The sequence below is a fragment of the Streptomyces hyaluromycini genome (genome assembly GCF_002217755.1).
Classification (GTDB): Bacteria; Actinomycetota; Actinomycetes; order Streptomycetales; family Streptomycetaceae; genus Streptomyces; species Streptomyces hyaluromycini.
Genome location: NZ_BCFL01000017.1, coordinates 276,442 through 332,648, shown reverse-complemented (window position 1 = coordinate 332,648; position 56,207 = coordinate 276,442). Strand labels below are relative to the sequence as shown.

Below are 56,207 nucleotides of genomic sequence, written 5' to 3'. Positions count from 1 at the left end.
GACGCCCGCCCGCTGGGCCCACGCCTCCGCGGGGGAGGTGTTCACGCCGGTCGTCCCCGGCAGGTAGGCCACCCGGTCGGCGACCATCTCGGAGACGGCCACCGCGGCCTCGTGCGGCCCCAGCCCCTCCGCCGCGGCCCGCGCCTTCTTCACCAGCTTCTTCGGCACCGACGTACGGGAGGTCGGGCCCGCGAACTCCAGCAGCCGTGACCCGGCGGCCTGTTCGGCCAGCTCCGCCCAGTCCGGCGCGGCCGGCAGCGGCCCCGGCGCCGAGGTCTCCACCAGGCTCGACGCGGTGATCGTCAGATCCTCGTGCGGGTCGATCAGATCGAACCCGGTGACCTGGGTGCCCCAGTAGTCCCAGTACGACCAGACGGCGGTCGCCGGCTGCACGGTGACCCGCGCGTCCAGGGTGGTCTGCCCCGGCAGGGTCAGCGGGGTCATCCGCACCTCGTTGTGCGAGGAACTGGCGGGCTGGGCGTAGGGGACCCGGGTGGTGTGCCGGATACGGAGGCGACGAGCCATCTCAGGCTCCTTCCTGGGCCCACTCGACGGGCCCCTGGTACGGGAAGAACCGCTCCGCCACCGCGTCGGCGGACGCCATGCAGGCCTGCTGGAGGTCGCGCAGCAGAACGGGCAGCTGATCCTCCAGGGAGGCGGTGTCCAGGTATTCGAGGCGGGTGCGGGCCCGGCCGACGGGGGAGCGGGCGGGGTCCTGACGGGGCCGGCCGAGCGCCGCCAGGCACTCCTCCGCCGTGGTCAGCGCGTGCAGCGCCGAGCGCGGGAAGTCCCGGTCCAGGAGCAGGAATTCGGCCACTCTCGGGGTGTCCCCGAACCCGCTGTGCACCCGTGCGTACGCCTCGTCGGCGCCGCTCGCGCTGAGCAGCGTCGGCCAGTCCGGCGCGTGCGCCGCGTCCAGCACGCGCACCGAAAGGAGTCGTACGGTCATGTCCACCCGCTCCAGGCTCCGCCCGAGGACGACGAACCGCCAGCTGTCGTCCCGGCTCATGGTGGAGTCGGCCAGGCCGAAGAAGAGCGCGGCGCGGCTGCGGACCAGCTCCAGGTAGGCGTAGGGGCCGGTGCGGCGGGCCGCGCGGCGCCGGTCGCCGAGCGCGTGCCAGGTGGAGTTGAGGCACTCCCACATCTCGGAGGAGACGGCCTCGCGGGCGCTGCGCGCGTTCAGCCGGGCGGCGCCCAGGGCGCCCTCGATGGAGCAGGTGGAGCGGGCGTCGAAGGCGAGCTGGTCCAGGACCTGCTGCATGTCGACCCGTTCCGCACCGGCGTCCACGCCGAGGATCGCGTACAGCGACCGGCAGGCCGCGTCCTCGTCGCGCCAGGGGTCCTCCAGCATCCGGTGCAGGTAGGCGTCGAGGATCCGGCCGGTGGCGTCGGCCCGTTCGACGTACCGTCCGGTCCAGGTCAGCGATTCGGCGATACGGGAGAGGATCACGTCGTTCACTGCTGGTGCGCTCCTTCCGGTACGACGGCACGGGTGCCGTCCGGGCCGAGGCGGCGCGGGGCGACCGCGGGGATCGGGCCCGCGTCGACCGGCTCGGGGCGTTCGGCGGGGCCCTCGGCGAGCACCCAGGTGTCCTTGGATCCGCCGCCCTGGCTGGAGTTGACGATCAGGTTGCCCTCCTGGAGGGCGACCCGGGTGAGGCCGCCGGGCAGCACCCAGATGTCGTCGCCGTCGTTCACGGCGAACGGCCGCAGGTCAATGTGGCGCGGTGCCATCCGTTCACCCGAGAGGGTGGGGGAGGTGGAGAGGGCGACCGGGCGCTGCGCGATGAAGCCGCGCGGGTCTGCGGCGACGGCTTTGCGAGTGCGTTCCAGGGTCGCGCGGTCGGCCTTCGGGCCGATCACGATGCCCTGTCCGCCGGCCCCGTCGACGGGCTTCACCACCAGCTGGTCCAGCTGGTCGAGGACGGCCTCCAACTGGCCCGGCTCGTCAGGCCGGTAGGACTCCACGTTGGGGAGCACCGGTTCCTCGCCGAGGTAGTAGCGGATCAGGTCCGGGACGTAGGTGTAGAGGAGTTTGTCGTCGGCGATGCCGTTGCCGACGGCGTTCGCGAGTGTGACGTTCCCCGCGACGGCGGCGCTCAGGATGCCGGGGCAGCCGATCACCGAGTCGGGGCGGAAGTGCAGGGGATCGAGGAAGTCGTCGTCGAGGCGCCGGTACACGACGTGCACGGGCACCTCGCCGCGGGTCGTCCGCATCCAGACCCGGTTGCTGCGGCACACCAGGTCGTGCCCCTCGACCAGCTGCACGCCCATCAGCCGGGCGAGCAGGGCGTGTTCGAAGTAGGCCGCGTTGCTGGGCCCGGGGGTGAGGACGACCACCCGGGGATCGCTCGCCGCCCCGCCGGGCGCCGCCGCCCGCAGCGCGGCCAGCAGCCGCTGGGCGTACCCGTCGACCGGAAGGACGTGCTGCTCGGCGAAGAGCGAGGGGAAGACCCGGGTCATCGCCCTGCGGTTCTCGATGACGTACGACACCCCGCTCGGCACCCGGACGTTGTCCTCCAGCACCCGGAACGCGCCGGCCTCGTCCCGGACCAGGTCGATTCCGGCCACGTGGATGCGCACCCCGCCGGGCGGCTCCACCGCGTGCGCGGCCCGGTGGAAGTGCGGCGAGCCAAGGAGCAGCCGCCAGGGCACCACCCCGTCCTCGAAGGCCCGGGCGTGTCCGTAGGCGTCGGCCAGATAGGCCTCCAGGGCCCGGACCCGCTGGGCCACGCCTCTTTGTATGAGATCCCATTCCAGGGCGTCGAGGATCCTCGGCACCAGGTCAAGCGGCCAGGGCCGCTCCTCGCCCGCGAAGGCGTAGGTCACCCCCCGGTCGGTGAAGGCCCGGGCCATCTGGTCCGCCCGGAACCTCAGTTCACTCGGTTCGATCGGCTGGAGCGCCGCCAGTACCGGCTCGTAGGCGGTCCTGACCTCACCCGGCCGTACAAACATCTCGTCCCACGCGTCGGCCAACGCGTACGCGTCAAATATGTCCGCCATGAAGGGACGTTAGAGCGGGCACGTAACGCGGCGATCACTGGCGGATTTCGGGGATCCGCCGGTCCGCCGCGTCACGCGCCCGCGAGCGACCCTCCCGTGCAACGCACCTCCCCCGTTGGCGCGTTGCACGGGGCCCCGGCCCGATCGGGGGAGGATGGCCCGGGGCCCCGCCGGGTGTACGGCGACACCCGTGGGAAGCGGCTTCCACCCTGCCCCGCACGCCCCGCTGCCACCACCGTCATCTTGTTGCAACGCGGCCTGCGGAGGCGGTGCGATATCCGGCCGTATCCGGGTATTGCGACGCCCCGGGCGCGGGTAGCCGTGTTGCGGACCCGGTCCGGACCGCTCATAGTTGCGCTGCGGAAGAGGCAGCAAACCGGGGGTGGAATGGGCGATGGCCGGGCACGGGACGGAGGAGCATCCACACGGTGCCGACCGGCTGTGCGCCGCCGGGGACCGCGTGTACTCCCGGGCCGTGCGCCGGGGCCGGGTGCTGCGCAGGGACGCCGACGCGGTGCCCTGCCTGCTGGAGCTGGCGCTGCTGCACCCCGACCCCGATGACATGGACTGGCTGGTGCCGACCGCCCCGCAGGAGGTCATGACCCGGCTGCTGCGCGGGGTCTACGACGAGGTGACGGACAGCCAGCGGCGGATGGGGTCGGCGGTCGCGGCGTTCGAGTGGTACGCCGGTCTGGGACGCCACCTGCAGGCCGTGTCGGTGTCCGCGGAGGGCACGGCGGCCATCCGGGTGCTCGACGGGCTGTCACGGATCCAGGCGGCCATGGACGAGGCGACGGAGGCCTGCACACAGGAGGTGCTGACCGTGCAGCCGGGCGGTATCCGGCGTGAGTCGGAGCTGACCGAGGGGCTGCACCGGGCCGTCGCCCTGCGCGGGCGCGGCGTGCGGATGCGCGATCTCTACACGCATGTCGCCCGGCACGGCCAGGGCCTGCTCAACTACCTGGAGCTGATGGGCGACGCGGTCGAGGCCCGCTCGCTCGACGAGGTCATCGACCGCCTCATCCTCTTCGACCGCACGGTGGCGTTCATCCCCGCGAACGCGGACCGCACGATGGCCCTTGAGCTGCGCCACCCCGCCCTGGTCGAGTACCTCCTCACGGTCTTCGAACGTCTGTGGCGGCTGGCGATCCCGCTCACCGCCCCGCTCCCCGACACCGGCATCGAGGGCATCTCGCACCGGGAGCAGTCCATCGCGGCGCTCCTCGCCGAGGGCCACCAGGACGCGGTGATCGCGGAACGCCTCGGCATCAGCGTCCGCACCTGCCGGGCCCACATCGCCCGCCTCTCGGAGACGCTGGGCGCGGCCAGCCGTACCCAACTGGGCGTGCGGATAGCGCAGGTGGGCCTGGACCGCCCGCCGGGCGGCGGCAGCGCGGCACCGGCCGCGGTCAGCCTTCCTGATCAAGGATCCCCGAGCGTCCGATGAGGTAGCCGAGCTGGGCGCGGCTGTCGCTGCCGAGGGTGGTGGCGAGTTTGGCGATGTGGACGCGGGCGGTGCGGATGTTCATGCCGAGGCGTTCGGCGATGACGGCGTCGGTGTGGCCCTCTACGAGGAGGGCGGCGATGGCCTGCTGGCGGGGTGTGATGCCGTTGACGGTGGGGCGGTGCTCGCGGTGCGGGTGGACGGGGGTGGCCAGCCGCCAGAGGCGGTCGAAGGCGGTGGCGAAGTACGTGATCAGCGCGGGGTGGCGGACTTCGAGGGCGAGGGTGCCGTCGCCGTCGGCGGGGAGGAAGGCGACGGTGCGGTCGATGACGAGCAGCCGGTCGGGTACCTCGTCGAGGCCGCGGGCCACGTTGTCGCCCGGCATGGCCGCGGCGTAGGTGTATATCGCCTGCACATGGAACAGGGTGTGCTGGTAGAGCGTGCGGAACCGGCCGCCGCGGTCGAGGAAGGCCTTGTCGCGCCCGAAGGCGGCGGTTTCCGCGATGGTGCCGCGCTCGCCGACCATGCCGGCGTGCGGCTGGATGCAGAGGATCTCGTCCCGCGCCTGTGCCATGGCCTCGTCGATGGCCTGGTTGATCCGCCGGGTGCCGCTGAGCAGCCGCAGGGCCGGGGAGTCCGGCACCGTGCCGGGGTCCGGCGCGATGCGCAGCAGCGGTGCGAAGAGCTCCGCCAGGCGCTCCTGCCGCCGCCACTCGCGGGTGATGCGGCCATGGGCACCGCGCAGCAGCCGGTTCAGGGCGACGGCCGGGGCCAGGGGCTCCAGCCGGCCGAGGTCGGCCGGCACCGCGTGCAGCAGGCCGAGGTCGACGAGGCAGGGCACCTCCTCGGCGTCCCGGACGGAGACGTGCCCGTGGCCGAGGGCGCGCTCGTAGAGTTCCGCTCCCGCGACGCACAGGTCCTCGGCGCCGTGCTCGGTGTGCGGGGCCGGCGTCACCGGAAGCCGCCCTCCCCGGGGATCTTCTGGTCCAGGATCCCGGACTGCGCGATCAGGTAGCCGAGCTGTGCACGGCTGCCGCTGCCGAGTACCTGGGCCAGCTTGGCGATGTGGGCCCGGCAGGTCCGGACGTTCATGCCCAGGCGGCGCGCGATGGCCTCGTCGACATGCCCCTCGACCAGCAGCTTGGCGATCGAGTGCTGGATGTCGGTGATGCCGTCGGGAGCGGTTTCGTAGGGGGCGCCGGCGCTCAGCGGGACCGCCCGGTTCCACATGAACTCGAACACCTTGACCAGGTAGCGGACCAGGCCCGGGTGGCGCAGCTCCAGGGCGACCTGCTGGTCGTCCCGGATGGGGATGAAGGCGACCGTCTCGTCACAGATGATCAGGCGCTCCACCAGCTCGTCTATGGAGCGGTACTCCACCTTGCCGTCGGCCATGTGGGCCGCGTAGGCCAGCTTCTCCTGGCTGTACCGGGCGGTGTGCTGGTACAGGGTCCGGATCCGCACGCCCCGTTCTATGAGGGGTTTGTCACGTTCCAGGCCGCGCAGCGCGCTGCGTTCGGGCATCCGGTCGCTCGGCTGGACCGTGAGCATCTCCGTGTGGCACTGGGCGGTGGCCAGGTTGAGCGCGTTGTTGATGCGCTCGCCGCCCTCCAGCACCGTGATCGAGCCGCCGCCCGACGAGGACTGGCCGCCGATGGACATGAAGGGCTCGAAGACACCGGCGATGTCGGTGGCCAGCTGGCGGCGCTCGGTGATCTCGCGCTCGATGGGGTTGAGGCGCTGGGCCAGGGCGATGGCCGGCGGAACCGGGCGCAGCCAGTTCGGATCGTCGGGATCGGGGTGCAGCAGGGCCGAGTCCATCAGGCAGGGGACCGGTTCCGCGTCCGTCCGGGCGATCCGCCCGGAACGGAGAGCGGCCGCATACAGACGACTGCCCTCCTCGCACAGCTCGTTCGAGGCGTGGGGATGTGTCGCATTCGAGTGACTTGTTACCAAAACTCCACCCCCCAGGGTCCTGAACATGCAGGAACATGATGCACCGATTGTGTGGCCACGACGTGCCCGAATGAGCCATCGTCGTACCTGACGGGGGAAAAGGGGACCTTCAAGTGAGGACGAAGCCGAAGATGCGTAACAAACTGCTTCGCTCGCTGCTTGTTGCCGCCTTCTCCGCCGTCGCAGCTCTCGGAGTGCTCAGTGGCTTTTCGGCCGCCGGGGGGAGTGAGGTTCGTGCGAACAGCAGCTGGCCGTCGGTTGCCGCGGACTCCGAGACTGCCGGCACTACTGATTCCGTGACCGATGGAGCCGGGAGCTGAAGTGACCACCCCACCCGACGACCGATCCTTCCGCCGTGAAATGGCCACCGCGTACCGATCCGGCTGGCACTTCATCGACCTGGTCACCGCCATCCCCCACAGTGGTGACTCGTTGATGGTGACAGTCTTCGGTGAGCCGGTCGTCGTCACGCGGGACGAGGACGAGGACGTACGGGCGTACCGGTGCCTGCGCAAGCCCCGGGGTGCGCCGCAGCCCGTGCGGTGTGCGATCCGGTACGGAATGATCTTTGTGAACCTGGACCAACGGGACCACCGGCTGGCTGAGCCGGACGTCCCGGACGTGAGGACCATCTCGGCCACCCCCCGCAGTGCCTGACGCGATTCCCCCGTCGTAAAAAGATCGCTCAGGTGCTTCCCCCCGCAGCGGCGTCACCGTGACCTGAACACGGTGACGCCGCTGCAGTTTTGGGGGGACATTTCGACGTATCGACTGGTTTCGGCCATACCCCATGGTGGCTGAAACCAGTCGCCAGAACGGGGTGGTCACCCCGGCCCCGCGTCCGCCCTCACCCGCGCCCCTCGCTCCCGTTCGTCACCCCCGCCCCATCGCCCGCTCCACTGTGATCTCGATCACCACCCGGGACGGGTTCTCGCCGGGCGTCCTCCCGTACCGCTCGGCGTACCGCCGCTCCGCCTCCGCGACCTTTTCCGGGTCGGTCCGGACGTGCGCCCGGCCCTCCAGGGTCGCCCACCGCCGCCCCGCCACCTGGCACACCGCGACCCGTGCCCCGTCCGGCCCCGCGCCCAGCACGTGGGACACCTTCGCGCTCCCCTTGTTCGTGATCACCCGGGCCAGCCCCGCCTCCGGGTCGTAGCTCACCCCCACGGGGACGACGTGCGGGCTGCCGTCGGGGCGCGGGGTCGTGAGGGTGCACTGGTGGCGCTCCTGCCAGAAGCGCAGGTACGCCTCGTCCGGTGCGGCGGGGTTCACGCGGTATGTACTCATGGTCCGGAAGGTAGTCCCCGGAAGGGCTCCCGAACGCACCTTGAGTGGAATAGACTCAACTTTGTGTACGTTGGCTGAGTCAGCCGTAGGACGCCGAGGAGGAGAACGCGAACGTGGACGCCGAGCTGACCAACAGGAGCCGGGACGCGATCAACGCGGCCAGCAGCCGGGCCGTGACCGAGGGGCACGCGGACCTGACACCCGCCCACCTGCTGCTGGCTCTGCTGGCAGGGCAGGACAACGAGAACATCACCGACCTGCTCGCGGCCGTCGACGCCGACCAGGCCGCCGTACGCCAGGGCGCCGAGCGCGTGCTGGCCGCGCTGCCCAGCGTGACCGGTTCCACGGTCGCGCCCCCGCAGCCCAACCGCGAACTGCTCGCGGTCCTCGCCGACGCCGACGAACGCGCCAGGGAGCTCGGCGACGACTACCTCTCCACCGAGCACCTGCTCATCGGCATCGCCGCGAAGGGCGGCGCGGCCGGCGAGGTGCTCGACCGGCAGGGGGCCACCGCGAAGAAGCTGGTGGAGGCCTTCCGGAAGGCGCGCGGCGGGCGCCGGGTGACCACCGCCGACCCCGAGGGCCAGTACAAGGCGCTGGAGAAGTTCGGCACCGACTTCACGGCGGCCGCGCGGGACGGGAAGCTCGACCCCGTCATCGGGCGCGACCAGGAGATCCGGCGGGTCGTGCAGGTGCTCAGCCGCCGGACCAAGAACAACCCGGTCCTCATCGGCGAGCCCGGCGTCGGCAAGACCGCCGTGGTGGAAGGGCTCGCCCAGCGGATCGTGAAGGGCGACGTCCCCGAGTCGCTGAAGGACAAGCGGCTGGTGTCGCTGGACCTGGGGGCCATGGTCGCCGGGGCCAAGTACCGCGGCGAGTTCGAGGAGCGGCTGAAGACCGTCCTCGCCGAGATCAAGGACTCCGACGGGCAGATCATCACCTTCATCGACGAGCTGCACACGGTCGTCGGCGCGGGCGCGGGCGGCGACTCCGCCATGGACGCCGGCAACATGCTGAAGCCGATGCTGGCCCGCGGCGAACTGCGCATGGTCGGCGCGACCACCCTGGACGAGTACCGGGAGCGGATCGAGAAGGACCCGGCCCTTGAGCGCCGCTTCCAGCAGGTGCTGGTGGCGGAGCCGACCGTCGAGGACACCATCGCCATCCTCCGTGGCCTGAAGGGCCGTTACGAGGCCCACCACAAGGTCCAGATCGCCGACAGCGCGCTGGTCGCCGCCGCGACCCTCTCCGACCGCTACATCACCTCCCGCTTCCTCCCCGACAAGGCCATCGACCTCGTCGACGAGGCCGCCTCCCGGCTCCGCATGGAGATCGACTCCTCGCCCGTCGAGATCGACGAACTCCAGCGCTCCGTGGACCGGTTGAAGATGGAGGAGCTGGCGCTGGTGAAGGAGACCGACCCGGCCTCCCGGGAGCGCCTGGAGAAGCTGCGCCGCGACCTCGCCGACAAGGAGGAGGAGCTGCGCGGCCTCAACGCCCGCTGGGAGCGCGAGAAGCAGTCCCTGAACCGGGTCGGCGAGCTGAAGGAGAAGCTCGACGAACTGCGCGGCACCGCCGAACGCGCCCAGCGCGACGGCGACTTCGACACCGCCTCCAAGCTGCTGTACGGCGAGATCCCGCAGCTGGAGAAGGAGTTGGAGGCCGCGTCCGAGGCCGAGGAGGAGACGGCCCGGGACACCATGGTCAAGGACGAGGTCGGCTCCGACGACATCGCCGACGTCGTGGCGGCCTGGACCGGGATCCCGGCCGGGCGCCTGCTGGAGGGCGAGACCCAGAAGCTGCTCCGCATGGAGGACGAGCTGGGCCGCCGCCTGATCGGCCAGACCGAGGCCGTACGAGCGGTGAGCGACGCCGTACGACGGTCCCGCGCCGGCATCGCCGACCCGGACCGCCCCACCGGTTCCTTCCTCTTCCTCGGCCCGACCGGCGTCGGCAAGACCGAACTCGCCAAGGCCCTCGCCGACTTCCTCTTCGACGACGAGCGGGCGATGGTCCGCATCGACATGTCGGAGTACAGCGAGAAGCACAGCGTGGCCCGGCTGGTCGGCGCCCCGCCCGGATACGTCGGCTACGAGGAGGGCGGCCAGCTGACCGAGGCGGTCCGCCGCAGGCCGTACACGGTCGTGCTCCTCGACGAGGTGGAGAAGGCCCACCCCGAGGTCTTCGACATCCTCCTCCAGGTGCTGGACGACGGCCGCCTCACCGACGGCCAGGGCCGCACGGTCGACTTCCGCAACACCATCCTGGTGCTGACGTCCAACCTGGGCAGCCAGTACCTGGTCGACCCGGTCCTCGGCGAGGAGGAGAAGAAGCGGCAGGTCCTGGAGACGGTCCGGCAGTCCTTCAAGCCGGAGTTCCTGAACCGGCTGGACGACCTGGTGGTCTTCTCCGCCCTGGCCAAGGACGAACTGGCCCGGATCGCCCGGCTCCAGATCGACCGGCTCGCCAAGCGCCTCGCCGACCGCCGGCTCGCCCTGGAGATCACCCCTCAGGCCCTGGCCTGGCTCGCCGAGGAGGGCAACGACCCGGCCTACGGCGCCCGCCCGCTGCGCCGCCTGGTGCAGACCGCCATCGGCGACCGGCTGGCCAGGGAGATCCTGGCCGGCGAGGTCAAGGACGGCGACACGATCCGGGTGGACGCGTTCGGGGAGGGACTGATCGTGGGCCCGGCGACAGCCGAGGAGAAGCCCGCCAAGACGCTCTGACGTCCTCGGGCGGCAGTGGGGCCGGGGTGCCCGTGAACCGATGGGTCCACGGGCACCCCGGCCATTTCACGGCCAACCGGAGGATCGACCGCCGGGCGGTTGCCGGGATCCTGTCAGCCCACGGCTGAAGGACCGGCCGGGGTTGCGGCCCCCCTCCCCGCATGAGGGAGGATGGCGGGGTCCAGACGAAGGGAAAATCACGGTGACCATCGACCCGTCCTCGATTCCGAACTTCGGGGGCCAGCCCGAGCCGCAGCCCCAAGGACCGGCGGGCCCCGTCGTCCCGGATCAGGATCTTGTGAAGCAGCTCCTCGACCAGATGGAGCTCAAGTACGTCGTCGACGACGAGGGTGACCTCGCGGCGCCGTGGGAGCAGTTCCGTACCTACTTCATGTTCCGCGGCGAGGACGAGCAGGCCGTCTTCTCGGTGCGGACGTTCTACGACCGCCCCCACAAGATCGACGAGAAGCCGCAGCTGCTCGAATCGATCGACGACTGGAACCGGCGGACCCTGTGGCCCAAGGTCTACACCCACACCCACGACGACGGCACCGTCCGTCTCATCGGTGAGGCCCAGATGCTGATCGGCACGGGCGTCGACATCAACCACTTCGTCTCGTCCACGGTCAGCTGGGTGCGGGCCGCGATCGAGTTCGACAAGTGGCTGGTCGAGCAGCTCGGCCTGGAGGAGGACGTCAACGAGGCCGAGAAGCCCGAGGACGACGAGTAGGCCGTCCTCCCACAGTTCCTCCCACAGATTTCCTACAGCGGTGTCTGCGCGTACACGACCAGGTACGTGCCGTAGCCGAACGAGAGCCCGGCCAGGGCCGTGACCACCACCGTCGCGTGCCAGGGCCGGGCTCTCGCCGTGCGGACCAGCGCCCGGGCCAGCGGGAGCAGCAGCGGGAAGGCCGGGAGCAGGAAGCGCGGTTTCGACTCGAAGAAGCCCGAGCCGCCCAGCGCGATCAGCAGGAGCACGGCGGTGTAGGCGAGGAGCGGCAGCGGGGCGCGGTCGAGGGCCAGGAGGGCGAACAGGACCACCGCCGCCGCCACGATCACCAGGGACATCGGGAAGACGAAGCGGTCGCCGCGCAGCAGCAGCGTACGGACGAAGGCCAGCGAGCCCCGGCCGAAGTCGAAGCGCGAGCCCCACAGCCGTTGTACGTCGAAGTAGCCGCCCAGCCGGTTCCCGCTGCGCCGCCCCACCCACAGGACGTAAGCCGTCCAGCCGAGCGGGGCGAGCGCCGCGCCCGTCCACAGCCTGTGGGTAACCCGGCCGCGGGTGCGGCGCAGCTCGCCGGCGGCGGCGAGCAGGACGGCCGCCGCCACCGCGAAGCCGTTGGGCCGGGACAGTCCGGCCAGGGCGGCCAGGGTGCCCGCCCACAGCCAGTTCCCGGCCAGCACCGCGTACAGCGACCAGGCGGCGAAGGCGGTCAGGACGGGTTCCGTGTACGCCATGGACAGGACCACGGAGTGCGGGAGCAGGCCCCAGAGCAGCACCAGGGCGGTGGCCACCGCACGGCCGTGCAGGCGGGCGCCCACCGCGTAGACGCCGGCCGCGGCGACGGCGGCGGCCGTCCAGGACACCAGCAGACCCGCACCGGCCCCGCTGAGCGGGGTGACGGCCGTCAGGGTCCGGACCAGGGCCGGGTAGAGCGGGAAGAACGCCAGGTCGCTGTGGATGACGCCAGGGCCGAAGTACAGCGTGCGGCCGTAGCCGTGCGCGGCGATCCCCAGGTACCACGCCGCGTCCCACGACCTCCCGAGCAGGGTCAGCGGATGCCGGCCGCCCGCCCAGGCGGCCAGCGCTATCACGACCATGCCGGTGAGCCGGGCTGCCGCGAACAGCCCCACGGCGACCCCGCCCGCGGTGACGAGGGACAGCCGGGTACCGGGCTGCTGCGCGACGGGCGGGGCGAGGGCGGTGGTGCTGGCGTGGCTCACATTCGCACAGTGCAGGGGAACCGAGGTGATGTGCGAGAGATGTACGCCCGATGGGGTAGCCGGGTGCTGCTAGCGTCCAGCCCCGTGAGCGACGGCGTGTACGTGGGCAATGCGGGCAGGGATGCGGCACTGGACCGGGGATGGCTTCTCGGGCACTTCAAGGACACCGGCGATCCCCGCCACAGCGAGGCCGTGGAGATCAAGTGGGGTGTCCACCCCCGTGGCGACGAGCGCTCCCAGTGGGTGGAGGGCGAGGAACGCACGGCTCTCCTGGTTCTCGTCAGCGGCCGCTTCCGCGTCGAACTGCCCGGCCGCAGCGTGGTGCTGGAGGAGCAGGGTGACTACGTCGTGTGGGGGCGCGGAGTCGACCACTCGTGGTTCGCGGAGGAGGAGTCCGTGGTCCTGACCGTCCGGTGGCCGTCCGTGCCCGGCTACGCGGTGGCCGGAGACGACGGCTCCCGGATCAGCTGACCTTGACCGTCCAGGACGCGGAGTACGTGTCCGTCAGATCGGTGGTACCCGGGCGGTAGACCCGTAGCGTCCACGTCCCCGCGCGCGAGAAGGTGATCTTCGTGGTGGCGCTGCCGCTCGTCGCGAGGGCGGCGCTGGTGAGGGTCACCCACGTGCCGTTCTTCTGGCGGGCCTGGAAGCGCAGTGCGGTCCCCTTGACGTACGGGGAGCTGAGCGCGGTGTAGGACGCGGGCTTGCCGTGGACCGCGGTGGCAGCCGGCCTGCTGACCGTGAGTACGGCCTTGACGTGCGAGGTCAGGGTCTTGCTGGTGGAGGACGTCCACGTCAGGTTCTTGGCCGCGGTGACGGCACGCCAGGCGCCGTTGTACTTGGCGGTCGTGGCGTAGGACGCCTTGCCGGCGCTGTCCGCGGTGACGGTCGCCTGGGTCTTCCAGGTGGTGGTGCCCGCCCGCTTGTACTGGAAGCTGACCTTGGCGCCGGCCGCGGGCTTGGCGCCGGTCTGGGCCACGGTGGCGGTGAAGGTCGCCTTGCCGCCGTAGGTGCTGGTGGCCGGGCCGGTCAGCTGGGTCGTCGTGGCGGCCACGACGCGGAGCGGCAGGCTGCTGACGGTGGTGTCGCCGTACTGGGAGACGATGGTCAGCGTGACGTCGTGCACCCCGGTGGTGGTGGCCTTCCAGGTGCCCGAGGGCTGCGCGGGATAGCTGCCGGTGGCGACCGTCGCGCCGTCCACGTCGAGGGTCCAGTGCTCGGCCCGGCTGACGCCGTCGTCGGCGGATGTCGTGGCGGCGAGCTTCCAGCTGCTGCCCGCCACGGGAAAGTCCTGGAAGCCGTCCGTCCAGGTCGGCGTGACCTCGGAGACCACCGTGACCGGCAGGTCCGCCCGGCCGTGGGCACCGCGGTTGTCGACGGTGTCGAACGTCAGCGTGTGGCTGCCGTAGGGGAGCGGGCCGAGGTCGGCGAGGAAGCCCGCGGTGTTGCCCTCGTAGGTGGAGGCGCCGACCGGCGTCGTCGCCTGTGCCTTGCCGTCGAGCGACACGGTGGTGCTGACCGGGTAGGCGTAGTTGAGGTTGGCCGGGAATGCCTTGTCGAGCGCCGACGGGTAGGCGTAGGTCACGCTCACCGGGGTCTCGTACGGGCGGATGACGGTGCCGAGCTTCGGCGTGATCGTGAAGCCGTGGTCGACCAGGGTGACGGCCCGGACCGGGGAACCCGCGCGGCCGTCCTTGTCGTAGGCCACGACGTAGAGGTCTCCGGCGTACAGGCCGGCCGGGACCGCACTCGTGTCCAGGGTGGTGGTCCATGTCGCGCCGCTGTCCGGGGCGGTCAGGTCGGCAGGAGCGGGCCAGGCTCTGCTGGTGCTGAAGTACCGGACGCGCGAGACGCCGTCGCCGCCGGTCGCGGTGGCGCGCAGCGACAACTCGCCGTCCGCGGTCAGGCCCACGGGCTTGCGGGTGGTCCAGGCGTCGTCGCCGGGCAGATCGGGCAGGCTGACGACCGGCCGGCCGTTGTCGACGGTGACGGCGGTGTCGGCGGTGACGGTCCGCGGGCGGGGGCTGTCCACCTCGACGTGGAGGGTGTTCGCGCCGTCGTTCACCAGCGGCGCGGCCACCCCGTTCGCTGAGCCTCCGAACTGCTGGGTGGCGGCGGTGTCCAGGGTCGCGTGCAGGGTGCAGGAGGGCAGGCAGTCCCCCGGGTTCAGGCTGAAGGTCTGCTCGACCGTGCCGGTGCCCTGGTATTCACCGCTGCCGGTGATGCTGACCACGGCCGCGGTCGGCTCGTCGTCCGGGTCCGCGTGCACCGTGAAGGTGACATCGGTCGTGCCGGTGATCGTCTGCCCGGCGCTGACCGTGCCGTCGCCTCCGGCGTCCGAGGAGACGCCGTCGAACGTGATCACGGCACCGGTGTCGTCCGCGACGGCGGCCGGCGCGGGCGCGACGGCGCACAGCACGGCGGCACTCGCGGCGACGGCGAGCGATCTGACGGATCGGGATATACCCATGTCTCTCCTCCTGGGCCTGCCCTGGCTCGGCGGAGGCGCCGGGTGCGGTCCGCAAGCCGCTTCCGCTCGGGGCCCGGCTCCATGACGGACCCGGAAACGAGAGGCGTGGCGCAGACCATCCCCGAGTCACGGTGTACGGACGGGGAGCGGGTGGCCAGTGTGGCAGCAGCGTGAAGATCTTGGATGGACTCCGATCGGGTGTCAAGAACCACGCCGGTCGTCCCAAGGAGCGGAAGGCTCACCGACAGCGCTCCGCCCGGCACCCGGGCCCCCGTCCGATTCAGGACGCCAGGCGTTGCAGACGGCCGGTGGCCTCGCGGAGGACGTCGTCCTTCTTGCAGAAGGCGAACCGAGCGCACCGCCGTGACCAGCTCCGGCGTCGACGTCACCCAGGCGACACCTCGTTCGTGCACTCATTCGGTGTCGTGCAACAGGCTCACCAGAGGTGTCTCCAGGACTGCTGGTGAGCCGGTCGCTGTACGGCCTCGGGGAGCGGCGCTGTCCGCCGTATCCTGACCACACACGGGAAGGAGCCGTCCATGAGCGTCGACGCGATCGTTCACACCGAGTTCCCCGAGGGGTACACGGTCCTGTTCGGGGCCGACGGAAAGGTGATCATGACTCCGCAGAGCTTCGAGCACTCCAGCACGATCAAGTCGATGCAGTACGACACGATCGTGTCCCTCGGACGCCATGCGAAGACCGCCTCCGATGTCTGCATCGACTTCCCCGCCGACGAGAACTCCGCCCCCGACCTGGCGATCCTGCGCGAGGACGCACGCAAGGAAGGCAAGCGCTACAGCTTCGAGGACGTCCTGCTGATCTCCGAGGTCGTCTCGACCTCATCCGCACGCAAGGACTACGACGACTGCACCGCGAAGTACGGCCGCTATGGCATCCCGATCTACCTGGTCGTGGACCCCTACGCCCAGGAAGTCGTCCTGCACACCCAGCCGACCGCCACGGGTTACATCGCGGCACACACCCACAAGTACGGCACGGGCAAGCTCCCCATCCCGCTGGCCGACGGCCGTACCTTCACCCTCGACCTCGACGAACTCCCGCGTCCGGAGCCCGAGGCGGACGCCCGCTGACGAAGGACTCCCGGTGCGGCAAGGCCATGCCGTCGGCAGCTCCGTCGTCGGACGCGCGTTCCTGGTCGGCGGCGGCCATGGATCTCGCCGTGCCGGACCCGGTCGGGCAGGGGCTTGCGCCCTTCAGCGAGCTGCTCGGCGACCCGCGCGACCGAACCCGTCTCGTCCTGCTCCGCTCGCGGAACCCGGAGGCCGTCAGTTCGCCGTCTCTCCCGTCGGCCCCCGGACCGGGCTCACCGAGAAGGCCGTCTCCCCTGCCACGGCCACGATCGCGTCGTACGCCAGCAGCACGCTCGGGATCGTGTTCTGCACCGAGGTGCCCGGGTCGTCCAGCTTGGGCGTGGTCCAGCGGACGGCCCCGGTGTCCTGGTCGAGGGCGGCGAGGCGGCCGTAGCGGTTGGCGAGGTAGACGGTGTCGTACGTCGCCGAGCGCACCGGAGCCGACAGGTTCTCGATCTGCGTGTCCCGCTGCCACAGCCGGGTGCCGTTGGCGGCATCGACCGCGGTGACCGTCCCGTCGGGGCGGACGAAGTACACGGTCCGGTCGATCACGGTCGGTGTGCCGCGCGGGGTGCCTTCCAGGAAAATCCTGGTGGCGGTGCCGGTGTTCGGGTTCACCCGCAGCAGAGCGGTGTACGACTCGTCCTTGCCATCGTCCGGCTGGTACCCGGTGGTGTCCTTCGGCAGCACGAACAGCGGCCCCCCGGCGAGGGTGCCGAGCGGCGTCGCGCTCACGGGCAGCGGGTCGAGTGCGTCCGCCGTGCCGCCGGCCGGGTCGAAGCGCAGCAGGCCGGCCGAGCCCTTGGTGGGGTCGTTCGCGTCGGCGCAGAGACCGTAGGGAGCGTCGCCCAGGACCACCGGGGCACAGAGGCTGCCCGCCGACGACTTGGCCGGGGCGCGCCACAGGTCCTTGCCCGTGGTGGCGTCCAGGGCGACGAACTCCTTCGCGGTGTCCGACATCGCCAGGACGCCGCCGTCGAACAGGGCGACGCGCGCCGTCGCGCTGACCTCACGGGTCCAGACGCGTCTGCCGGTGTCGGCGTCGAGGGCGATCACCCGTTGGTCCGCGTACACCTCGTCCGGTTGCTCGTATGTGTAGACGATCCCGTCCCGCACGCCCAAGGGTCGCTCGGCCGCCTGGGAACTGTTCCCGTACCGCCACGCGACGCGGCCCGAGGCGGCGTCGAGACGGGCCACCGTGAAGCCGGTGCCCGCGCAGTACAGGGCGGATCCGGCGGACACACAACCGGCGTCCACATCGCCCACGTTGATGCTCGACGAATCGTCCCGCACGGCTCGGGTGAGATGCGTCTGCCAGGGCCGCCAGCCGGTGGGAAGTGCCGGGGCCGGGGACGCCGAGGCGCTCGCGCCGGGACGGGCATCGCCGGACTGCGCGCTCGACTTGAGGTGGTACATCGACGCGGACACCCCGGTGACGGCCAGGATCGCGCCGAGGACAACCAGCCGACGCGTCCGGCGTCCGCGACCGGCGTGCCCGGCGGCGGTGGTGTCGCCGGCGCCCCGGGAGTGTCTCCGGTGTCCCGGCACGGTCGGCGGGCCGCCCACCGCCACGGCGTCGGCCGTGTCCGGCAGGGACCTGAACAGCCGTTGCAGTTCGTCCAGTCGAGGCCTGTCGGCCGGGTCTTTGGCCAGGCAGCGTTCGACGATGCCCAGCAGCGGCTCCGGTACGCCGTCCAAGGAGGGCTGCTCGTGCACCACCTGATAGCCCGTCATGTACGGGCTGCCGCCTTCGAAGGGACGGTTTCCGGTGGCGGCGTACACCAGGAGCGAGCCGAGCGAGAAGACGTCCGAGGCGGCGGTCACGTCCTTGGGCGAGGCGAACTGCTCGGGGGACATGAAGGGTGGGGTGCCGATGAGGCGTCCGGTCACCGTGAGGGCCTCGTTGTCGGCCGCCCGTGAGATGCCGAAGTCGATGACGCGCGGGCCGTCGTCGGCCATCAGCACGTTGCTCGGCTTCAGGTCCCGGTGCACGACACCGGCCTGGTGGATGTCCCGCAGCGCCTCCACCAGCCCCAGGGCCAGCGTGCGCAGTCCGGGCCCGCCGAGTGCGCCCTGCTCGGCGACGAGGTCATCGAGGGTGCGGCCCGGCACGTACAGCGTCGCCATCCACGGCAGTTCGGCGTCCGGGTCGGCGTCCACGACGGGGGCGGTGAACGCTCCGCTGACGCGCCGTGCCGCCGCGATCTCCTGGCGGAAACGGGTGCGGAACTCCTCGTCCTGCGCGTATTGCGCGTGTACGACCTTGACGGCGACGCGGCGTCCGGAGGCGGAGCGGCCGAGGTAGACGACTCCCATGCCGCCACTGCCGAGCCGGTCGACGAGCAGGTAGCCGCCTATCGCCCCGATGGACCCCGACTCCTCGGTGCTCAGCGGCATCGCCGGTCAACCCTTCCAAGTCCCACACGTCACGGAATCGTTCAGCGGCAACAGAGTAGTCCGCGTCCGGGGGGTCCCCCCGGCGCTGTCGTGGCCGCCGCCCCGCGCGACACCCGAAGGACACCGCACAGCCTCCGACGCTTCGTGCATGCAGAAGGTGGAGCGAACCCGGCGCCTGCAGCGCCCCGTAAGGGGCGCTGGGGGTACCCCCGGCCGAAGGCTGGGGGAGGAATTGCGCGCTCAGCCCCCACGCACCCGCAGGCTGGGTCGGCCCCCTACGACAACTGCCGCAGCCGCTCCGCCGCCTCCTTCAGCACCTCCGCACGCTTGCAGAACGCGAACCGTACGAACGGCGCCCCCGCCTCCCGGTGGTCGTAGAAGACCGCGTTCGGGATGGCGACGACCCCGGCCCGTTCCGGCAGGGAACGGCAGAAGGCGAAGCCGTCCGTTTCCCCGAGGGGGCGGATGTCGGTGGTGATGAAGTACGTGCCGGTGGTGTCGTAGACCTCGAAGCCCGCCTCCGTCAGGCCCGCCGCGAGGATGTCCCGCTTGGTCTGCATGTCCCGGCGGAACGTCTCGAAGTACGCGTCCGGGAGGGCGAGGGCCTCCGCGACCGCGTACTGGAAGGGGCCCGAGGCGACGTACGTCAGGAACTGCTTCGCCGAGCGCACCGCCGTGACCAGCTCCGGCGTCGACGTCACCCAGCCGACCTTCCAGCCGGTGAAGGAGAACGTCTTGCCGGCCGAGCCGATGGTGACCGTGCGCTCGCGCATGCCGGGGAGGGTCGCCAGGGGGATGTGCTCGGCGCCGTCGTACACCAGGTGCTCGTACACCTCGTCGGTCACGACCAGCAGGTCGCGCTCGACCGCCAGTTCGGCGACCGCGGTCAGCTCGGCGCGGGTGAGGACCGTGCCGGTCGGGTTGTGCGGGGTGTTGATCAGGAGGAGCCGGGTGCGCGGGGTGACCGCCGCGCGCAGCTCGTCGAGGTCGAGGCGGAAGGCGCCGGCGTCGGGGCGGAGGGTGACCGGGACCCGGGTGCCGCCGGCCATCGCGATGCTCGCCGCGTAGGAGTCGTAGTACGGCTCCAGGGCGACGACCTCGTCACCGGGTTCGAGGAGGGCGAGGAGGGCGGCCGCGATGGCCTCCGTGGCGCCCGCCGTGACCAGGACCTCGGCGTCCGGGTCGTAGGAGAGGCCGTACCGGCGCTGCTGGTGTGCCGCGATCGCGGTGCGCAGCTCGGGGACGCCCGGGCCCGGCGGGTACTGGTTGCCGTGCCCCTCGCGCAGCGCGCGCACGGCGGCCTCCCTGACCTCCTCGGGACCGTCGGTGTCCGGGAAGCCCTGCCCCAGGTTGATGGAGCCCGTGCTGAGGGCCAGGGCGGACATCTCGGCGAAGATCGTGGTCCCGAACTCGGCGAGCCGGCGGTTGAGGAGGGGGCGTTCGCTGGAGGTCATGCCGGTCATCCTGCGCCCAAGCTCCGGAGTTCCTCAACCCGGCTTCCGGGCGGGCACCTGCGGCGATGCCCTGACGGCGGTACGGGCTGCGGTCGCGGTGCCGGGGGATTGCGGCCATGCTGGCAGGAGGGCATGGCCGACTTCCGCGGGCACTGTGCATCGGTGACCGCGCTGCACAGGAAGGTTGCTGCCATGACAACGGTGCCGAGCAGGCCAGAGCGAGGACACGGGGAGCCTGGCGGCAGCGGAACGTTCAACGCGTCCATGTTCGCCGGGAGCATGATGATGCTCAGCGGCCCCCTCAGCATTCTGATGGGCGCATCCGGTATCGCACAGGACACGCTGTTCGCCGCGTCCCGGTACTCCTACCGGTTCGACCTGACGGCCTGGGGCTGGATTCACCTCGTGATCGGAGTGGCACTCGTCATCGCCGCCCTGGGCGTGCTGACGGACCAGGGCTGGGGCCGCGGGGCCGGTATAGGGGTGGCGGCGGTCAGCCTGATCACCCAGTTCATGTTCGTTCCGTACTACCCGTTGTGGGCCATCCCGGTGATGACGATCGACCTCCTGATCCTCTTCGCGCTGACGAGGGGCCGGCTGTCCTGAGGGACCCTCAGAAGTTCCTCAACTCCGCTTTGGCCGCCGTGACGGCGGGGCATCCCCAGTCCACGCCGCGTTCTCGCGGTGGCCGGGGCGCCCACGGGGGGTCGCCTTCGGGGGAACGGAAAGAAGGTGACGCCATGGGCACCGTCTTCATCGTGGTGGTGGCAGCGGTCATCTGCCTCGCGATCGTCGCGTCGGCGGTCCGCCGGGGCGGCGGGACCAAGGGGGCGTACCGAAGCGGAGGTTCCTCGTCCTACGACAGCTCCGGCAGCTGGTGGGCCGGGGACTCGGGGTCGTCGTCCTCGCACGGCGGTCATCACGGCGGCGGTCACTCGTGCGGCGGCGGCCACTCCTCATGCGGCGGATCGTCCTGCGGGGGCGGCTCGTCGTGCGGCGGGGGAGGCTGCGGCGGGGGCAACTGAGCCGCCCGCAGGCGGTGAAAGACCGGGGCGTCCGGACGGAGAGCGGGGGAGCTCTCGCCGGGCGCCCCGGCGTACGCCGCAAGCAGCGGGGCGCACGACATGGTTGAACAGTTGAGCTGTGGAGCCCTCTGAGGGATGGAAACCCCACGAAGTTGGGTAAAAACGCTGTGGCAGCGCCACAGTTCATGATTCCCTCTAAATCACCAAAGCAGCGCCTCGGACGTCCTGACGACACCCTCCCCCGGCTGGGCCGGCCGGGCCGATCTCCCGGTGTCGACCGAGGTGCGCCGGACCACACTTCTCCCCTTTGCTTGTTAGCGGAGCCGATCCATGCTCACGACCCTGAACACCTCCTACACCGATACGCGCGCGGCCGACCTCGCCTGGGCCCTGGGACGCGAGCCGCTGCCCGCCCTGGCCACCCTCGACCTGGAACTGACCGGGGCGAAGCTGCAGTTGAGACTGCTCGGCGCGTCCCACCAGGTGCTCCTGGAGGAGGAGTGCGGCGGCTGTTCGGAGACGGTGGCGTGCATCGCGGGGTCCAGCACCCCCCTGCCGCTCGGGGTCGCCAAACGCATCGGCGACTGGGAGTACGAGTTCGCGGCCCGCGTCGAGGTGCTGTCACCCGGCTCCTTCGCGGGCCGTGCCCAGGAACTGCTGGCACTGGTCTCCGAGCATCCGTACGGCCTCGCCGGGGTCTTCCCGGGCAGCCCGCACGCCTTCACGGCGATGCTCGCCCAGCGGCACGAGGGGCAGGTGCACTGGCGGACCTGGCACGCGTACCCGCAGGACGGCCAGCTGGTGGCGACCCGGACCCGGGTCGGCGTACGGGTTCCGGGACCCCACTCCGTGGCCGGATGACATAAACCAACGGGGCGTCAAAGGGCCCGGAGTTCCACACGTGTGGGTGACGAAGCGTACCGAGCGAGTGACGTAACGTCGCAGAGTGATCGATCCGCACGCACCCGCCCCGCCCGGCACACCGCGGCCCTGGGGCGCCCCCGCGCCGCTGCCCGTGCGGCCGGGGACGGGCCGCTTCCTGGTCCTGGCGTGTGTGTTCGTCTGCGCGGCCTGCGGATTGGTGTACGAACTCGAACTGGTCGCCCTCGCCTCGTACCTGATCGGCGACTCGGTCACCCAGGCCTCCGTCGTGCTGTCCGTGATGGTCTTCGCGATGGGCGTCGGCTCACTGGCCGCGAAACGGCTGCGCTGGCACGCGGCGGCCGGATTCGCCGCCGTCGAGGCCGCGCTGGCGCTGATCGGCGGCTGCAGCGCGATGGCCCTGTACGCCGTCTTCGCCTGGACCGGCGGCTGGGGCGGCCTGTGGGCCACCGGCCCGCGCTGCCTCCTGGTCGCCTTCTCCCTCGCCATCGGCCTGCTCATCGGCGCCGAGGTGCCGCTCCTGATGGAGCTCATCCAGCGCATCCGCCGCCAGGACGCGGGCGGCGCCGTGGCCGACCTGTTCGCGGCGGACTACGTCGGCGCCCTGGTCGGCGGCCTCGCCTTCCCGTTCCTGCTGCTGCCCTTCCTCGGCCAGTTGACGGGGACCCTGCTCACCGGCACGGTCAACGTCGTGGCCGGGGGCGCCCTGGTCCTCGGCCTGTTCCGCCGCGACCTGTCCCGCCGGGCCCGCTGGACCCTCCTCGTCGCCAACGTCACCGTCCTCGGCGTCCTCGCCTCCGCCGCCGTCCTCGTCGGCGACTTCGAACGGGCCGCACGGCACGCCGTCTACGGCGCCGACGTCCGGGTCGCCCTCCAGACCGACGTCCAGGAGATCGTCCTCACCGGCGGCACCCACGGCCGCCCCCTCGACCTCTTCCTGGACGGCCGGCTGCGGGTCGGCGGCCGCGACGAACGCCGCTACCACGAAGCCCTCGTCCACCCCGCCATGAGCGGCCCCCACGCGCGCGTGCTGATCCTCGGCGGCGGCGACGGCATGGCCGCCCGCGAGGTGCTGCGCCACCCCGGCGTCGACCGCGTCGACATCGTCGAACTCGACGCGGGCCTGGTCCGCCTCGCCCGCCACGACCCCGCCCTCGCCGCGCTCAACGGGCACGTGTACGACGACCCGCACGTCCACGTGTTCACCGCCGACGCCTTCCAGTGGCTGCGCGACGCACCCCGCTCCGGCTACTCCGGCTACGACGTCGTCATCGCCGACCTGCCCGACCCCGGGATCACCGCCAGCACCAAGCTGTACTCCCAGGAGTTCTACGGCCTCGCCCGCCGCGCCCTCGCCCCCGGCGGCCGCCTGGTCGTCCACGCGGGCCCGGTCCAGGCCCGCCCCCGCGCCTTCTGGACGGTCGCCGCGACCATACGGGCCGCCGGCCTGGCCACCACCCCCTACCGGGTCCTCGGCCACGACGCCGGTTTCACCCCGGGCCCCGACCGCTCGGCGGGCGAGTCCAGGACCCCGCACGACTGGGGCTTCGTCCTGGCGACGGCCGGTTCCCACGCCCCGCCGCTGCGCCTTCCGGCCGACGGCCCACGGCTGCGGACGCTCACGGAGGGGGCACTGGAGCGGGACGCGCTGAAGACACCGGCGGCCGGGCCGCCGCCGTCGACGCTGGTGCACCCCCGGTACTGAGCGGACCCGGCCGTCAAGGAGGCTCGCAGCGTGCCGTGCGTCGGGGAGGGTGTGCCGGACCGACTCGTGGGTAGGCTCAGTCGCCATGGAGCACCAGGTGTACGTCCCGGCCCCGGCCTCGCGGCTCAGGGAGGCGCTGGCCGACCCCGCGCGGGTCGCCCGGGCGGTCCCCGGCCTCCAGCAGGACGCGGGCGCCGCGCCCGGCACCGGCCGCCTCAAGGTCCGGATCGGCAGCCACTCGATCACCTACCGGGGCTCCCTGCGCGTCAGCGCCCACGACGACGGTTCGTACGCGCTCGACGGTGACGCCACCGAGGCCCGCGGCACCGGCACGGTGAAGCTGGCGCTCACGTTCCGCCTCGCGGACAGGGACGGGGGCTGCGCGGTCACGGTGACCGGCACGGCCTCCGCCGACGGGCGGGTCGCGGAGCTGCCGGCGGAGGCGGTGGAGTCGGCGGCGACAAGGCTGCTGAGCCGCTTCGCGGAGGCGCTGGGCGAGGCGGTGGAGCCGACGGCTCCCGACGCACCGGCCTCGGTCTACGAGACGGAGGTCCCGCCGGCGCCCGAACGGGTGACGGAACCCGTGGAGGAGCCGGTGGTGGAGCCGGTGGTGGAGCCGCTTCCCGAGATCTTCGCCGAGGCGGCGCACGCGCGCCGGACGATGATCGGCCGCAGCGCGGAGGAGGTGGACCACGCGCCGCCGAGGGGGCGGTACGCACCGGTCCCTGCGCCGCAGACGGTGGCGGGGGCTTCGGCCCTGCGCTGGGCCGCCCCGGCGGCGGCCCTGGCACTGGCATCGGCGATCGTGGTGACGAGGGCGCTGCGACGACGGCGTTGACGTCTCCCGGAGGGGTTTCGCTCACCGGCGCCGGCAGGGTGCCTCCCCCAGAGGGGGGACCCCCAGCGCCCACCCGTGCCCTATGTAGCTGGCGTGAGTGCAGCGCCCCGTAAGGGGCGCGGGGAACTGCGCGACCAGCCCCCACCCACCCGCACCCGAATCACAAGGGCTCCCCCCAGTACTGTCATCCCGTGAGTAACGAAGACATCACGCTGACCGCAGGCGACGCCACCCTCCACCTGCACCCCGGCAACGGCGGCCGGATCGCCGGCCTCGAAGTCGGCTCCCTCGAACTCCTCCGCCAGGGCGACCGCTTCGGCTGCTTCCCGATGGTGCCGTGGTGCGGCCGGATCCGGGACGGCCGTTTCCGCGACGGCGCCACCACCGTCCAGATGCCCCTCAACTCCCCGCCGCACGCCATCCACGGCACCGCCCGCGACGGCGCCTGGCGCACCGCGCGGGTCTCGGCGGACGAGGCCGTGATCACCTGCGACCTCGGCGCCCCCTGGCCGCACCCCGCCCGCGTCACCCACGTCGTGCAGCTCGCCGAGGACTCGCTGACGCTGACGATGGCCGTGGAGACGTACGACGACTCCTTCCCGGCGCAGATCGGCTGGCACCCCTGGTTCAACCGGAACCTCGGCGGCCAGGACGCCCAGGTCGGCTTCACCCCCGCCTGGCAGGAGGAGCGCGGCGAGGACCACCTGCCCACCGGCAACCGCATCGACCCGAAGCCGGGCCCCTGGGACGACTGTTTCGGCATGCCCGACGGAGTCGACGTCACCCTCACCTGGCCGGGACAGCTGGAGCTGAAGGTCGCCAGCCGCGAGCAGTGGGTCGTGGTCTACGACGAGCAGGAGGCGGCGGTGTGCGTGGAGCCGCAGACCGGCCCGCCGAACGGGCTGAACACCCTCCCGAGGCTCGTCACCCCGCTGGAGCCGCTGGAAGCCACGACCACCTGGACCTGGACGCGCCTCTAAGCTGGTCGGCATGACGGACGTACGCGCTGAGCTGCTGCAACAGATCAAGGACAAGGCCGTGGTGCACGGCAAGGTGACCCTGTCGTCGGGCAAGGAAGCCGACTACTACATCGACCTTCGCCGGATCACCCTGGACGGCGAGGCCGCGCCGCTGGTCGGTCAGGTCATGCTCGACCTGACCGCCGAGCTCGACTTCGAGGCCGTCGGCGGGCTCACCCTGGGCGCGGACCCGGTGGCCACGGCCATGCTGCACGCCTCCCATGCGCGCGGGAAGACGCTGGACGCCTTCGTGGTCCGCAAGGCGGGCAAGGCGCACGGCCTGCAGCGCCGTATCGAGGGCGCCGAGGTCAAGGGCCGCCGCGTGCTGGCCGTCGAGGACACCTCCACCACCGGCGGCTCCGTGCTGACCGCCGTGGAGGCCCTGCGCGAGGCCGGCGCGGAGGTCGTCGCCGTCGCCACCATCGTGGACCGGGCGACCGGGGCGGCCGAGGCGATCGCCGAGCAGGCGGACGTGCCGTACCTGTTCGCCTTCTCGAAGGACGAACTGGGTCTGGACTGACCCGCGGTCGACGACTGGGATTGACGACCGGGACTGACGCGGACGTGACCGACGCGTGGAGCATCGGTTCATGTCTGGAAAGATGTGGACGACGATGACGTCGCCCCCAAGGTCTAGGTCAGGGCCGTAAGAAAACAGCAGTACGCCGACCCGCACACTCAAGGAGCGGACACATGCCCATCGCAACCCCCGAGGTCTATAACGAGATGCTCGACCGGGCGAAGGCAGGCAAGTTCGCCTACCCGGCCATCAACGTCACCTCGACCCAGACCCTGCACGCGGCGCTGCGCGGCTTCGCGGAGGCGGAGAGCGACGGCATCGTCCAGATCTCCACGGGTGGTGCCGAGTTCCTGGGCGGCCAGTACAAGAAGGACATGGTCACCGGCTCGGTGGCGCTCGCCGAGTTCGCGCACATCGTCGCCGAGAAGTACCCGGTCAACATCGCGCTGCACACGGACCACTGCCCGAAGGACAAGCTCGACGGGTACGTGCGTCCGCTGCTCGCGATCTCCGAGGAGCGCGTGAAGAACGGCCGTAACCCGCTCTTCCAGTCGCACATGTGGGACGGCTCCGCCGAGACCCTCGCCGACAACCTCGCCATCGCGCAGGAGCTCCTGGAGCAGGCCCGCCGCGCCAACATCATCCTCGAGGTCGAGATCACCCCGACCGGTGGCGAGGAGGACGGCGTCTCCCACGAGATCAACGACTCGCTCTACACCACGGTCGACGACGCGATCCGTACCGCCGAGGCGCTCGGCCTCGGTGAGAAGGGCCGCTACCTGCTCGCCGCCTCCTTCGGCAACGTGCACGGCGTGTACAAGCCGGGCAACGTCGTGCTCCGCCCCGACCTGCTGAAGGAGCTGAGCGACGGCGTCGCCGCCAAGTTCGGCAAGCAGTCGCCGTTCGACTTCGTCTTCCACGGCGGCTCCGGCTCCACCGAGCAGGAGATCCGCACCGCGCTGGAGAACGGCGTCGTGAAGATGAACCTCGACACGGACACCCAGTACGCCTTCACCCGTCCGGTCGCCGACCACATGTTCAGGAACTACGACGGCGTCCTGAAGGTCGACGGCGAGGTCGGCTCCAAGAAGACCTACGACCCGCGCACCTGGGGCAAGCTGGCCGAGGCCGGCATGGCCGCGCGCGTCGTCGAGGCCACGCAGAACCTGCGCTCGGCGGGTAACAAGATCAAGTAAGCCGCATTACGGTCAGGACCCGGCGTTCGTCTGTCTACGGCGCCGGGTCCGCTGTATACCTGGAACCATGCCCGACGTCCGGATCGCCTCAGCCCAGGGCAAGTGGATCCTGCTCACCACGGTGCTCGGCTCCAGCATGGCGCTGCTGGACTCCACGGTCGTCAACGTGGCGCTGCCCCGCATCGGCGACGACCTGAACGCGAGTCTGTCCGCGCTCCAGTGGACGATCAACGCCTACATGCTGACGCTGGCCGGCCTGATCCTGCTCGGCGGCTCGCTCGGCGACCACTACGGCCGCCGGAAGATCTTCGTGCTGGGCGTCGTCTGGTTCGCCGCCGCGTCCCTGATGTGCGGTCTCGCCCCGACCGACGCGATCCTGATCGCCGCCCGCGCCCTCCAGGGCATCGGCGGCGCCCTCCTCACTCCCGGCTCCCTCGCCCTCATCCAGGCCTCCTTCCACCCCGACGACCGGGCCCGCGCGGTCGGCCTGTGGTCCGGCTTCGGCGGCATCGGCGCGGCCGTGGGGCCCTTCCTCGGCGGCTGGCTGGTGGACGGCCCCGGCTGGCGCTGGGTCTTCCTGCTCAACGTCCCGCTGGCCCTGCTCTGCGTCCCCATCGCCCTGCGCCACGTCCCCGAGTCCGCCGACGGCCGCGCCCACGGCCGCTTCGACGTCCTCGGCGCGGTGCTGGGCGCCCTGGCCCTGGGCCTGGTCACCTACGCCCTGATCGAGGCCGGTACCGCGTCCCTGCTGGCCGTGGCGGGCGTCGCGGCCGGCGTGGCCTTCGTGTACGTCGAGAAGCGCCGCCAGGACCCGATGCTCCCGCTGGACATGTTCGCGTCCCGCCAGTTCACGGCGCTCAACGTCGTCACCCTGTGCGTGTACGGCGCCTTCGGCGGCTACTTCTTCCTCACCGCCCTCCAACTCCAGGTGGTGGCGGGGTACTCGGCGCTGGCCGCGGGCACGGCGCTGCTGCCGACGACGGCCCTGATGCTGCTGTTCTCCGCCCGCTCGGGCGCCCTGGCCGACCGCATCGGCCCCCGCATCCCCCTCACGGTGGGCCCGCTGCTCTGTGCCGCCGCGATGCTCCTGATGCTGCGCGTCGGCGAACACGCGAACTACCTGACCGACGTCCTCCCGGCGGTCCTGCTCCAGGGCCTCGGCATGGTCACCCTGGTGGCCCCGCTCACCGCGTCCGTCCTCGCCTCCGTGGACACGACCCGGGCGGGCATCGCCAGCGGCATCAACAACGCGGCGGCCCGCGCCGCCAGCCTGATCGCGGTGGCGGCGCTGCCGCTGCTCGCGGGGATGGGCCCGGAGGCGTACCGGTCGGCGACCGCCTTCAACGCGGCGTTCGACCGGGCCATGCCGATCTGCGCCGGTGTCCTGGTGGTCGGCGCGGCGCTGGCCTTCGCCCTGGTGCGCCGCCCGGCCCCGGACTGCCGCCACCCGGAATGCCGCACCCACGGCTGCATCACGGCTCCGCCCCTGGAGGCCGGGCGCCGCCCCGACCTGCAGGCCGGCGGGGGCTGATCGCGCAGTTCCCCGCGCCCCTAAAGGGGCGCTGCCCAGCCGTGTCTTACATAGCTGCGGGCAGGCGTGCCGCAGGGCGGCACGGGTGGGCGCTGGGGGTCCCCCCTCTGGGGGAGGCACCCTGCCAGCGCCGGTAAGCGTCCCCCCCCGGCCCCTACCCCTTCAGCTCGGCGTACGCCTCCGGGCTGCTGTCCTTCAGGAACTGCCGGCACCGCTCGTACTCGTCCTTCTCACCGATCTCCCCGGCGGCCCGGCCGAGCGCAGCGAGACAGCGCAGGAAGCCCTGGTTGGCCTGGTGCTCCCAGGGCACCGGCCCGTGCCCCTTCCACCCGGCGCGGCGCAGGGCGTCCAGCCCACGGTGGTAGCCGGTGCGCGCGTACGCGTACGACTCGACGACCGCGCCGCGCCCGAACGCCTCGTCGGCGAGCAGCGCCCAGGCCAGCGAGAAGGTCGGGAACTTCGCCGCGACCTCGACGGGAGCCAGCGACTCCTCGCTCAGCAGGCGGTACGCCTCTTCGTTCTCCGGCAGATACGTCGGCTCCGGACCACCGAGCAGGTTCTTGTGCGTCGTCATGGCGCCAGTCTGCCACCGCCGGCAACCTCATCCCGCGCCCCGCCGTCTTCCAGACCGCCGGCCCGTACGTGACGGCAGGGGGGAGCACACGTGCCTGATCCGATTCCCGGCGGTCAGCCGCCGGAGGCCCACGTCCTGGCCCGGTTCCTGACCGCGGACCCGGAGCAGTGGCCGCGGCTCGCCCCGCGGGTGACGGAAGCGGTCGGGATGGCGACGCTGGAGCGGATCGTGCACGCCACGGCCGCCCGGATCGGCGGGTTCGGCACCGTGACGGACGGTCCGGACGGGCTGATCGTGTCCGGCAGCACGGGCCGGGTGCGGGCCTGGGCCCAGGTGGCCCCCGACGGCGAACTCACCGGACTGCGCATCGAGGGCGCCCCCTACACACCGCCCAGGCGCCGGCTGCCCGCCCACCTCGCCTGGTCGGTCTGCCTGGTCCTGGTCGCAGTCTGGAACGTCCTGATCCTCTGGACGGCCGGCGACCGCACCGCCTGGACCGCGGACCTGGCCACCCTCGCCGCGTTCTACGTGGTCGTCGAGGGCTGCGGCGCACCGGCGCTGCAACCGCGTCCGCTCCGGCGCGCGGTCGAGGCGGGCGCAGTCGCCGCCCTCGCCTCGGCGTGGCGGCTGCCGGGGCTGCCGGCCGGAGACGGCCGGTTCGGTCTCGCCGTCGGGTTCGTCCTTCTCGCGGCGGCCGGCTGGCTGGTCACCGCCGCCCGGCTGCACCGCCGGCGGGGCAGGCTGTCCCGGCCGCTGCGGTTCCCGCTGGAGGGCGCCTGGTACGTCGTACAGGGCGGCGGCCCGGCGGTGAACCACCACGCCCCGGTGCCCGAGCAGCGCGCCGCCCTCGACCTGGTGGCGCTCGGCCGGTACGGCACCCGTACCCGGCCCGGCCGCGAGCTGACCGCGTACGCCGCCTACGGGCGCCCGGTCCGTTCCCCCTGCGACGGCAGGGTGGTCTCCGCGGCCGACGGGGTCGCCGACCAGCGGCCGGGGGAGATCCGCTACCAGCCGCTGTACGGCAACCACGTGTTCCTCGACACCGGCCGGGAGATCGTGAAGCTCGCCCATCTGCGCCCCGGCTCGGTGACGGTGGCCGAGGGGGACACGGTCCGGGCGGGACAGGTCCTCGGCGAGGTCGGCAACAGCGGCAACAGCACCGAGCCCCACCTGCACCTGCACGCGGAACGCGACGGACTCGGCCTCGACCTGGAGTTCGAGGGGGTGTCCGGGCGGCTGTACCGGGGGCGGACGGTCCGCGGCTGAGCGGGGCGGGACCGCCGGACGGCGGCTCCCGACAGGCGGGTCTTGCAGTATCCGGGTTACGTTGCGGAAGATGCTGGTGGGGACCGGGGCCCCCGTGTCGGCATCGGCAGGGGCGGACCGCTACCCGGAGTACTACAGGAGACAGCGATGTCCCAAGAGGCTCTTGAATCGAACGAGCCCGAGACCCCGCATCTCGACTTCGCCGGCACGACCCCCTACGAGGACTACGTCAGGGCCGACGTGCTCACCCACCTCCAGCACACCCTCTCCGACGATCCCGGAGAGATGGTCTTCCTGGTCACCACCCAGGTGATGGAGCTGTGGTTCACCGTCATCGTCCACGAGTGGGAGACTGCGGCGGCGGCGCTGCGCGGTGACGACCTCCCCACCGCGATCGCCGCGCTGAAGCGTTCCACCCGCGAGCTGGAGGCGCTGAACGCCTCCTGGAAGCCGCTCGGCCAGCTCACCCCGGCGCAGTTCAACTCCTACCGTTCCGCCCTCGGCGAGGGCTCCGGCTTCCAGTCGGCGATGTACCGGCGGATGGAGTTCCTGCTCGGCGAGAAGTCCGCGTCCATGCTCGTCCCGCACCGCGGCGCGCCCCGCGTCCACGCGGAACTGGAGAAGGCGCTGCACGAGCCGAGTCTGTACGACGAGGTGGTGCGGGTGCTGGGGCGGCGGGGGTATCCGATCCCGGACGCGGTGCTGGTGGAACGTGACATATCACTGCCCTATGCACCTTCCGACGCCGTCGAGGCCGCCTGGACCGCCGTCTACTCCGCCGAAGGCGACGGCGACGGCGAGCTCGCCCGGCTCGGCGAGGCGCTGACCGACGTCGCCGAGCTCGTCTGGCGCTGGCGCAACGACCACCTGGTCGCCACCCGCCGCGCGATGGGCGCCAAGACCGGCACCGGCGGCTCGGCCGGGGTCGCCTGGCTGGAGAAGCGCGCCCGCAAGAACGTGTTCCCGGAGCTGTGGACGGCGAGGTCCCATGTCTGAGCTGGCCCTGAGGGCGGAGAAGCTGGACGCGTCGGACGACCTGGCCGGGCTCCGCGACCGCTTCGTCCTCGATGACGCCGTCTATCTCGACGGCAATTCCCTGGGCGCCCTGCCCGCACACGTCCCCGGTCGCGTCGAGGACGTCGTCCGGCGGCAGTGGGGCGAGCTGCGGATCCGGTCCTGGGACGAGAGCGGCTGGTGGACGGCGCCGGAGCGGATCGGCGACCGGATCGCCCCGCTGGTCGGCGCGGCGGCCGGGCAGATCGTGGTCGGCGACTCGACAAGTGTCAACGTTTTCAAGGCACTTGTGAGCGCGGTCCGGCTCGCGGGGGAGGGCCGTGACGAGATCCTCGTCGACGCGACGACCTTCCCCACGGACGGCTACATCGCCGAGTCGGCGGCCCGGCTGACGGGCTGCGCGATGCGTCCGCTCACCCCCGCCGAGGTCCCGGCGGCGCTGGGCGACCGTACCGCCGCCGTACTCCTCAACCACGTCGACTACCGCACCGGACGCCTCCACGACCTGCCCTCCCTCACCGCCGCCGTCCACGCGGCCGGAGCCGTGTCCGTCTGGGACCTGTGCCACAGCGCGGGCGCGCTGCCGGTGGGCCTCGACGAGCACGGGGTCGACCTGGCGGTCGGCTGCACCTACAAGTACCTGAACGGAGGCCCGGGTTCACCGGCGTACCTGTACGTCCGCCGTGGTCTCCAGGACCGTTTCGACTCCCCGCTGCCCGGCTGGAACTCGCATGCGGAGCCCTTCGGGATGCGACCGGGGTACGAACCGGCCGCGGGTGCGGTGCGCGGCCGCGTCGGCACCCCGGACATCCTCTCCATGCTCGCCCTGGAGGCGGCGCTGGAGGTGTGGGACGGGGTGCCGGTGGCGGCCGTACGCGCCAAGTCGCTCGCCCTGACGGACTTCTTCCTGGAGTGCGTCGAGGCGTACCTGCCTCAGGGCCGCGTCGAGTGCGTGACCCCGGTGGCCCACGAGGAGCGCGGCAGTCAGATCGCGCTGCGCTGTTCCGACGCCGGGGACGTGATGAAACGGCTGATCGAGCGGGGGGTGGTCGGGGACTTCCGGCACCCGGACGTGCTCCGCTTCGGCTTCACCCCGCTGTACGTCGGTTTCGCGGACGTGGAGCGGGCGGCGCGGGTGCTGGGGGAGGTGGCGGGAGGGGCCCTCGCCTGGTGACATGACGACATAGTGATCCCCGGGCAGCGGCCGGGACGGTACAGAACCGAGCAATCCTCACCGTGCGTGACATCCGCGTGTCCCCGCACGTCACCGGCCTGATACCGTCCCGGCCAACGGCAGATTTCCCCACCTGGTCCGCCAACACAATTACGTCGCTGAGAGGTTGGAGCATGCCGGACGACGACGCAGCTGCCCGGGACGCCGCCGAGGAGGAGTCGGCCTTCTCGCACCCGCACGTCGCGCCCGACGTCACGGCCGCCTACGGCGACCACCCCGACCAGGTGATCGACTTCTACGCCCCGCACACCGACGAGCCCCTGGTCCCGCTGGTCGTGGTCCTGCACGGCGGCGCGTGGCGTGCACCGTACGACCGCGGCCACATCACCCCGTTCGCCGACTACCTGGCCCGGCGCGGCTTCGCGGTGGCCAACGTCGAGTACCGGCGCGGCGCCGCGCTCCCCGCGCAGGGCGGTACGGCCCCGGTGGCGGGCCGCTGGCCGGACACCTTCGACGACGTGGCGGCGGCACTGGACGCCCTGCCTGCCCTGGTCCGCGAGGCGGTCCCGCGCGCGGACCTGCGGCGCACGGTCCTCACCGGTCACTCGGCGGGCGGCCACCTGGCGCTGTGGGCGGCGGCACGGCACGTCCTCCCGGCGGACGCCGCGTGGCGCACCTCGGGTCCGGCGCCGCTGCGGGGTGTGGTGGCCCTGGCCCCGATCGCGGACTTCGCGACGGCCGAGAAGCTGGACGTCTGCGGCAACGCGGCGCTGCAACTCCTGGGCGGCGAGGAGAAGTTCACCGACCGCCAGCGCTATGCCGACCCGGCGCTCCTGCTCCCGACCGGCATCGCGACCACGCTGGTGCAGGGCCGCACGGACGTGATCGTCCCGCAGGCGGTCGCCGAGTCCTACGCGGAGGCGGCGGCCAAGGCGGGCGAGGTGGTGGGCCTGACGCTCCTGGAGGAGGTCGGTCACTTCCCCCTCATCGACCCGGCGGCGGACGCCTGCGCGGTGGTGGCGGAGGAGATCGCCCAACTCGCCTGGTGAGAGCCCACCCCTGAGCTTTCCCCGCATACCCGTAGTACCTGAGAGCTACCTCCCAGGTGAGTCCCCAGGCGGGACGCGAACGACACGCTCCGCTCCGTAATTTCCCGTTCAGACAAGCCCGACGACCGGGCGGCTGAACGGGGAGGGACGACCATGACGGGGGAGCAGGAGAGGGCTGCGTCGAAACACCGCAGCTGCGGGCAGTCGAGTGCCGGCATCGACGAACTTCCCAGCTGCGGGCAGTCGTGCCGCTGGGGCGGCACGGGTGGGCGCAGCGGCACCCCGCCGGCGCGGGCGAGCGAAACCCCCCGCGCCAGCCGTACCCACCCCGCTGCTCCAGCGCCGGTGAGCGACACCCACCCCGCCGACACGAACCCCTCGTTCACAGCGCCGGTCAGCGCAACCCCACCCAAACGCCGCCCCACTCGAAGGTGGCGCCGCACCACCCTCGCCGCCCTCCTCCTCGCCGCCGTGGTCCTCCCCCTCTCCGCGGCCACCCGGCCCCGGATCCCGGCCCCACTCCCCGCTGCCCTCCCCGCCCCCCTCACCCCGGCCGCCCTCGCCACCGCCTACGAGGCCAACCGCGAGGACGCCGCCGAAGCCGCCCGGATGGCCGCCGCCGACGGAGACGTCTCCCGGGCCGCCGCCGACCGCGCCCTCGCGTCCCCCTCCCGGCGCCTCCTCCGCTTCGACGCCCGAGGCGACGGCCAGGTCACCGAGGTCTTCGGCGACTTGACGCATGCGACCCGCATCGCCGTGCTCGTCCCCGGCTCGGACACCACCCTCGACACCTACGCCCGCTTCCACACGGCGGCCGAGTCCCTCTACCGACGCCTCGCCCAGGAGACCCGCGAGCAGCCCGGCACCCGGACCGCCGTCATCGCCTGGCTCGGCTACCGGACCCCCGCCACGATCAGCACCACGGTCCTCACCCCGGGACGGGCCGGCCAAGCGGGCCCGCACCTGCGTGAGTTCATCCGCGAACTCCGCACCCTCACCGCTCCCGGGCCGGCGGCCGTCGCCCTCCTCTGCCACTCCTACGGCACGGTGGTCTGCGCCCGCGCCGCCCCCGCCCTCACCGGCCTCGGCGTCACCGACATCGCCCTGGTCGGCAGCCCCGGCACCGGCGCCGACTCGGCCGCGGACCTGCACACCTCCGCCCGCATCTGGGCGGCCAGAGGAGCCGACGACTGGATAGCCGAGGTCCCGCACCTCCGCGCCGGCCTCTTCGGCACGACCGTCGGCCTCGGCGCCGACCCCGTGTCCGCGTCCTTCGGCGCCCGCGTCTTCGCGGCAGGCCCCGGCGGCCACAGCGACTACTTCACCCCGGGCTCGGCCTCCCTGGCCAACCTCGCCCGGATCGTCCTCGGCGAGACAACGGAGGTCACCCGTGCGTAAGCCGCCGACACCCCGCCTCCCCGACCGCATACGACAGCTCACCCACCGCATCGACACCGCCACCCCGCCCGACCGGGACAGCGCCGTGGACGCCCTCCGCGCGTTCGCCGTCCTCGGTGTGGTCCTGGGCCACTGGCTGGTCACGGCGCTGGTGGCGGACAGCGGCGAACTGCACACCAGCAGCCCCCTCCAGTATCTGCCGCGGCTGGCCCCGATCTCCTGGGCGTTCCAGACCCTGGCCGTGTTCTTCCTGGTCGGCGGCCACGTCGCCACGCGCAGCCATGCCACCGCCCAGGCCGCGGGCATCCCCTACCACCGCTGGCTGACGTCCCGTCTGTCCCGCCTCTTCAAGCCGGTCGCCGCACTCCTCGCCCTCTGGACGATCGCGGCCACCGCCCTCCTTCTGTCCGGCACCGACTTCACCACCGTCCACACCCTCGCCAAACTCGCCCTGTCCCCCCTCTGGTTCCTCGTGGTCTTCGCGGCACTGACGGCGGCGACTCCCCTCGTCACCCGGCTCAACCCCCTGTGGCCGCTGGCCGTCGTCCTCCACGTGGACCTTCTCCGCTTCGGCTTCGGCGCCCCGCCCGTCGTCGGCTGGGTGAACCTGGCGGCCGGCTGGCTGGTGCCGTACACCCTGGGCGCCGCCTGGACCCGCGGTGAACTGGACCGCCCGCGCGCCGGCTGGGTCCTGTTCGTCGGCGGGACGGCGGCCACGGCCGGCCTCGTCGAGTGGGCGGGCTACCCGGCGTCGATGGTCGGTGTCCCCGGCGCGTCCGTCTCCAACCTCGACCCGCCCACCCTGGCCGCCGTCACCTTCGGCCTGGCGCAGTGCGGTCTGGCCCTGCTCCTGCGCGAGCGGCTGCGCCGCGCGATGCGCCGTCCCCTGGCCTGGGCGGCGGTGGCCTTCGTGAACCTCTCCGCGATGACGATCTTCCTCTGGCACCAGACGGCCCTGATGGCGACCACGGCCACCGGCCTCCTGCTCGGCCACCTCCCCGGCCTCCACACACCCCCCGACGACCTCACCTGGATCGTGGCCCGCCTGCTCTGGCTCCCGGCCTTCGCGTTGACGCTCGCCGTCTGCTGGGCGGCGTTCCACGGGTACGAGCGCGGCCGCCCCCGGACCCGCTCGCGCGTCGTCCGGACCCACCCCTCGTCCGATCGGGCGACACCGACCGGAGCCCGTCATGTCTAGGCTGACCGCTGTGACGGAGACGGGGGCCCGGCGGCCGGAGTGGACCGGCCGCGTGCTGCGCTGGCTGCGGATACTCCGCGACGACCTGTGCACCGCCCGTCTCGACCCGCTGCCCCCCTCCGTGTGGCTGCGCTGGCTGCCGCACGGCGTGCTGTGCCTGGCGGCGTTCGGCGTCACGCTCGGCGGCATCGCGCAGCTCTCGGACAACGGGCACCTGGGTCCCGGCCTCGCCTCTCTGCTCGGATTCGCGCCGGGCGGCGCCGTGGTCCTCGCGATGTGGCGGCCCGTCCCGGCATGGTGGGTGTCGGTGGGGACCATGCTGGTGGGCGCCGTCGCGTTGCACGGCCGGCTGGGCATGACTTCGGGGGTCCGTTTCACCTGGCCCTGGACCGTGGCCGGGATCATCGCGCACCTGCTGGTCCTGCTGCTGCTCGCGCTGCGGGTCCGGGCCCGGGTGGCCGTCGAGGCACTGGCCGTGACCGTGGTGGTCACCTGGCTTCTCGACGGCGTCTGGGGTGGGGCGCCGCACCAGTCCACCTCGGTGGTGGCCGTCGTCCTGGCCGTGATCGTCGTGGCGCTCGGCACGGCGTTGCGAGGCCGCCGCGAGGCGCGCGCGGAACTCGGCCGCCAGGCCTCGCTCACCGAGGAGGAGCGGGCCCGGCGCACCCTGCTGGAGGAGCGCAGCCGGATCGCGCGCGAGCTGCACGACGTGGTCGCCCACCACATGTCGGTCATCTCCATCCAGGCCCAGGTCGCTCCACACCTTGTGGAAAACCCTTCGGACGAGCTCCGGGAGAACCTCGACGGCATCCGGAACAACGCGCTGGAGGCGCTGACCGAACTGCGCAGAGTGCTGGGCGTCCTGCGCTCGGAGAGCCCCGACGAGGACGCGCCCGACGACTCCGGCACCGGCCCGCACAGTCCGCAGCCCACCCTGGACCGGCTGGACACGCTGGTCGAGAACACCAGAGCGGCCGGTCTGACCGTCACCGTCCGGATCAACGGCGAGCGGCGCCCGATGCAGTCGGGTGTGGAGCTGTCGGCGTACCGGATCGTGCAGGAGGCGCTGAGCAACGTCCTGCGGCACGCGCCGGGGGCGACCGCCCATGTCGAGATCGAGTACATCCCCTACGGACTTCTGGTGTCCGTCGCGAACTCCCGGCCGACACGCTCCGCACCGCCGTCGCCGGGCGCCGGGCACGGACTGCTCGGCATGCGGGAGCGGGCCGCGATGCTCGGCGGGTCGCTGACGGCGGGATCCGGGCCGGACGGCGGCTACCGGGTCTTCGCGGAGCTCCCGGCCGCCGCTCCCGGCGCGCGCCTGGTACCCGGCCGTACCGCGGACCTCACCACCGGCACCATCCGTGCCCTCGACCCGAAGGACGACCCCGCATGACGAGCAGCGGCAGCCCCATCCGCGTAGTCATCGCCGACGACCAGCAGATGGTCCGGCAGGGCTTCACCGTGCTGCTGAACGCCCAGCCCGGAATCGAGGTGGTCGGCCAGGCGGTGGACGGCCTGGACGCGGTGGCCAAGGTCGCCGAACACACCCCGGACGTCGTTCTCATGGACATCCGCATGCCCGAGCTCGGCGGCATCGAGGCCACCCGCCGGATCATCGGTGAACGCCCCCACATCAAGGTGCTGGTGCTCACCACCTTCGACCTGGACGAGTACGTGTACGAGGCGTTGCGGGCGGGCGCTTCCGGGTTCCTGCTCAAGGACGCGTCCGCGGACAAGCTCGCCGAGGCGGTCCGGGTGGTGGCGGCCGGCGACGCGCTGCTCGCGCCGGTCATCACCCGCCGGCTGATCGCCCAGTTCTCCCAGCTGGACGGCGGCCGGGTGCGCGCCCCGCTGAAGTCGCGGGTCGGCGATCTGACCGAGCGCGAGACGGAGGTCCTCACGCTGATCGCCCAGGGCCTGTCGAACGCGGAGATCGCCGAGCGGCTGGTCGTCGCCGAGCAGACCGTGAAGACCCATGTGGGCCGCATCCTGGTGAAGCTGGGCCTCAGGGACCGCACCCAGGCCGCGGTGTTCGCGTACGAGTCCGGGCTGGTACGCCCCTCCGGTTACTGACCGGCCTCCCGCTGCTCCTCGCAGTACCCGTAGTACCTGAGAAGGACGCTTGAGGACCCGCCTCACTGGTGACGACGGCGAGCCCCGGCTGCGCCTACGGTCGATTACGTGACCGAGACGACCCACCCGCACCCGCAGTCGCTGCCGCCCGAGCCGCCGGACCGCGCGTTCGAACCGTACAAGCCGCGCAGCCCGGAGATCCGGGCGGCGCTGGACGCCCTGCGCAGGCTGCGCCAGGACCTGTTCCAGGACGCCTTCGCCTACCGGCCGTTGCCCCCGATGAGCATGGACCGCCCGTTCGTCCGCCATCTCCCCGTCCGGTGGCGGCAGTACGCCGTGTGGGCCCCGCATCTCGCGGTGGTCGCGGCCGGCGGGGCGGCGCTGCTGGTGTCCGTCACGGACCGCCCGCAGGGGGAGTTCGGGGCCCTGGTGTCGGGCCTGTTCGCGCTGGCGCCGGTGCTGCTCACGCTGGCGCGCCCGGTCGCCGCGTTCTGGCTGTCCCTCGTCGGGACCTGGGTCGGCGCCCTGCTGGGCAGCGCCTGGGACGAATGGCCCTGGGCGCCGGGCAGCTTCTTCTCCCATCTGGTGGTGCTCACGGTGGTCGCCGTCCGCACCCGCCCGCGGACGGCGGCCTGGATGTGGGTGATCACCGGGCTCTACGGCTTCACGGCCCTCTCGCTCTTCGGCTCGGGCCACTACGGGAACAACGTCGCCCCGATGCTGGTCGCCTCCGCGATATCCATGCTCGCCGCCTCCGTCCGGCAGATCCGCCGGGAGGCCGAGCAGACGGTGACCGCGCAGCAGACGGAGACGGCACACGAGCGTTCCCGGCGCACCCTGCTGGAGGAGCGCACGACGATCGCCCGCGAGCTGCACGACGTGGTGGCGCACCACATGTCGGTGGTCGCCATCCAGGCGGAGGCGGCCCCCTACCGTGTCGAGAACCCGCCGCCGGAGCTGGAGAAGGCGTTCGCCACGATCCGGGAGAACGCGGTGGCGGCGCTCACCGAACTGCGCCGCGTGCTGGGCGTGGTCCGCGCCGAGGACTACGAGGCGCCGGACGCCCCGCAGCCCACCCTCGCCGACCTGGACGGGCTGCTCGCCAATGTGCGCGAGGCGGGCCTGGCCGTCGACAAGGGGGTGACCGGCGCGGTCCGTGAACTCCCGCAGGGCGTCGAGCTGTCGGCGTACCGGATCGTGCAGGAGGCGCTGAGCAACACCCTGCGCCATGCGCCGGGAGCGGGCGCCCGCGTCGAGATCGGGTACGTCATCGGCGGCCTGGGCCTGCGCGTCGTCAACGGCCCCCCGCCGCAGCCCGCCCTCATCAAGCCGTCGCCCGGCGCCGGCCACGGCATCACGGGCATGCGGGAGCGGGTCTCGATGCTGAACGGCGAGATGACGGCGGCCGCCACGCCTGAAGGCGGCTACGAGGTGACGGTGTTCCTCCCCGTCCCCGCGACCCCCGGCGAAGGTGACGCATGACCGCCGGCACCATCCGCGTACTGATCGCGGACGACCAGATGATGGTGCGCGAGGGCTTCTCGGTCCTGCTCAACGCGATGCCGGACATCGAGGTCGCCGGCGAGGCGGTCAACGGCCGGGAGGCGGTGGACCGGGTCCGTGAACTCGCCCCCGACGTGGTCCTGATGGACATCCGCATGCCCGAGCTGAACGGCATCGAGGCGACCCGGGAGATCGTGGCCGCCGACAGCGCGGCGAAGGTCCTGGTCCTGACCACCTTCGACCTCGACGAGTACGTCTACCAGGCCCTGCGCGCCGGAGCCTCCGGCTTCCTCCTCAAGGACGCCTCGGCCCGGCAGCTCGCCGACGGCGTGCGGGTGGTGGCGGCCGGCGAGGCCCTCCTGGCCCCCTCGGTCACCAGGCGCCTGATCACGGAGTTCTCGAAACTCTCCGACCCTCCGCGCCTGATGCCCGCGGCTCACGCGGCCTACGGCGACCTCACCGACCGGGAGACGGAGGTCCTGGTCCTCATCGCCCAGGGCCTGTCCAACGCGGAGATGGCCGAACGCCTGGTGGTGGCCGAGTCGACCGTCAAGACCCACGTCAGCCGCATCCTGGTGAAGTTGGGCCTCCGCGACCGAACTCAGGCGGCGGTGTTCGCCTACGAGGCACGGCTGGTGACGCCGGGGTAGCACAGGCGGCGCACATGCGGCGCACATGCCACGCGCACAGTCGTTGTTGCGATTCGATCGCGGGCGGTACAGGTGTGGACACAGTATGCGCAAGTTGTGTTTGAATGGTGAAGGAATCGGCCAAGTGGCTGATTCCACTCCCTCTTCTCTCTTTTCCCACTCCCGTTTCCCCAGCGGGAGCCGCAGCCGTCCCCTCCCCTCCCCGTCCCCGTTTCGCGCGAAGAAAGTTGCCGCGATGACCGCTGACGTGTCCGAGTTCCACTACGGCCTGATAACTCCGATAGCCGCCTACCTGATGGCATGTCTGGGCTCCGTGCTGGCCCTGCGCTGCACGACCCGTTCCATCAGCCGTCGCCGCGGCGAGCGGAAGCTGGGCTGGCTCGCCCTGGGCGCGGTCTCCCTCGGCTGCGGCATCTGGACCATGCACTTCGTCGCGATGATCGGCTTCAGCGTGGGCGGCGCACTGGTCAACTACGACGCCGGCCGGACGCTGCTGAGCCTCGGCGTCGCCATCGCGGTGGTCGCCATCGGCGTCTTCCTGGTCGGTTACCGGGGCTCGGGCCCCGTCACCCTGGGCACCGCCGGCGTCATCACCGGTCTCGGTGTGGCGGCGATGCACTACCTCGGCATGAGCGCGATGAACACCGGCGGCACCGTGCACTACGACACCACGATCGTCGCGCTCTCCGTGGTGATCGCCGTGGTCGCCGCGACCGCCGCGCTCTGGGCGGCGGTGTCGATCAGCGCGGTCTGGGCGACCGTCGGCGCCAGCCTGGTGATGGGCGCGGCCGTCTCGACCATGCACTACACCGGAATGGCCGCGGTGAGCGTCCACGTCGCCCAGATGCAGACGGGCCAGTCGTCGACGAGCCTGCTGGCCTTCCTCCTGATCATGCTGGCCGGCCCGGTGGCGGCCCTGATCCTGGCCGCGGCGATCGTCATGTTCGACCCCGAGGTCGTGGGCGGCCAACGCGAATGGACCGACCCGACACCCCCCACCGCCCTCCCGTCCCCGCCGCCCTGGCCCCCCGCCGAACGCCCGCAGTCCCTGGCGGACCGGCGTTACATGTCCTGACGCCGAGCGCTCAGAGACCGGCGTCACCACCGGTGAAGCGCACGGGCGACACGAGAGCGATGCGGATCAGGCCGGGCTCGGGGGGAGGGGCGTCGTAGACGTAGGTGACCGTGAGCGCGGGGCGGTCTCCGGTGCCTTCCAGGCGCGTCGTGTAGATCTTCATCCCCCCGACGGGGCTGTGTGCCCGGCGGCCCAGTTCCGGGTTCTTCTCCGGCTCGGCTCGTAGTGCTTCGACGGCCTCCAGCGCTCCGCCGCCGATGGCGAGGCAGCGAGCGTGTGCTTCACCGGTGATCTCGGCGATGGTGGGCGACTGGTCGTCGCTCACCGGCCGCTTTCCCGGGTCTTGCGGATTCCGGTGACGGCCGCGGCGACGGCTGTGTCGAAGTCAGGGTCCTGGCGTGCGACGACTCGACCGCGGAACTCCTCGACGACGCGGACCACCCCGGAGAGATCCGCGGGATCGGCATGGTTGATCTCGCGCGCCAGCTCGGCCTCGAAGTCGTCGGCGTCGCCGGGGAAGCCGTAGCCCATGGTGAGGGCCGCACGAAGTTCCCCGATGGTCCGCATGGCAGGGAGACGGGGCTGGCCGGGCGCTTCCGGTTGGGTGGTCATGGCGTCGGCTCCGTTTCGCGATGTGGCTTTCACCGTACCCGGCCGATTCCATGCGCGGCGGACCTTGGCCGGCGCCTCACGCCACGGCAAGTTCGCACCACACGTACTTGCCCCGGTTGCCGAACCTGGACAGCGGCTGCCAGCCCCACAGGTCGGAGCAGGCCCGGACGAGGGCGAGCCCTCTGCCGCCGTCCGCGAAGGCCTCCGATCCGCCCGGGAAGACGGGGGGTTCGGGGTCCGCGTCCCACGCGCCGACCCGCAGCACCCCGCCCGCGTGGCGCACCCTCAGGGCCACCGGGCCCTTCGTATGCCGTACGGCGTTGGAGACCAGCTCCGCCGCGAGGAGTTCGGCGGTGTCGACCAGCGTGATCAGGCCGTGCATGGTGAGGATCATCCGCAGCGTGCGGCGACAGATCGGGACGGCTCTGGGGTCGTTCGGAACGTAGAGCGAGTACTCCCAGGAGTCGCTTTCGGGCATGCGTGAACTCCGTTCGGGTGGTGGGGGGTTGCGGTCGTCGGGCGGTGGCATTGCCGCAGCCGCCGTGGCAGGACGGGGCGGTGCGCTTCCGGGGTCCCGGTGTCTCGCAGCGTGTGCGTCGCGTCACCGACGGTATTTCCTAGACTTAGGAAAGTGCAACCCGCTGCCGTATTCTGGCCCTCGAACGAGGTAGGTCCACGGGGGAGTTGGAGCGAGGAGGCACCGGTTGCCGCCGAAGAGGCATCTCACGGCCCGGCGGGTGAGGCTGGGCGCTGAACTGCGGAAACTGCGCGAGGCGACGGGCATGACGGCCAAGGAGGCGGCCGGGTTGTTGGAGGCCGACGCCGTTCAGATGAGCCAGATCGAGTCCGGCACCGTAGGGGTGAGCGCCAAGCGCGTGCGCCGCCTCGCCGCCAACTACGTCTGCACCGATGAGCCCTTGATCGAGGCGCTGGTGGCGATGGCGACGGATCGCACGCGTGGCTGGTGGGAGGACTACCGGGACGTCCTTCCCCAGGCGTTCCTGGACGGAGCCGAAGCCGAGCATCATGCGGCGTACCTGCGTGAGGTCGTGATCCACTACGTCCCGGGGCTGCTGCAGACAGCTGATTACGCCCGTTCGGTGTTCGGTTACACGAATCCGGGCCTGTCCGAGGAAGAGGTGGCCCTCAGGGCGGAGCACCGTATGCAGCGCCGGGCTGTCATCGAGCGCGACAACCCGACCCCGTACGAGACGGTCGTCCACGAGTTCGGCCTGCGGGTGCATGTGTCCGACCGCCAGGCGTCGCTGACTCAACTCCGCTTCATCCTGGACAAGATCGAGGCGAGGCAGGTGAGCGTGCGTGTCATCCCCGTCGAGCGCGAACATTTCGCGGGCGCCGGGGCCTCGATGCTGTACCTGGGTGGTCCAGTGCCCCAGTTGGACTCGGCGCTCCGAGATGCCCCCACAGGCGCGCGGTACATCGATGAGCAGCCGCGACTGGAGCAGCTTCGTACGCTCTTCCGCAGGGTGCAGTCAGCGTCGCTGGACCCCACCGCGTCGCGTGACTTCATTCACCGAGTGGCCAAGGAGCTGTGATGAACTGGCAGAAGTCCACCTACTCCGGCGGAGGCGACGGCGACGCCTGCGTCGAAATCGCCGCCACCGTCGCCCGCATAGCCATCCGCGACTCCAAAGCCCCCACCCGCGCCACCCTCTCCTTCCCCGCCCCCGCCTTCGCCGCCCTCGTCGATCACCTCAAGGCCGGTGAGCCGGCTCTGCCACCCGGCTGAAGGGCAGGGCGCTCAGTGTCATCCCGGTCGCGCCGATCCACAGCGTGGCCGTCGGGCCGAGCGCCGAACCCGAGGTGCCGCCGAGGAGGCCGCCCAGGGGGATGCCGCCCCAGGAGACGAAGCGGGCGGTCGCGTTCATGCGGCCCAGGAGCCGGTCCGGGGTGACGACGGCGAGCCGGTCGGCGATGTGCTCGGGGGCCGGGACCCGTGCCTCGCTGTGCGCGTCCCAGGCACCCGCCCGGCCCCGCTCCGTGAGTGCGGCGAGCGAGCGTTCGCGGCGCCGGGAACGGACCATCCGCAGCCGTTCGCGCGGCACCCCGACGTACGTCCCCGAGCCCGCCCGCCCTTCCAGGAGCCCGTCGGCGATCAGCAGGTCCACCGCCCGCTGCACGACGTTGCGTCCGACGCCGTACTCCTCGGCGAGCCGGGCCCGGGACGGCAGCCGGTCGCCGAGCCGCCACTCGCCGGCGACGATCCGCGCGCGCAGCGCCTCGGCCGTGGCCAGATAGGGCGCTTCCCGGGGCATCCGCGGCCCTCCACTCTGTCGTATCTGTCGTTGCGGACGGATTCGGCAAGCTACTGCCCCCACCGAAAGCTGCTGGAGCAGAATCACGCTCCGTCGATCACTTCGGGCCCGGTGAAACCGTTCCGCCAATCGGGGCTCTGAGACACCCCTGGTCAGGAAGGGGACCGGCGGTCTAACGTCCGTCCATGGCAGCCTTCGACCCCTGGGACCCGGACTTCCTGGCCGACCCGTACCCCTCCTACGCCGAGCTCCGCGCCCGGGGCCGGGTGCAGTACTTCGAGCCCACCGACCAGTGGCTGGTTCCGCTCCACGCCGACGTCTCGGCGCTGCTGCGGGACCGGCGGCTGGGGCGGACGTACCAGCACCGGTTCACGCACGAGGACTTCGGGCGGACCGCGCCCGCGCCGGAGCACGAGCCGTTCCACACGCTCAACGACCACGGCATGCTCGACCTCGAACCGCCGGACCACACCCGCATCCGCCGCCTGGTGTCGAAGGCGTTCACCCCGCGCACGGTCGAGCGGCTCAAGCCGTACGTGTCCCGGCTCGCCGGAGAGCTCGTCGACGGGCTGGTGCGCAACGGCGGCGGCGACCTGCTCACCGATGTCGCCGAGCCCCTCCCCGTCGCCGTCATCGCCGAGATGCTCGGCATCCCGGAGGCGGACCGCGCCCCGCTGCGCCCCTGGTCGGCGGACATCTGCGGGATGTACGAGCTGAACCCGTCGCAGGAGACCGCGGCGAGGGCGGTGCGGGCCTCCGTGGAGTTCTCCGACTACCTGCGGGAGCTGATCGCCGAGCGGCGCAAGGAGCCCGGCGACGACCTGATCTCCGGGCTGATCGAGGCGCACGACGAGGGCGACCGGCTCACCGAGCAGGAGATGATCTCCACCGCCGTCCTGCTCCTCAACGCCGGCCACGAGGCGACCGTCAACGCCACGGTCAACGGCTGGTACGCCCTCTTCCGCAACCCCGCCCAGCTCGCCGCGCTCCGCGCCGACCACTCCCTGGTCCCCACCGCGATCGAGGAGCTGATGCGTTACGACACCCCGCTCCAGCTCTTCGAACGCTGGGTGCTGGACGAGATCGAGATCGACGGGACCACGATCCCGCGCGGCGCCGAGATCGCCATGCTCTTCGGCTCCGCCAACCACGACCCGGCCGTCTTCGAGAACCCCGACCGCCTCGACCTCACCCGCCGGGACAACCCGCACATCTCCTTCAGCGCCGGCATCCACTACTGCATCGGCGCCCCGCTGGCCCGCATCGAGCTGGCCGCCTCCATGACGGCACTGCTGGAACGGGCGCCGGCCCTGACCCTGGCGGCGGAGCCGGACCGGAAACCGAACTTCGTGATCCGGGGGCTGGAGGGGTTGCGGGTGGAGGTGGGGTGATCACCCGTTCGGCTGATCAGTGACTGATTCCGGGTGATCTACGCGGCTGACTCGTCAAGCTGGTGTCTGCCTGCGAAGGGAGGCACCATGACGGTTATGGCAGAGCGTGCGTCGTCACAGTTGTCAGTGGACACGTTCGAGCGGATCGCCGAATTCGCCGAGCGTATGGACGAGACCGTCAGCTTCGAGTTCATCGGCGGACGGATCGGGGTCAAGAAGGTGACGAACGGCAGCCACGGCGAGATCGCGATGTGGTTGGTCTTCCATTGCAAGCAAGCGCGGCCCGACCTCACCCTCAACCCGACGGGTCAAGGGCTGAAGGTCGAGGCGTATCGCAGGGGCCGCGCCAAGCCCGACGCCGTGCTCGCACCAGTCGGATACTTCAACGGGCGGGGTGACTGGGCTGACCCTGCTGGCGTGTTGATGGCAGTCGAGATCACCTCTTACGACTCGGATACCCACAACCGTGACCGTGTGGAGAAGCCTCAGGCATACGCCGAGGCCGGGATCCCCGTCTACCTGCTGATCGACCGTGACAGTCTGTCGATTCTCGTCCACAGTGACCCCGACCCGGAGGACGGATACCGGGACATCCACGTGGTGAAGCTCGGGGGCAAGGTCACTCTCCCCGATCCCGTCGGCATCGAACTCGACACCGAGGAACTCAAGCAGTACGTCGACTGAGATCAGCGGCCGCGCACTGTCGACGCCGACGAGGCCGGGTATCCGCGTCACGCCTCCTGCAGGCTCGCCGCCAGCCGAACGACCGCGTCGACCTGCGCGTTCAGCTCCACAAAATCAGCCGGCCAGCCGTCGTACTTCACCCACAGCTCCCGGCCGCCCACCGCCACCGACGCCACGTCCCCCAGGCCCAGTCGGTGTAGCTTCCGGTGGTGCACCCGTGCGGGCGACCGCTCCTCGGAGAGGTGGACCAGGATCGTCATGGGCTGATCGGAATCCGCCTCGGGATCCCGGTGCGCGGAGCAGCTGATGCCCACCTCGACGCCGTCCCGGTGGCCCACGGCCAGCAGCGAGCCGCGAAAGAGCGGGCTCGCCGGCAGCTCCCACCCTTCCCCGTCGGCGGTGAACGCCGCCGGGTCGGTCTCGCAGCGCCCCTCGTTGAGGCATGCCCAGGCGAGCAGGATCACGCGGCTGTTCTCCCGCCGGTCCGCGGCGCGCTCCTCGTCGCCCAGCGACATGGCGGCGAGCAGGACCCCGAACACGAATCCGGTGGCGGGGAGGGGCACCATCCACTGCCACGGCCATCGCAAGAACAACTCGACGACGAGGAGGAGCACCGCCGTGAACCCTCCGACGGCCGCGCCCATCAACAGCGTGTCCCGCGTATCGCGCGTAAGACGCATGTAATGCAGTAGACCACCGCTTGCCGCCAATTGCCCTGCCCTGGACGGTGGTTGTGCCGCGCTACGAACGGTTGCACCCCCACCCGCCCCTCAGCCCGTGAGGTCCCGCCTGCGCAGCCCCGCCAGCCCCGCGCCTGCCAGCACCGCCGCCAGCCCGAGCAGGATCATCACCGGCTCCCATTCCATCCCCCCGCCCGGCAGCTTGGGCAGGTGGCCGAAGGGGGAGAGGTCCAGGACGAGCCGGGGGGCGTTCAGGGCCGGGCCCACCCAGCCGATCAGCAGGACCGCCACCGCCACGCCCCAGGAGGCGGGGGCGCACAGGCGGGGGGCCAGGCCGTACAGGAGCAGCGCCAGGCCGCCGATCACCCACACCGCCGGGAGCTGCACCAGGCAGGCGCCCAGGATCGGGCCCACCTGCTTCCCGTAGCCGACGGCGAAGCCCGCCCCGGCCAGGAGCATGATCAGGGCCGCGCCGGCGAAGGCGATCGTCAGGTGGCCGGCCGCCCAGCGCAGCCGGCTCACCGGACCGGCGAGGAGGGGTTCGGCGCGGCCCGAGGTCTCCTCCCCGTTGAGGCGGAGGACGGACGCGACGACGTACAGCGCGGCGATCAGACCCAGCATGCCGACCATCGCGGCGAGGAAGGCGTCGGTCAGCCCGCTCTGGCCGCCCATCCGCTCGAAGATCTCGCGGGCGTTCTTGTTGTCGCCGACCATGCCGGCCGCGCCTTCCGTCAGGCCGCCGTAGATCACACCCGCCAGGAAGAAACCGAGCGACCAGCCGAGCACACCGCCCCGCTGGAGCCGCCAGGCGAGGGCGGCGGCGGAGCCCAGGCGGCCGGTCGCGGGGCCGGGGCGGGCGGGGAAGAAGCTCATGCCGAGGTCGCGGCGGCCTGCCAGGACGTAGGCCACCCCGGCCTGCACCAGCACCGCGGCCGCGAACAGCAGCAGCACCCACCAGCGTTCCGCCGCGAACGGGCGGAGGTTCTCCAGCCAGCCCAGCGGGGAGAGCCAGGTCCACGGCGACGACCCGTCCGTCTTCACCGAGTCCCCCGCCGCGCGCAGCACGAAGGCCGCGCCCAGGACCGCCGACGTCACGCCCCTCGCCAGGCGGGCGCTCTCCGTCAGCTGTGCCACGATCGCCGCCATCGTCGCGAAGACCATGCCCAAGGCACCCAGGCCGAGCCCGAAGGACAGCGCCCCGGCCGCGCCCTGCTGCGCCAGACCGGCGGTGATGAGCAGGGCCAACGCCCCGTTCGCCACCGCTGCCGTCAGCAGGGCCGCGGTCAGGGAGGCCCGGCGGCCCACCGCGCCCGAGGCCAGCAGCTCCGCGCGGCCGGTCTCCTCCTCGTCACGGGTGTGGCGTACGACGACGAGCAGGCCGGTCACGGCCGCGAGGAGACCGGCGTACACGCCGACCCGCCACGCCGTCAGGCCGCCGAGCGAGGTGTCGTGGAGCGGGCCGATCAGGGCGCGGAAGGAGGCGTTGGTCTGCAACTGGCGGACCAGGTCGGTGCGTTCGGCCTCCGTGCCGTACAGGCTCTGCAGCGTGCTCGGCATGGAGAGGACCGTCAGCGCGTTCACCGCGATCCAGACCGGGGTCGTCACCCGGTCGCGGCGCAGCGCGAAGCGCAGCAGGGTGCCGGTGCCGGTGAGGGTGCTCATCGCACGGCCGCCTCGTCCTGGTAGTGGCGCAGGAAGAGTTCCTCCAGGGTCGGGGGAGTGGAGGTGAGGGAGCGGACGCCGGTCTCGGAGAGCGAGCGGAGTACGGCGGTGAGCTGGTCGGTGTCGACCTGGAGGCGGATTCGGTGGCCCTGGACGTCGAGGTCGTGGACGCCGGGGAGGTGCGCCAACCCGTTGGGCGGGCCCGCGAGTTCGGCGGTCACGCTGGTGCGGGTGAGGTGGCGCAGGTCGGCGAGGGAGCCGGACTCGACGGTCCGGCCGGCCCGGATGATGCTGACGCGGTCGCAGAGTTCCTCGACCTCGCTGAGGATGTGCGAGGAGAGCAGGACCGTACGGCCCCGGTCGCGTTCCTCCTCCACGCAGCGCTGGAAGACCTCCTCCATCAGGGGGTCGAGGCCGGAGGTCGGTTCGTCGAGGATCAGCAGGTCGACGTCGGAGGCGAAGGCGGCCACCAGGGCGACCTTCTGCCGGTTGCCCTTCGAGTAGGCGCGGCCCTTCTTCGTCGGGTCGAGTTCGAAGCGGTCGATCAGGTCGGCGCGGCGGGCCTTGTCCAGGCCTCCGCGCAGGCGGCCGTAGAGGTCGATGACCTCGCCGCCGGAGAGGTTGCGCCAGAGGGTCACGTCTCCGGGGACGTAGGCGATCCGGCGGTGCACCTCCACGGCGTCCGTCCAGGGGTCGCGGCCGAGGATCTGCGCGGCGCCCGAGTCGGCGCGCAGCAGGCCGAGCAGCACCCGGATCGTGGTCGACTTCCCGGAGCCGTTGGGGCCGAGGAAACCGTGCACCTCGCCGGCCTCGACGGCCAGGTCGAGGCCGTCCAGGGCGCGGGTGCGGCCGAAGGACTTGTGGAGCCCGGCGACCGTGATTGCCTTCGTCATGGCTCAGAACGTACGCTTCTTTCAGAAATTTGTGAAGTTAAGGAAACGTCTGAAGCTCGGATAGGGTGAGCCCATGACGGAAACAGCCGGTGACCGGGACACGGAGGCCGTGTCGAAGTTCGTCGAGTCCTTCGCGGCGCAGCTCGTCGAGGCCGGGATGCAGCGCATGCCCGCCCGGGTCTTCGCCGCCCTGCTCTCCTCCGACGAGGGCGTGCTGACCTCCGCCGAGCTGGGCGAACGGCTGCAGATCAGCCCCGCGGCGGTGTCCGGGGCGGTGCGCTACCTGACGATGACGCACATGGTCGCCAGGGAGCGGGAGCCGGGCTCGCGCCGGGAGCGCTACCGGGTGCACGGCGACCAGTGGTACGAGGCCCTCACCAACCGGGAAGCCGTGATCAAACGCTGGGAGGCCGCCCTGCGGGAGGGGGTCGCCAGCCTCGGCCCCGACACCCCGGCGGGCCGGCGGATGGCCGAGACACTGGCGTTCTTCGAGTTCGTCGACGAGGAGATCGTGAAGATGATGGAGCGCTGGCGGGACCGCCGGGACAAGCAGTTCGGCGACGTGCCCCGATAGGAGCGCATCGCCCCGACCGGCCCAACCGGCCCGACAGGCCGACGCGTTGGAGCTCCTCGCAGAAGGGAGAACGGCGACATTACTATCCCTTCCGGGGCGCTGGGCGTCCCACACGGCTTCGAAACAAGGGGCGGACGTGGCACGTTGGAAAGCGCTGCCGGCCGGGCTCGACCCGGCGGTCGTTGAATTCGTCGCAGAATTACGGCGGTTGAAGGACACATCCGGACTGAGCCTGCGGGACCTCGCCACCGGCACGGGCTACAGCTCCTCGTCCTGGGAGCGTTATCTCGGCGGCCGGCTGCTGCCGCCCCGCGAGGCCGTGGAGTCGATGGCCACGATGGTGGCGGCGGACACCACGCGGCTGCTCGCACGGTACGAGAGGGCGGGGGACGCGTGGCGTCGTGACCACCTCGACGACTCCGGGGCGGGCGAGGAGCCGGAGCGGGGGCAGGAGGAAGGTGCGTCTGCCGCACCGGGCGTCCTCGTGGTGCCTGTGGATCCCGGGGAGGGCCCGCGCGCCGGTGCCGCGGTCGTCGGGAAGGGCGCCGGTTCCCGGCCCAGGAACCTGCTGCGGCAGCTGGCGACGGTCGGCCTCTCGGCCGCGGCGGGAGCGGTGATCGCGGTGCTGGTGATGGAACCGGGACACAGCGCGTCCGCGGTCGCGGTACCCCGTACCACCGCGACGGCGGCGAAACCCGTCCCGTACACCTGTCACTTCGTCCGCAAGGCGGGGCTGTGGTACGCGGGCAACAGCGCGACCCGCACCGATCACCTCCAGGTCGACATGTGGGGACCCGAGGTCGCCGAGTTGCAGTGTCTGCTCCAGCACGCGGGGGAGTCGCCGGGCGGCGTCGACGGCAACTTCGGCCCGCTCACCGAGAGCGCGGTGATCAGCGCGCAGAAGGCGTTCCGCCTGGATGTCGACGGCCAGGTGGGACCGCGGACGTGGGCGGCGCTGAGACGATGACCCGGACACCGCCGGAGTGCGCCCGCCTCGCCACGGAACTGCGCCTGCTGCGTGCGCGTTCCGGGCTGAGCCTGTCCGCGCTGGCCGTCGAGTCGGCGTACAGCAAGTCGTCCTGGCAGCGGTACCTGACGGGTCGCGCGCTGCCGCCGTGGCTCGCCGTACGCGCGCTGTGCGTCCTCGCGAACGAGCCCGAACCGCGACTCCGGGCCCTGTGGGAGCTGGCCGAGTCCGACTGGAGCCGACGCGGCGCGATCGCGACGGCGGAGCCCACGCCTGTCCCCAGGCCAGCCGTGCCCAGGCCAGCCGTGCCCAGGCCAGCCGTGCCCAGGCCACCCGTGCCCGAGCCGTCCGTGCCCGAGCCGTCTGTGCCTCAACCGTCTGTGCCTCAGCCATCCGTCGCCGAGCCATCCGTCGCCGAGTCATCCGTTCCCGGGATATCCGTCCCCGCGCCGTCTGTGCCCGGCCCGCGGAGGTCGCCGCGATGGCGCGTCGGTGTGGCCGGCGGCGTTGCCGTGCTGCTGCTCGCCGGGCTCCTGGCGCTCACCGGTCGCACGTGGACCTCCTCCGATTCCGGCGCGGACGCCGCGCTGTCCGTGCCCTCGGCCGCGGCCTTCCACGTCGGCTGCACGGGAAGCGCCTGCGACGGGCTCGACCCGGGAGTGGAGAAGTGCGGTGTGGAGCCGGAGACGCTGCTCCACACACAGATCCCCGCCGGCTTCGGCCTGGAGATCCGCTACAGCCCGATGTGCCGTGCCGCCTGGGCCAGGGTCTGGAACACCGCCGTAGGGGACACCCTCAGCTTCACGGCTCCGGGCCGGCCGAGGCAGAGCGTCACCGTCGCCCGCCGCAGCGACGCCGCCGGGTTCGTCTACACGGACCTGGTCGCCGTCACCGGCCGCACCGCTCGGCTCACGGCATGCCTGAGCGCCGGATCGGCCCACCCTCCGAAGTGCTACTCCACGCCGTCGCCCTGACCCTCGGGACGACCCGCGCATCCCTCATCCGGTACGGAAAACCCTCAGGTCAGAGCCGGTGCAGTTCCGCTGTTCCGGCAGATTCCCCGGGGCCGTCGACACCCGGAGCCGGTGCCCCGGAGCATCGTCGGCGGCGGGGGAGGTCCCCGGTCCGGTGTGCCGGATCGGGGACCCCGTCCGCCACCGCGATGTGATCCATGACTTGAGGAGGAGATGACGTGCGACCGAATACCGTGCCGAGGACATTTGCGGCTCTCGCCACCGCTGTCACGATCGCCGCCGGGACACTGGCGGGCGCGAGCAGCAGCTTCGCGGCGACACCCGCGTCCACGCAGGTCTCGACGCAGACGGTGAGCTCCAAGGCGGTCGCTCCGCGCGCCACGGTGAACCTCGGCCTGAGCACGACCCAGGCCAAGTACGTCCAGTGCTGGCTGCGGGACTACTGGGGCTACACCGACGGGATCGACGGGCAGCTCGGCACCGACAGCTGGAAGGCGTTCCAGCGCAACCTGAAGGAGTACTGGGGGTACACGGGCGCGATCGACGGGGACGTCGGCGGCGGCACGGTCTCGGCGTTGCAGCGCCTCCTCCAGGCGTTCTGGGGCTACGACAGCAGCATCGACGGAGTCGCCGGCCCGGCCACCCAGGCCGCGTTCAAGAGGTTCGCCGACGGCCACAGCAGCGAGTGCTGAGAGGTTCGGCGAGACGTCCCGATTAGAGGGGCGCGGGGAACTGCGCGGCCGGCCCGCCGCCGGCCCGCAGGTGAGTGCGTACCTGCGGGAGCGTCGTGGCCGAGCGCGCAGTTCCTCCCCCAGCCTTCGGCCGGGGGTACCCCCGGCGCCCCTTGCGGGGCGCTCAGCGCTCCCTCGTCTCCTCCAGCACCGTCCGCCCCAGCAGCGCGTACCGCTCCGGTGCCCGGTGCTTGAGGTACTGCGCGTAGCCGACGCCCGTCGCCGCGACCAGCGCCACCAGCCACGGCGTCGCCTTCAGCAGCAGTGAGCCGGACTCCGTACCGGCCGCGACGCCCATGTTGGACACCAGCAGGACGACCACGGCGAGCATCGCGACGCCGCCGATGAGCGGGGCGGCGAAGGTCTTGAACCAGTGCCGGCTCTCGGGGTGGTTCTTGCGGAAGTAGACCAGCACCGCGAACGAGCAGACCGCCTGTACGACCAGGATCGCCATGGTGCCGAGGATGGCGAGCAGGACGTAGAGGGCGTTGTACGGGTCCTTGCCCGCGATCCAGAAAGCGGCGATCAGGACGGCGGAGATCACCGTCTGCACCAGGCCCGCGATGTGCGGGGAGCCGTGCCTGTGGTGGGTGCGGCCGACGGTGCTCTGGAGCTTCGGCAGCACGCCTTCCCGGCCCAGCGCGTACATGTAGCGGGCGGCGCAGTTGTGGAAGGCCATGCCGCAGGCCAGCGAGCCGGTGATCATCAGCCACTGCATGAGGACGACCGCCCAGTGGCCGACGTAGTGCTCGGTCGGGTTGAAGAAGAGGGCGAGCGGGTTCGAGGAGGAGGCGGCCTTCACGGCCTCCGTCTCGCCGTTGCCGGTGATGGCCATCCAGGAGACGAAGACGTAGAAGACGCCGACGCCGAGGACCGAGATCATCGTCGCCTTGGGGATGATCTTCTTCGGGTCCCGGGACTCCTCGCCGTACATGGCCGTGGACTCGAAGCCGACCCAGGACCAGAAGGCGAAGAAGAGGCCGAGGCCGGCCGAGGTGCCCTTGAAGGCGTTGACCGGGTTGACCGGGCCGAAGGTGAAGCCGTGCGGGCCGCCGCCGTGCAGGGCGACCGAGATCGCCATCGCCGCGAGGACGGTCACCTCGGTGCCGAGGAGGACGACGAGGAGCTTCTCGGCGACGCTGACGCCGAACCAGGTGCCGGTCGCGTTGATGGCCAGCATCAGGATCGCGAAGGCCCACCACGGGATGTCAAGCCCGGTCTGGTCCTTCAGGGTTGTGTTGGCGAAGACCGAGAAGATGCCGATCAGCGCCGGTTCGAAGACGACGTACGCGAAGGTGGCGAGCAGCCCCGACGCCAGGCCCGCGGTGCGGCCCAGACCGTAGGAGATGAAGCCGTAGAAGGCGCCCGTCGAGGTGATGTGCTTCGCCATCGACGTGAAGCCGACGGAAAAGATTGCCAGGACGACCATTGCGACGAGATAGCTCGCCGGGGCCCCGATGCCATTGCCCGACGACACCATGAAGGGCACGTTGCCGGTCATCGCGGTGATGGGCGCGGCGGTCGCGACGGCCATGAAGACCACCCCGAGCAGGCCGATCGCGTTGGGCTTGAGCCGGTGAACCGTGCCCTCGCCGCCTGTTTCCGTCGCCGGGGCGACTCCCTCGTCCACTGCCATCGGGGTGGCCCCTCTCCTGCTGTTCGCTGGCTGTACTGGACCGGAACTCTGTAGGCCGAATGAGTCGGTAGAGGGTCTCGGGGCGTTAAATGTTTGTCAACCAGACCTTTAGAAATCTGACGCAATCTGTCGGCAACACCCGGCTCGTACGGTCGCCGCCATGAGCACGTACACGGCCACCCTCGGCGGCGAACGCCACCGCTTCGACTCCCTGGCCCGCCTGCTGGCCGCCGCGAGCCCGGAACGCTCCGGCGACCGGCTGGCCGGCCTCGCCGCCGCGAGCGCGCGGCAGCGGGTCGCCGCCCGCTGGGCGCTCGCGGAGGTGCCGCTCGCGACCTTCCTGACCGAGCCGGTGATCCCGTACGAGGACGACGACGTGACCCGGCTGATCCTGGACACGCACGACGCGGCCGCCTTCGCACCCGTCGCCGGACTGACGGTCGGCGAGTTCCGGGAGTGGCTGCTGGCGGCGGACACCGGGGCCCTGGCCGCCGTGGCGCCGGGGCTCACGCCGGAGATGACCGCCGCGGTGTCCAAGCTGATGGGGAACGCGGACCTGGTGGCCGTCGCCCGCAAGGTGCGGGTGGTCACCGCGTTCCGCTCGACGATCGGCCTGCCGGGGCGGCTCGCGACGCGGTTGCAGCCGAACCATCCGACCGACGACCCGGCGGGAGTGGCGGCCGCCCTCCTGGACGGCCTCCTCCTCGGCTCCGGCGACGCGGTCATCGGCATCAACCCGGCGACCGACAGCCCGAAGGCGGTCCGCGACCTGCTGGAGCTCCTGGCCGGAGTGATCGACCGCTACTCGATCCCCACCCAGTCCTGCGTGCTGTGCCACGTCACCACCAGCGTGGACCTGATGGAGCGCGGCGCCCCGGTCGACCTGGTCTTCCAGTCCATCGCCGGCACCCAGGCGGCGAACGCCTCCTTCGGGGTGACCCTCGGCCTGCTCGACGAGGCGTACGAGGCGGCGCGCGCGCTCGGCCGCGGAACCGTCGGCGACAACGTCATGTACTTCGAGACCGGCCAGGGCAGCGCCCTGTCGGCGGACGCGCACCACGGGGTGGACCAGCAGACGGTGGAGGCGAGGGCGTACGCGGTCGCCCGCCGCTACCGGCCCCTGCTGGTCAACACCGTCGTCGGCTTCATCGGCCCGGAGTACCTCTACGACGGCCGGCAGATCCTCCGGGCCGCCCTGGAGGACCACTTCTGCGGCAAGCTGCTCGGCCTGCCCATGGGCCTGGACATCTGCTACACGAACCACGCCGACGCCGATGACGACGACATCGCCACGATGCTGACCATGCTCGCCGTCGCGGGCGCGTCCTTCGTGATCTGCACGCCGGGCGGCGACGACATCATGCTCAACTACCAGTCGGCCTCCTACCACGACGCGTTGTACCTGCGCGAGGTGCTGGGCCTGCGCCCGGCCCCGGAGTTCGAGGCGTGGCTGGAGTCGATCGGGCTCCTGGGCGAAGACGGCGCCCTGCGCGAGGCCGACGGCCATCCGCTGACGGCGATCGGAAGGGAACTGGCGGCATGACAGAGGTGGCCGACATGGCCGGGGTGACCGGCGCGATCGACATGACCGATGTGGCTGGGGCGGCTGGCGTGGCCGACGTCGCCGGGGTGGCAGGCGCGATCGACGTGGCCGGGGCG

General features: G+C 71.8%; 53 protein-coding genes and 1 pseudogene (1 of these 54 running past the window's edge). 35 read left to right on the top strand and 19 right to left on the bottom strand.

Going from position 1 to position 56,207, the window contains the following annotated elements:
• The 3 genes in view from SSP29_RS09490 to SSP29_RS09480 are tightly spaced (at most 1 nt apart) and all read right to left on the bottom strand, a layout consistent with a single transcriptional unit that may run on beyond the window.
• Positions 1-525 carry the 5' portion of a transglutaminase family protein gene (locus tag SSP29_RS09490; RefSeq protein WP_089100110.1) on the bottom strand. It extends 318 nt beyond the left edge of the window, so only the first 525 of its 843 coding nucleotides appear in the window; the start codon lies at positions 523-525; its stop codon lies beyond the left edge, outside the window.
• A gap of 1 nt (position 526) precedes the next feature.
• On the bottom strand, positions 527-1,459 hold the full coding sequence (locus SSP29_RS09485; protein WP_089100109.1) for an alpha-E domain-containing protein: 933 nt from the start codon (positions 1,457-1,459) through the stop codon (positions 527-529).
• Complete coding sequence (locus SSP29_RS09480) at positions 1,456-3,003, bottom strand: circularly permuted type 2 ATP-grasp protein (RefSeq protein ID WP_089100108.1); 1,548 nt, start codon at positions 3,001-3,003, stop codon at positions 1,456-1,458. The genes SSP29_RS09485 and SSP29_RS09480 overlap by 4 nt, the downstream gene beginning before the upstream one ends.
• Positions 3,004-3,397: 394 nt before the next feature.
• Between SSP29_RS09480 and SSP29_RS09475 the strand changes: the two genes are divergently transcribed.
• Positions 3,398-4,450 carry a helix-turn-helix transcriptional regulator gene (locus tag SSP29_RS09475; protein WP_089100107.1) on the top strand — a complete coding sequence of 351 codons (1,053 nt, stop codon included), beginning with the start codon at positions 3,398-3,400 and terminating at the stop codon, positions 4,448-4,450.
• Here the strand turns inward: SSP29_RS09475 and SSP29_RS09470 are convergent.
• Complete coding sequence (locus tag SSP29_RS09470) at positions 4,413-5,402, bottom strand: helix-turn-helix transcriptional regulator (protein WP_089100106.1); 990 nt, start codon at positions 5,400-5,402, stop codon at positions 4,413-4,415. The two genes, SSP29_RS09475 and SSP29_RS09470, sit on opposite strands and share 38 nt — an antisense overlap.
• Positions 5,399-6,430 carry a helix-turn-helix domain-containing protein gene (locus tag SSP29_RS09465; protein WP_245883055.1) on the bottom strand — a complete coding sequence of 344 codons (1,032 nt, stop codon included), beginning with the start codon at positions 6,428-6,430 and terminating at the stop codon, positions 5,399-5,401. The genes SSP29_RS09470 and SSP29_RS09465 overlap by 4 nt, the downstream gene beginning before the upstream one ends.
• A 333-nt stretch (positions 6,431-6,763) precedes the next feature.
• On the opposite strand from SSP29_RS09465, the gene SSP29_RS09455 reads away from it, so the two are divergent.
• Complete coding sequence (locus SSP29_RS09455) at positions 6,764-7,060, top strand: Rieske (2Fe-2S) protein (RefSeq protein ID WP_167449907.1); 297 nt, start codon at positions 6,764-6,766, stop codon at positions 7,058-7,060.
• 216 nt (positions 7,061-7,276) lie between these two features.
• Here the strand turns inward: SSP29_RS09455 and SSP29_RS09450 are convergent, their stop codons facing one another.
• Positions 7,277-7,690, bottom strand: a complete 414-nt coding sequence (locus SSP29_RS09450; protein ID WP_089100102.1) for a pyridoxamine 5'-phosphate oxidase family protein — start codon at positions 7,688-7,690, stop codon at positions 7,277-7,279.
• A gap of 113 nt (positions 7,691-7,803) precedes the next feature.
• Between SSP29_RS09450 and clpB the strand changes: the two genes are divergently transcribed.
• Positions 7,804-10,416: an ATP-dependent chaperone ClpB gene (gene clpB / locus SSP29_RS09445; protein ID WP_089100101.1), complete on the top strand. Its 2,613-nt coding sequence runs from the start codon at positions 7,804-7,806 to the stop codon at positions 10,414-10,416.
• 202 nt (positions 10,417-10,618) lie between these two features.
• Positions 10,619-11,146, top strand: coding sequence for a type III secretion system chaperone family protein (locus SSP29_RS09440; RefSeq protein ID WP_089100100.1), 528 nt, complete (start codon positions 10,619-10,621; stop codon positions 11,144-11,146).
• 32 nt (positions 11,147-11,178) lie between these two features.
• Here the strand turns inward: SSP29_RS09440 and SSP29_RS09435 are convergent, their stop codons facing one another.
• Positions 11,179-12,360 (bottom strand): putative hexosyltransferase, encoded by a 1,182-nt coding sequence (locus tag SSP29_RS09435; RefSeq protein ID WP_150133831.1) that lies wholly within the window; start codon positions 12,358-12,360, stop codon positions 11,179-11,181.
• Between the two features lie 84 nt (positions 12,361-12,444).
• Here SSP29_RS09435 and SSP29_RS09430 point away from each other — a divergent pair, with 84 nt between their 5' ends.
• A complete protein-coding gene (locus SSP29_RS09430; protein ID WP_089100099.1) occupies positions 12,445-12,831 on the top strand; it encodes a cupin domain-containing protein in 387 nt (128 codons plus the stop codon).
• Here SSP29_RS09430 and SSP29_RS09425 read toward each other — a convergent pair.
• Positions 12,824-14,830 (bottom strand): hypothetical protein, encoded by a 2,007-nt coding sequence (locus tag SSP29_RS09425; RefSeq protein ID WP_089100098.1) that lies wholly within the window; start codon positions 14,828-14,830, stop codon positions 12,824-12,826. The genes SSP29_RS09430 and SSP29_RS09425 overlap by 8 nt on opposite strands.
• A 539-nt stretch (positions 14,831-15,369) precedes the next feature.
• Between SSP29_RS09425 and SSP29_RS09420 the strand changes: the two genes are divergently transcribed.
• Positions 15,370-15,924, top strand: coding sequence for a Uma2 family endonuclease (locus tag SSP29_RS09420; RefSeq protein WP_089100097.1), 555 nt, complete (start codon positions 15,370-15,372; stop codon positions 15,922-15,924).
• A gap of 195 nt (positions 15,925-16,119) precedes the next feature.
• Here SSP29_RS09420 and SSP29_RS09415 read toward each other — a convergent pair whose 3' ends face one another.
• Positions 16,120-18,321, bottom strand: coding sequence for a serine/threonine-protein kinase (locus SSP29_RS09415; RefSeq protein WP_089100096.1), 2,202 nt, complete (start codon positions 18,319-18,321; stop codon positions 16,120-16,122).
• Between the two features lie 275 nt (positions 18,322-18,596).
• Positions 18,597-19,784 (bottom strand): pyridoxal phosphate-dependent aminotransferase, encoded by a 1,188-nt coding sequence (locus SSP29_RS09410; protein ID WP_089100095.1) that lies wholly within the window; start codon positions 19,782-19,784, stop codon positions 18,597-18,599.
• Positions 19,785-19,967: 183 nt separating this feature from the next.
• On the opposite strand from SSP29_RS09410, the gene SSP29_RS09405 reads away from it, so the two are divergent.
• The 9 genes from SSP29_RS09405 to SSP29_RS09365 all read left to right on the top strand — a co-directional run bounded on the left by SSP29_RS09405 (position 19,968) and on the right by SSP29_RS09365 (position 28,491).
• Entirely contained in the window at positions 19,968-20,381 is a 414-nt protein-coding gene (locus SSP29_RS09405) for a DUF7144 family membrane protein (protein WP_245883054.1), read from the top strand.
• A 134-nt stretch (positions 20,382-20,515) separates the two neighbouring features.
• Complete coding sequence (locus tag SSP29_RS09400; protein WP_089100094.1) at positions 20,516-20,800, top strand: hypothetical protein; 285 nt, start codon at positions 20,516-20,518, stop codon at positions 20,798-20,800.
• A 330-nt stretch (positions 20,801-21,130) separates the two neighbouring features.
• Positions 21,131-21,661 carry a DUF2617 family protein gene (locus SSP29_RS09395; RefSeq protein ID WP_089100093.1) on the top strand — a complete coding sequence of 177 codons (531 nt, stop codon included), beginning with the start codon at positions 21,131-21,133 and terminating at the stop codon, positions 21,659-21,661.
• An 85-nt stretch (positions 21,662-21,746) separates the two neighbouring features.
• Positions 21,747-23,387 (top strand): polyamine aminopropyltransferase, encoded by a 1,641-nt coding sequence (locus SSP29_RS09390; protein ID WP_089100092.1) that lies wholly within the window; start codon positions 21,747-21,749, stop codon positions 23,385-23,387.
• A gap of 85 nt (positions 23,388-23,472) precedes the next feature.
• Positions 23,473-24,225 carry an SRPBCC family protein gene (locus SSP29_RS09385; protein ID WP_089100091.1) on the top strand — a complete coding sequence of 251 codons (753 nt, stop codon included), beginning with the start codon at positions 23,473-23,475 and terminating at the stop codon, positions 24,223-24,225.
• Positions 24,226-24,416: 191 nt separating this feature from the next.
• Positions 24,417-25,205, top strand: a complete 789-nt coding sequence (locus SSP29_RS09380) for an aldose epimerase family protein (RefSeq protein ID WP_089100090.1) — start codon at positions 24,417-24,419, stop codon at positions 25,203-25,205.
• A gap of 10 nt (positions 25,206-25,215) precedes the next feature.
• The gene (pyrE, locus tag SSP29_RS09375; RefSeq protein ID WP_089100089.1) at positions 25,216-25,764 is read left to right on the top strand and encodes an orotate phosphoribosyltransferase; all 549 of its coding nucleotides are present in this window, start codon (positions 25,216-25,218) and stop codon (positions 25,762-25,764) included.
• Positions 25,765-25,937: 173 nt separating this feature from the next.
• Complete coding sequence (gene fbaA / locus SSP29_RS09370) at positions 25,938-26,960, top strand: class II fructose-bisphosphate aldolase (protein WP_089100088.1); 1,023 nt, start codon at positions 25,938-25,940, stop codon at positions 26,958-26,960.
• A 67-nt stretch (positions 26,961-27,027) separates the two neighbouring features.
• On the top strand, positions 27,028-28,491 hold the full coding sequence (locus SSP29_RS09365; protein ID WP_089100087.1) for an MFS transporter: 1,464 nt from the start codon (positions 27,028-27,030) through the stop codon (positions 28,489-28,491).
• 154 nt (positions 28,492-28,645) lie between these two features.
• Here the strand turns inward: SSP29_RS09365 and SSP29_RS09360 are convergent, their stop codons facing one another.
• The gene (locus tag SSP29_RS09360; RefSeq protein WP_089100086.1) at positions 28,646-29,065 is read right to left on the bottom strand and encodes a DUF3151 domain-containing protein; all 420 of its coding nucleotides are present in this window, start codon (positions 29,063-29,065) and stop codon (positions 28,646-28,648) included.
• A 90-nt stretch (positions 29,066-29,155) separates the two neighbouring features.
• On the opposite strand from SSP29_RS09360, the gene SSP29_RS09355 reads away from it, so the two are divergent.
• The 11 genes from SSP29_RS09355 (at position 29,156) to SSP29_RS09305 (ending at position 41,468) form a co-directional block, all read left to right on the top strand.
• On the top strand, positions 29,156-30,331 hold the full coding sequence (locus SSP29_RS09355) for a M23 family metallopeptidase (RefSeq protein ID WP_089100085.1): 1,176 nt from the start codon (positions 29,156-29,158) through the stop codon (positions 30,329-30,331).
• A 147-nt stretch (positions 30,332-30,478) separates the two neighbouring features.
• On the top strand, positions 30,479-31,327 hold the full coding sequence (locus SSP29_RS09350; protein WP_089100084.1) for a tryptophan 2,3-dioxygenase family protein: 849 nt from the start codon (positions 30,479-30,481) through the stop codon (positions 31,325-31,327).
• Positions 31,320-32,519: a kynureninase gene (gene kynU, locus SSP29_RS09345; RefSeq protein ID WP_089100083.1), complete on the top strand. Its 1,200-nt coding sequence runs from the start codon at positions 31,320-31,322 to the stop codon at positions 32,517-32,519. Before SSP29_RS09350 ends, kynU begins: the two co-directional genes overlap by 8 nt.
• Before the next feature lie 173 nt (positions 32,520-32,692).
• The gene (locus SSP29_RS09340; RefSeq protein WP_089100082.1) at positions 32,693-33,568 is read left to right on the top strand and encodes an alpha/beta hydrolase; all 876 of its coding nucleotides are present in this window, start codon (positions 32,693-32,695) and stop codon (positions 33,566-33,568) included.
• Positions 33,569-34,039: 471 nt separating this feature from the next.
• Positions 34,040-34,966, top strand: coding sequence for an alpha/beta hydrolase (locus SSP29_RS09335; protein ID WP_438363790.1), 927 nt, complete (start codon positions 34,040-34,042; stop codon positions 34,964-34,966).
• Positions 34,959-36,164, top strand: a complete 1,206-nt coding sequence (locus SSP29_RS09330; RefSeq protein WP_150133829.1) for an acyltransferase family protein — start codon at positions 34,959-34,961, stop codon at positions 36,162-36,164. The genes SSP29_RS09335 and SSP29_RS09330 overlap by 8 nt, the downstream gene beginning before the upstream one ends.
• A complete protein-coding gene (locus SSP29_RS09325) occupies positions 36,157-37,560 on the top strand; it encodes a sensor histidine kinase (protein WP_089100080.1) in 1,404 nt (467 codons plus the stop codon). The genes SSP29_RS09330 and SSP29_RS09325 overlap by 8 nt, the downstream gene beginning before the upstream one ends.
• Positions 37,557-38,240 (top strand): response regulator transcription factor, encoded by a 684-nt coding sequence (locus SSP29_RS09320; RefSeq protein WP_089100079.1) that lies wholly within the window; start codon positions 37,557-37,559, stop codon positions 38,238-38,240. Before SSP29_RS09325 ends, SSP29_RS09320 begins: the two co-directional genes overlap by 4 nt.
• Before the next feature lie 108 nt (positions 38,241-38,348).
• On the top strand, positions 38,349-39,722 hold the full coding sequence (locus SSP29_RS09315) for a sensor histidine kinase (RefSeq protein WP_089100078.1): 1,374 nt from the start codon (positions 38,349-38,351) through the stop codon (positions 39,720-39,722).
• On the top strand, positions 39,719-40,393 hold the full coding sequence (locus SSP29_RS09310) for a response regulator (RefSeq protein ID WP_089100077.1): 675 nt from the start codon (positions 39,719-39,721) through the stop codon (positions 40,391-40,393). Before SSP29_RS09315 ends, SSP29_RS09310 begins: the two co-directional genes overlap by 4 nt.
• A gap of 235 nt (positions 40,394-40,628) precedes the next feature.
• On the top strand, positions 40,629-41,468 hold the full coding sequence (locus SSP29_RS09305; RefSeq protein WP_089100076.1) for an MHYT domain-containing protein: 840 nt from the start codon (positions 40,629-40,631) through the stop codon (positions 41,466-41,468).
• Between the two features lie 10 nt (positions 41,469-41,478).
• On the opposite strand, the gene SSP29_RS09300 is transcribed toward SSP29_RS09305, so the two are convergent.
• The 3 genes from SSP29_RS09300 to SSP29_RS09290 all read right to left on the bottom strand — a co-directional run bounded on the left by SSP29_RS09300 (position 41,479) and on the right by SSP29_RS09290 (position 42,558).
• Entirely contained in the window at positions 41,479-41,793 is a 315-nt protein-coding gene (locus SSP29_RS09300) for a hypothetical protein (protein WP_089100075.1), read from the bottom strand.
• The gene (locus tag SSP29_RS09295) at positions 41,790-42,080 is read right to left on the bottom strand and encodes a hypothetical protein (protein ID WP_089100074.1); all 291 of its coding nucleotides are present in this window, start codon (positions 42,078-42,080) and stop codon (positions 41,790-41,792) included. Before SSP29_RS09295 ends, SSP29_RS09300 begins: the two co-directional genes overlap by 4 nt.
• Before the next feature lie 76 nt (positions 42,081-42,156).
• On the bottom strand, positions 42,157-42,558 hold the full coding sequence (locus SSP29_RS09290) for an ATP-binding protein (RefSeq protein ID WP_089100073.1): 402 nt from the start codon (positions 42,556-42,558) through the stop codon (positions 42,157-42,159).
• A 304-nt stretch (positions 42,559-42,862) separates the two neighbouring features.
• Between SSP29_RS09290 and SSP29_RS09285 the strand changes: the two genes are divergently transcribed.
• Both SSP29_RS09285 and SSP29_RS09280 read left to right on the top strand, forming a co-directional pair.
• Positions 42,863-43,636 (top strand): DUF5753 domain-containing protein, encoded by a 774-nt coding sequence (locus tag SSP29_RS09285; protein WP_150133826.1) that lies wholly within the window; start codon positions 42,863-42,865, stop codon positions 43,634-43,636.
• Positions 43,636-43,830, top strand: coding sequence for a DUF397 domain-containing protein (locus SSP29_RS09280; RefSeq protein ID WP_089100071.1), 195 nt, complete (start codon positions 43,636-43,638; stop codon positions 43,828-43,830). Before SSP29_RS09285 ends, SSP29_RS09280 begins: the two co-directional genes overlap by 1 nt.
• A gap of 154 nt (positions 43,831-43,984) precedes the next feature.
• Here SSP29_RS09280 and SSP29_RS55200 read toward each other — a convergent pair.
• A pseudogene (locus SSP29_RS55200) lies at positions 43,985-44,356 on the bottom strand (GntR family transcriptional regulator); the annotation flags it as partial.
• A gap of 185 nt (positions 44,357-44,541) precedes the next feature.
• Here SSP29_RS55200 and SSP29_RS09265 point away from each other — a divergent pair.
• Complete coding sequence (locus SSP29_RS09265) at positions 44,542-45,747, top strand: cytochrome P450 (RefSeq protein WP_089100070.1); 1,206 nt, start codon at positions 44,542-44,544, stop codon at positions 45,745-45,747.
• A gap of 87 nt (positions 45,748-45,834) precedes the next feature.
• On the top strand, positions 45,835-46,431 hold the full coding sequence (locus SSP29_RS09260; RefSeq protein ID WP_089100069.1) for a Uma2 family endonuclease: 597 nt from the start codon (positions 45,835-45,837) through the stop codon (positions 46,429-46,431).
• A 47-nt stretch (positions 46,432-46,478) separates the two neighbouring features.
• On the opposite strand, the gene SSP29_RS09255 is transcribed toward SSP29_RS09260, so the two are convergent.
• The 3 genes from SSP29_RS09255 to SSP29_RS09245 all read right to left on the bottom strand — a co-directional run bounded on the left by SSP29_RS09255 (position 46,479) and on the right by SSP29_RS09245 (position 49,666).
• Entirely contained in the window at positions 46,479-47,111 is a 633-nt protein-coding gene (locus tag SSP29_RS09255) for a hypothetical protein (protein WP_089100068.1), read from the bottom strand.
• A gap of 90 nt (positions 47,112-47,201) precedes the next feature.
• Positions 47,202-48,773, bottom strand: coding sequence for an ABC transporter permease (locus SSP29_RS09250; RefSeq protein WP_089100067.1), 1,572 nt, complete (start codon positions 48,771-48,773; stop codon positions 47,202-47,204).
• Entirely contained in the window at positions 48,770-49,666 is an 897-nt protein-coding gene (locus SSP29_RS09245; RefSeq protein WP_089100066.1) for an ABC transporter ATP-binding protein, read from the bottom strand. The genes SSP29_RS09250 and SSP29_RS09245 overlap by 4 nt, the downstream gene beginning before the upstream one ends.
• A 73-nt stretch (positions 49,667-49,739) precedes the next feature.
• Between SSP29_RS09245 and SSP29_RS09240 the strand changes: the two genes are divergently transcribed.
• The 4 genes from SSP29_RS09240 (at position 49,740) to SSP29_RS09225 (ending at position 52,873) form a co-directional block, all read left to right on the top strand.
• Positions 49,740-50,240: a GbsR/MarR family transcriptional regulator gene (locus tag SSP29_RS09240; RefSeq protein WP_089100065.1), complete on the top strand. Its 501-nt coding sequence runs from the start codon at positions 49,740-49,742 to the stop codon at positions 50,238-50,240.
• Between the two features lie 136 nt (positions 50,241-50,376).
• Positions 50,377-51,207, top strand: coding sequence for a peptidoglycan-binding protein (locus tag SSP29_RS09235; protein ID WP_089100064.1), 831 nt, complete (start codon positions 50,377-50,379; stop codon positions 51,205-51,207).
• Positions 51,204-52,181, top strand: a complete 978-nt coding sequence (locus tag SSP29_RS09230) for a helix-turn-helix domain-containing protein (protein WP_145968869.1) — start codon at positions 51,204-51,206, stop codon at positions 52,179-52,181. The genes SSP29_RS09235 and SSP29_RS09230 overlap by 4 nt, the downstream gene beginning before the upstream one ends.
• A gap of 218 nt (positions 52,182-52,399) precedes the next feature.
• The gene (locus SSP29_RS09225) at positions 52,400-52,873 is read left to right on the top strand and encodes a peptidoglycan-binding domain-containing protein (RefSeq protein WP_089100062.1); all 474 of its coding nucleotides are present in this window, start codon (positions 52,400-52,402) and stop codon (positions 52,871-52,873) included.
• 163 nt (positions 52,874-53,036) lie between these two features.
• Here SSP29_RS09225 and SSP29_RS09220 read toward each other — a convergent pair whose 3' ends face one another.
• On the bottom strand, positions 53,037-54,548 hold the full coding sequence (locus SSP29_RS09220; RefSeq protein ID WP_089100061.1) for an APC family permease: 1,512 nt from the start codon (positions 54,546-54,548) through the stop codon (positions 53,037-53,039).
• A 160-nt stretch (positions 54,549-54,708) separates the two neighbouring features.
• Here SSP29_RS09220 and SSP29_RS09215 point away from each other — a divergent pair, with 160 nt between their 5' ends.
• Positions 54,709-56,091, top strand: a complete 1,383-nt coding sequence (locus SSP29_RS09215; protein WP_089100060.1) for an ethanolamine ammonia-lyase subunit EutB — start codon at positions 54,709-54,711, stop codon at positions 56,089-56,091.
• Positions 56,092-56,207: the final 116 nt, after the last annotated feature.

Excerpts from the sequence above, each read along its gene's own strand:
- SSP29_RS09480 (WP_089100108.1), bottom strand. The coding sequence starts at position 3,003 with ATGGCGGACATATTTGACGCGTACGCGTTGGCCGACGCGTGGGACGAG.
- SSP29_RS09475 (WP_089100107.1), top strand. The coding sequence starts at position 3,398 with ATGGCCGGGCACGGGACGGAGGAGCATCCACACGGTGCCGACCGGCTG.
- SSP29_RS09465 (WP_245883055.1), bottom strand. The coding sequence starts at position 6,430 with ATGTTCAGGACCCTGGGGGGTGGAGTTTTGGTAACAAGTCACTCGAAT.
- SSP29_RS09455 (WP_167449907.1), top strand. The coding sequence starts at position 6,764 with ATGGCCACCGCGTACCGATCCGGCTGGCACTTCATCGACCTGGTCACC.
- SSP29_RS09450 (WP_089100102.1), bottom strand. The coding sequence starts at position 7,690 with ATGAGTACATACCGCGTGAACCCCGCCGCACCGGACGAGGCGTACCTG.
- SSP29_RS09425 (WP_089100098.1), bottom strand. The coding sequence starts at position 14,830 with ATGGGTATATCCCGATCCGTCAGATCGCTCGCCGTCGCCGCGAGTGCC.
- SSP29_RS09420 (WP_089100097.1), top strand. The coding sequence starts at position 15,370 with ATGAGCGTCGACGCGATCGTTCACACCGAGTTCCCCGAGGGGTACACG.
- SSP29_RS09415 (WP_089100096.1), bottom strand. The coding sequence starts at position 18,321 with ATGCCGCTGAGCACCGAGGAGTCGGGGTCCATCGGGGCGATAGGCGGC.
- SSP29_RS09410 (WP_089100095.1), bottom strand. The coding sequence starts at position 19,784 with ATGACCGGCATGACCTCCAGCGAACGCCCCCTCCTCAACCGCCGGCTC.
- SSP29_RS09405 (WP_245883054.1), top strand. The coding sequence starts at position 19,968 with ATGACAACGGTGCCGAGCAGGCCAGAGCGAGGACACGGGGAGCCTGGC.
- SSP29_RS09400 (WP_089100094.1), top strand. The coding sequence starts at position 20,516 with ATGGGCACCGTCTTCATCGTGGTGGTGGCAGCGGTCATCTGCCTCGCG.
- SSP29_RS09395 (WP_089100093.1), top strand. The coding sequence starts at position 21,131 with ATGCTCACGACCCTGAACACCTCCTACACCGATACGCGCGCGGCCGAC.
- SSP29_RS09385 (WP_089100091.1), top strand. The coding sequence starts at position 23,473 with ATGGAGCACCAGGTGTACGTCCCGGCCCCGGCCTCGCGGCTCAGGGAG.
- pyrE (WP_089100089.1), top strand. The coding sequence starts at position 25,216 with ATGACGGACGTACGCGCTGAGCTGCTGCAACAGATCAAGGACAAGGCC.
- fbaA (WP_089100088.1), top strand. The coding sequence starts at position 25,938 with ATGCCCATCGCAACCCCCGAGGTCTATAACGAGATGCTCGACCGGGCG.
- SSP29_RS09365 (WP_089100087.1), top strand. The coding sequence starts at position 27,028 with ATGCCCGACGTCCGGATCGCCTCAGCCCAGGGCAAGTGGATCCTGCTC.
- SSP29_RS09360 (WP_089100086.1), bottom strand. The coding sequence starts at position 29,065 with ATGACGACGCACAAGAACCTGCTCGGTGGTCCGGAGCCGACGTATCTG.
- SSP29_RS09350 (WP_089100084.1), top strand. The coding sequence starts at position 30,479 with ATGTCCCAAGAGGCTCTTGAATCGAACGAGCCCGAGACCCCGCATCTC.
- kynU (WP_089100083.1), top strand. The coding sequence starts at position 31,320 with ATGTCTGAGCTGGCCCTGAGGGCGGAGAAGCTGGACGCGTCGGACGAC.
- SSP29_RS09340 (WP_089100082.1), top strand. The coding sequence starts at position 32,693 with ATGCCGGACGACGACGCAGCTGCCCGGGACGCCGCCGAGGAGGAGTCG.
- SSP29_RS09325 (WP_089100080.1), top strand. The coding sequence starts at position 36,157 with ATGTCTAGGCTGACCGCTGTGACGGAGACGGGGGCCCGGCGGCCGGAG.
- SSP29_RS09320 (WP_089100079.1), top strand. The coding sequence starts at position 37,557 with ATGACGAGCAGCGGCAGCCCCATCCGCGTAGTCATCGCCGACGACCAG.
- SSP29_RS09310 (WP_089100077.1), top strand. The coding sequence starts at position 39,719 with ATGACCGCCGGCACCATCCGCGTACTGATCGCGGACGACCAGATGATG.
- SSP29_RS09305 (WP_089100076.1), top strand. The coding sequence starts at position 40,629 with ATGACCGCTGACGTGTCCGAGTTCCACTACGGCCTGATAACTCCGATA.
- SSP29_RS09295 (WP_089100074.1), bottom strand. The coding sequence starts at position 42,080 with ATGACCACCCAACCGGAAGCGCCCGGCCAGCCCCGTCTCCCTGCCATG.
- SSP29_RS09290 (WP_089100073.1), bottom strand. The coding sequence starts at position 42,558 with ATGCCCGAAAGCGACTCCTGGGAGTACTCGCTCTACGTTCCGAACGAC.
- SSP29_RS09285 (WP_150133826.1), top strand. The coding sequence starts at position 42,863 with ATGACGGCCAAGGAGGCGGCCGGGTTGTTGGAGGCCGACGCCGTTCAG.
- SSP29_RS09280 (WP_089100071.1), top strand. The coding sequence starts at position 43,636 with ATGAACTGGCAGAAGTCCACCTACTCCGGCGGAGGCGACGGCGACGCC.
- SSP29_RS09265 (WP_089100070.1), top strand. The coding sequence starts at position 44,542 with ATGGCAGCCTTCGACCCCTGGGACCCGGACTTCCTGGCCGACCCGTAC.
- SSP29_RS09260 (WP_089100069.1), top strand. The coding sequence starts at position 45,835 with ATGACGGTTATGGCAGAGCGTGCGTCGTCACAGTTGTCAGTGGACACG.
- SSP29_RS09255 (WP_089100068.1), bottom strand. The coding sequence starts at position 47,111 with ATGCGTCTTACGCGCGATACGCGGGACACGCTGTTGATGGGCGCGGCC.
- SSP29_RS09250 (WP_089100067.1), bottom strand. The coding sequence starts at position 48,773 with ATGAGCACCCTCACCGGCACCGGCACCCTGCTGCGCTTCGCGCTGCGC.
- SSP29_RS09245 (WP_089100066.1), bottom strand. The coding sequence starts at position 49,666 with ATGACGAAGGCAATCACGGTCGCCGGGCTCCACAAGTCCTTCGGCCGC.
- SSP29_RS09240 (WP_089100065.1), top strand. The coding sequence starts at position 49,740 with ATGACGGAAACAGCCGGTGACCGGGACACGGAGGCCGTGTCGAAGTTC.
- SSP29_RS09230 (WP_145968869.1), top strand. The coding sequence starts at position 51,204 with ATGACCCGGACACCGCCGGAGTGCGCCCGCCTCGCCACGGAACTGCGC.
- SSP29_RS09220 (WP_089100061.1), bottom strand. The coding sequence starts at position 54,548 with ATGGCAGTGGACGAGGGAGTCGCCCCGGCGACGGAAACAGGCGGCGAG.
- SSP29_RS09215 (WP_089100060.1), top strand. The coding sequence starts at position 54,709 with ATGAGCACGTACACGGCCACCCTCGGCGGCGAACGCCACCGCTTCGAC.